At 54.9% G+C, this 57,671-nt stretch carries 39 protein-coding genes, 1 pseudogene and 1 riboswitch (1 of these 41 running past the window's edge); of the genes and pseudogenes, 24 read left to right on the top strand and 16 right to left on the bottom strand.

The features are described from left to right. On the top strand, nt 1–643 hold the 3' portion of the coding sequence (locus tag KF752_17580) for a dihydrodipicolinate synthase family protein (GenBank protein ID MBX3423372.1). The gene continues 218 nt to the left of window position 1, outside the view; the window shows 643 of its 861 coding nt (coding positions 219–861); its start codon lies off the left edge, out of view; it ends in the stop codon at nt 641–643. A gap of 484 nt (nt 644–1,127) precedes the next feature. After that, a complete protein-coding gene (locus KF752_17575) occupies nt 1,128–2,039 on the top strand; it encodes a glycosyltransferase family 2 protein (GenBank protein ID MBX3423371.1) in 912 nt (303 codons plus the stop codon). 174 nt (nt 2,040–2,213) lie between these two features. Here KF752_17575 and KF752_17570 read toward each other — a convergent pair whose 3' ends face one another. The 5 genes from KF752_17570 to KF752_17550 form a co-directional block, all read right to left on the bottom strand. Then, nucleotides 2,214–3,770 carry a sulfatase gene (locus KF752_17570; protein ID MBX3423370.1) on the bottom strand — a complete coding sequence of 519 codons (1,557 nt, stop codon included), beginning with the start codon at nt 3,768–3,770 and terminating at the stop codon, nt 2,214–2,216. Nucleotides 3,771–3,930: 160 nt separating this feature from the next. Continuing rightward, the gene (locus KF752_17565; protein ID MBX3423369.1) at nt 3,931–5,325 is read right to left on the bottom strand and encodes a DUF1501 domain-containing protein; all 1,395 of its coding nucleotides are present in this window, start codon (nt 5,323–5,325) and stop codon (nt 3,931–3,933) included. A 79-nt stretch (nt 5,326–5,404) separates the two neighbouring features. After that, nucleotides 5,405–8,440, bottom strand: a complete 3,036-nt coding sequence (locus KF752_17560; protein ID MBX3423368.1) for a PSD1 domain-containing protein — start codon at nt 8,438–8,440, stop codon at nt 5,405–5,407. Nucleotides 8,441–8,607: 167 nt separating this feature from the next. Then, complete coding sequence (locus tag KF752_17555) at nt 8,608–9,582, bottom strand: HD domain-containing protein (GenBank protein MBX3423367.1); 975 nt, start codon at nt 9,580–9,582, stop codon at nt 8,608–8,610. A 172-nt stretch (nt 9,583–9,754) separates the two neighbouring features. Continuing rightward, nucleotides 9,755–10,456, bottom strand: a complete 702-nt coding sequence (locus KF752_17550) for a nitroreductase family protein (GenBank protein MBX3423366.1) — start codon at nt 10,454–10,456, stop codon at nt 9,755–9,757. Nucleotides 10,457–10,969: 513 nt separating this feature from the next. On the opposite strand from KF752_17550, the gene KF752_17545 reads away from it, so the two are divergent. The 5 genes from KF752_17545 (at nt 10,970) to KF752_17525 (ending at nt 18,041) form a co-directional block, all read left to right on the top strand. Beyond that, a complete protein-coding gene (locus KF752_17545; GenBank protein ID MBX3423365.1) occupies nt 10,970–12,757 on the top strand; it encodes a DEAD/DEAH box helicase in 1,788 nt (595 codons plus the stop codon). A 214-nt stretch (nt 12,758–12,971) separates the two neighbouring features. Next, nucleotides 12,972–13,961, top strand: coding sequence for a 1-acyl-sn-glycerol-3-phosphate acyltransferase (locus KF752_17540; protein ID MBX3423364.1), 990 nt, complete (start codon nt 12,972–12,974; stop codon nt 13,959–13,961). A 347-nt stretch (nt 13,962–14,308) separates the two neighbouring features. After that, nucleotides 14,309–15,688, top strand: coding sequence for a hypothetical protein (locus KF752_17535; GenBank protein MBX3423363.1), 1,380 nt, complete (start codon nt 14,309–14,311; stop codon nt 15,686–15,688). Between the two features lie 185 nt (nt 15,689–15,873). Continuing rightward, the gene (locus KF752_17530) at nt 15,874–16,923 is read left to right on the top strand and encodes a succinylglutamate desuccinylase/aspartoacylase family protein (GenBank protein ID MBX3423362.1); all 1,050 of its coding nucleotides are present in this window, start codon (nt 15,874–15,876) and stop codon (nt 16,921–16,923) included. Next, a complete protein-coding gene (locus KF752_17525) occupies nt 16,920–18,041 on the top strand; it encodes a mandelate racemase/muconate lactonizing enzyme family protein (protein ID MBX3423361.1) in 1,122 nt (373 codons plus the stop codon). Before KF752_17530 ends, KF752_17525 begins: the two co-directional genes overlap by 4 nt. 46 nt (nt 18,042–18,087) lie before the next feature. Here the strand turns inward: KF752_17525 and KF752_17520 are convergent, their stop codons facing one another. From KF752_17520 to KF752_17505, 4 genes are read right to left on the bottom strand one after another with little or no spacing between them, the layout of a single operon-like run. Continuing rightward, nucleotides 18,088–19,005 carry a haloalkane dehalogenase gene (locus tag KF752_17520; GenBank protein ID MBX3423360.1) on the bottom strand — a complete coding sequence of 306 codons (918 nt, stop codon included), beginning with the start codon at nt 19,003–19,005 and terminating at the stop codon, nt 18,088–18,090. A gap of 27 nt (nt 19,006–19,032) precedes the next feature. Then, nucleotides 19,033–20,106 carry a Gfo/Idh/MocA family oxidoreductase gene (locus KF752_17515; protein ID MBX3423359.1) on the bottom strand — a complete coding sequence of 358 codons (1,074 nt, stop codon included), beginning with the start codon at nt 20,104–20,106 and terminating at the stop codon, nt 19,033–19,035. A 7-nt stretch (nt 20,107–20,113) separates the two neighbouring features. Continuing rightward, on the bottom strand, nt 20,114–21,460 hold the full coding sequence (locus tag KF752_17510) for a DUF4465 domain-containing protein (protein ID MBX3423358.1): 1,347 nt from the start codon (nt 21,458–21,460) through the stop codon (nt 20,114–20,116). A gap of 48 nt (nt 21,461–21,508) precedes the next feature. After that, nucleotides 21,509–22,450 carry a DUF1559 domain-containing protein gene (locus tag KF752_17505; GenBank protein MBX3423357.1) on the bottom strand — a complete coding sequence of 314 codons (942 nt, stop codon included), beginning with the start codon at nt 22,448–22,450 and terminating at the stop codon, nt 21,509–21,511. Nucleotides 22,451–22,516: 66 nt separating this feature from the next. Further along, a riboswitch (cobalamin riboswitch) is annotated at nt 22,517–22,766 on the bottom strand. A 225-nt stretch (nt 22,767–22,991) separates the two neighbouring features. Between KF752_17505 and KF752_17500 the strand changes: the two genes are divergently transcribed. From KF752_17500 to KF752_17470, 7 genes are all read left to right on the top strand, one after another. Beyond that, nucleotides 22,992–23,303: a hypothetical protein gene (locus tag KF752_17500; protein MBX3423356.1), complete on the top strand. Its 312-nt coding sequence runs from the start codon at nt 22,992–22,994 to the stop codon at nt 23,301–23,303. Nucleotides 23,304–23,459: 156 nt separating this feature from the next. Beyond that, nucleotides 23,460–26,696, top strand: a complete 3,237-nt coding sequence (locus tag KF752_17495) for a DUF2309 domain-containing protein (protein ID MBX3423355.1) — start codon at nt 23,460–23,462, stop codon at nt 26,694–26,696. After that, nucleotides 26,693–28,180: an oxidoreductase gene (locus KF752_17490; protein ID MBX3423354.1), complete on the top strand. Its 1,488-nt coding sequence runs from the start codon at nt 26,693–26,695 to the stop codon at nt 28,178–28,180. Before KF752_17495 ends, KF752_17490 begins: the two co-directional genes overlap by 4 nt. Then, entirely contained in the window at nt 28,173–29,636 is a 1,464-nt protein-coding gene (locus KF752_17485; GenBank protein ID MBX3423353.1) for an oxidoreductase, read from the top strand. The genes KF752_17490 and KF752_17485 overlap by 8 nt, the downstream gene beginning before the upstream one ends. Further along, the gene (locus KF752_17480; protein MBX3423352.1) at nt 29,620–31,647 is read left to right on the top strand and encodes a SulP family inorganic anion transporter; all 2,028 of its coding nucleotides are present in this window, start codon (nt 29,620–29,622) and stop codon (nt 31,645–31,647) included. The genes KF752_17485 and KF752_17480 overlap by 17 nt, the downstream gene beginning before the upstream one ends. Before the next feature lie 565 nt (nt 31,648–32,212). After that, entirely contained in the window at nt 32,213–33,376 is a 1,164-nt protein-coding gene (locus tag KF752_17475; protein MBX3423351.1) for a type III PLP-dependent enzyme, read from the top strand. A gap of 244 nt (nt 33,377–33,620) precedes the next feature. Beyond that, complete coding sequence (locus KF752_17470; protein MBX3423350.1) at nt 33,621–35,117, top strand: sodium:solute symporter family protein; 1,497 nt, start codon at nt 33,621–33,623, stop codon at nt 35,115–35,117. 318 nt (nt 35,118–35,435) lie between these two features. Here KF752_17470 and KF752_17465 read toward each other — a convergent pair whose 3' ends face one another. After that, on the bottom strand, nt 35,436–36,626 hold the full coding sequence (locus KF752_17465) for an acetyl-CoA C-acyltransferase (GenBank protein ID MBX3423349.1): 1,191 nt from the start codon (nt 36,624–36,626) through the stop codon (nt 35,436–35,438). Then, nucleotides 36,623–37,468 (bottom strand): glycosyltransferase family 2 protein, encoded by an 846-nt coding sequence (locus KF752_17460; protein MBX3423348.1) that lies wholly within the window; start codon nt 37,466–37,468, stop codon nt 36,623–36,625. Before KF752_17460 ends, KF752_17465 begins: the two co-directional genes overlap by 4 nt. A gap of 421 nt (nt 37,469–37,889) precedes the next feature. Here KF752_17460 and KF752_17455 point away from each other — a divergent pair, with 421 nt between their 5' ends. Beyond that, nucleotides 37,890–39,719 carry a hypothetical protein gene (locus tag KF752_17455; GenBank protein ID MBX3423347.1) on the top strand — a complete coding sequence of 610 codons (1,830 nt, stop codon included), beginning with the start codon at nt 37,890–37,892 and terminating at the stop codon, nt 39,717–39,719. Here KF752_17455 and KF752_17450 read toward each other — a convergent pair. Together KF752_17450 and KF752_17445 are read right to left on the bottom strand one after the other, a co-directional pair. After that, nucleotides 39,700–40,212 carry a DUF1854 domain-containing protein gene (locus KF752_17450; GenBank protein ID MBX3423346.1) on the bottom strand — a complete coding sequence of 171 codons (513 nt, stop codon included), beginning with the start codon at nt 40,210–40,212 and terminating at the stop codon, nt 39,700–39,702. The two genes, KF752_17455 and KF752_17450, sit on opposite strands and share 20 nt — an antisense overlap. A gap of 160 nt (nt 40,213–40,372) precedes the next feature. Further along, complete coding sequence (locus tag KF752_17445) at nt 40,373–42,571, bottom strand: ABC transporter ATP-binding protein (GenBank protein ID MBX3423345.1); 2,199 nt, start codon at nt 42,569–42,571, stop codon at nt 40,373–40,375. Nucleotides 42,572–42,937: 366 nt separating this feature from the next. Here KF752_17445 and cphA point away from each other — a divergent pair, with 366 nt between their 5' ends. After that, a complete protein-coding gene (cphA, locus tag KF752_17440) occupies nt 42,938–45,634 on the top strand; it encodes a cyanophycin synthetase (GenBank protein MBX3423344.1) in 2,697 nt (898 codons plus the stop codon). 282 nt (nt 45,635–45,916) lie between these two features. On the opposite strand, the gene KF752_17435 is transcribed toward cphA, so the two are convergent. Genes KF752_17435 through KF752_17425 form a run of 3 tightly spaced genes read right to left on the bottom strand, consistent with a single transcriptional unit; the run spans nt 45,917 to nt 48,901 of the window. Continuing rightward, nucleotides 45,917–46,600, bottom strand: coding sequence for a histidine phosphatase family protein (locus tag KF752_17435; protein ID MBX3423343.1), 684 nt, complete (start codon nt 46,598–46,600; stop codon nt 45,917–45,919). Beyond that, nucleotides 46,600–47,670, bottom strand: a complete 1,071-nt coding sequence (locus KF752_17430; GenBank protein MBX3423342.1) for a phosphotransferase family protein — start codon at nt 47,668–47,670, stop codon at nt 46,600–46,602. Before KF752_17430 ends, KF752_17435 begins: the two co-directional genes overlap by 1 nt. Before the next feature lie 22 nt (nt 47,671–47,692). Then, the gene (locus tag KF752_17425) at nt 47,693–48,901 is read right to left on the bottom strand and encodes an acyl-CoA dehydrogenase family protein (protein MBX3423341.1); all 1,209 of its coding nucleotides are present in this window, start codon (nt 48,899–48,901) and stop codon (nt 47,693–47,695) included. A gap of 831 nt (nt 48,902–49,732) precedes the next feature. Between KF752_17425 and wrbA the strand changes: the two genes are divergently transcribed. The 8 genes and pseudogenes from wrbA to arsM all read left to right on the top strand — a co-directional run bounded on the left by wrbA (nt 49,733) and on the right by arsM (nt 57,647). After that, a complete protein-coding gene (gene wrbA / locus KF752_17420) occupies nt 49,733–50,338 on the top strand; it encodes an NAD(P)H:quinone oxidoreductase (GenBank protein MBX3423340.1) in 606 nt (201 codons plus the stop codon). Between the two features lie 26 nt (nt 50,339–50,364). After that, nucleotides 50,365–51,222, top strand: coding sequence for a pirin family protein (locus KF752_17415; GenBank protein ID MBX3423339.1), 858 nt, complete (start codon nt 50,365–50,367; stop codon nt 51,220–51,222). A 356-nt stretch (nt 51,223–51,578) separates the two neighbouring features. Continuing rightward, a complete protein-coding gene (locus tag KF752_17410) occupies nt 51,579–52,892 on the top strand; it encodes a DUF2088 domain-containing protein (protein MBX3423338.1) in 1,314 nt (437 codons plus the stop codon). Nucleotides 52,893–53,295: 403 nt separating this feature from the next. Next, on the top strand, nt 53,296–53,652 hold the full coding sequence (locus tag KF752_17405; protein MBX3423337.1) for a hypothetical protein: 357 nt from the start codon (nt 53,296–53,298) through the stop codon (nt 53,650–53,652). A gap of 37 nt (nt 53,653–53,689) precedes the next feature. Then, complete coding sequence (locus KF752_17400; protein MBX3423336.1) at nt 53,690–54,367, top strand: DUF4405 domain-containing protein; 678 nt, start codon at nt 53,690–53,692, stop codon at nt 54,365–54,367. Nucleotides 54,368–55,053: 686 nt separating this feature from the next. After that, nucleotides 55,054–56,049 carry an NADPH:quinone oxidoreductase family protein gene (locus KF752_17395; protein MBX3423335.1) on the top strand — a complete coding sequence of 332 codons (996 nt, stop codon included), beginning with the start codon at nt 55,054–55,056 and terminating at the stop codon, nt 56,047–56,049. A gap of 331 nt (nt 56,050–56,380) precedes the next feature. After that, nucleotides 56,381–56,716: a winged helix-turn-helix transcriptional regulator gene (locus tag KF752_17390; GenBank protein MBX3423334.1), complete on the top strand. Its 336-nt coding sequence runs from the start codon at nt 56,381–56,383 to the stop codon at nt 56,714–56,716. 118 nt (nt 56,717–56,834) lie between these two features. Then, nucleotides 56,835–57,647, top strand: a pseudogene (gene arsM, locus KF752_17385) (arsenite methyltransferase). Nucleotides 57,648–57,671 lie beyond the last annotated feature (24 nt).

Raw genomic sequence — 57,671 nt, 5'->3', positions numbered from 1 at the left:
GATGGATCAGGCTGAAATTCTCAAAGATTATGATTTCCCGACCGCCATGGTCCTGCCTCAAAAAGAGCTTAGCGACGAGCGTGGTATCGAAACAGGAATTCGCCAGTTTGTCCAGTCTGTCGGTCGCCCCGTGGTAGTGTACTTGAAGCACGATGGCTGGTTGTCACCATCGACACTTGGCAGGCTCTATCGCGACGGCTTGCTATCATGGATCAAGTATGCTGTAGTACGAGAGCATCCAGAAAACGATGGTTACCTGAGCGAGATTTTGGAAAATGTGCCCTCAAATTTGATTGTCAGCGGAATGGGCGAGCAGCCGGCCATCGTTCACCTACGCCGATTTGGCCTGGTCAGTTTCACCAGCGGCTGCGTGTGTGTGGCTCCGCGATTATCGCTGAACATGTTACGGAAGTTACAGGCGGGGGATGACGCAGGTGCCGAACTGATTCGCAGGCAGTTCGCGGAACTTGAAGAACTGCGCAATCGCATTCATCCAATCACCGTGTTACATCAGGCGGTGACCAGCGCCGGGATCTCCGACACAGGTCCGGTGCAACCGCTGCTCGGTGAACTCCCGCCAGATCGGCTCGATGAAATAGCTGCTGCCACCGGTTGTTTGCTAGCAATTGAGCAACGACAGTAGGCTCTCACCATCACATACCCAAGCGTAATCGAGGGATGAGTAGTAGTCCGTCGCTAACGCGTTTAGACGTGAAGCTTTTTGGGTCAGGAGGGCAGACAATTCCTATGCCGAGCCCTGGTGGTAATACACACCTCCGAAGGGAGGAATCAAATCCAACGGAGCTCTGAAGCAACCGGCAAGAAAAAATGACTTGACCCGTCGGGACACAATATCAGCAAAATACTTCGCCTGTCAGCTGGTGAACTGACCCCATCTCGTGCCTGAGGGACGATTCTGCTCATTCCACACCACATTTGCTACCAACAACTCATCCCTACAGGACTATGAAATTCGCCCTCACAACTTGACTAATCTGCCTGACTGTCGCATCCGCCGTTTTAATTGATTTTGGCTGGCAGACCAGCCGATGTCTCCATTTGTGCCAGTTCTGCAGAGAAGCAGGACGGCTAGCGATGCGCTGCCTCAGCTCAGGGGATGAACATCCGTGTTACGTCTATCGATTATTGTACCGCATCAACACAACGACAGCGATCTCGAGAATACGATCCTTTCGGCGCTGGAACATCGGCCCAAGGATTGCGAGATCATTCTGGTCCATGACGGCAGCTACTCTGACCCGTATCAACTGGGTGATGAACTGCTGTTGTTGCATGAGGAAGCTGACAATCCCGTTGCGCTGTTAAACGCTGGTCTAGCGGTAGCTCGCTCGCCGATAATTTGCGTGCTGAGCGGTGGTGTCACGGTTCAGTCTGATGATTGGGCCGAACAAGCCTGCCAGCGTCTGACCAGCAAGTCAAATTCTGCCAATGAACCGGCTAGTTTGGCCGTCGGCATTGCCACCACCGCGACTCAGTGTAGCTACGGATTGCGAATGGACGCGGTTAACAGTGGCAGTGTGTTGCGTTCAGGAGATTATCGGCAACGACACGTGGGACTAACCTGTGGGCCCGAGCTGACGTGCGGCTTCTATTTGCGCCGGATGCTGCTGGCTGTCGGCGGTTGGAACGAATCGGTCCAGTGGGCCAATGCGGATGTCGAATTGGCGCTACTGATGAACCGACTGGGGATTCCTAGTCAGTTGCTCGAAGGCGATTGTGTGAAACAATCGCAGGCGACCAGTAAGCGAACAGCTGCGAACATCAAGCAGCTGGCAGAACTTGCGGTCGCTTACGGGCTACAAGCCTCAGGAGCCGGCGCTGCTGCTGTAGACTTCCTGCGCGGTTGCTTGACAGGGAACTTCTCAGGTTCACTCGCCTGGGCCAGAGGTACACTGTCGGCCGATGCAAATCTTCATATACAGCAGCGCATTAAGTCTGCCAGCGACCGTTGGCAACAACTGCAACAGCCAACACCTGTTCGACACGCAATCGGTGATCTAGTTCGCCGGGCAGCGTAAGCCGTACAAGCAGCCTTAACCGCCAGCGTAGGCGTTGCATAGAACGTTTTGGGTGAATGCATCTTTCCGTAGCCACGGTCGCCTGAACCGTGGATTTGCACCGGCGATTCCAGTAGTATCCACCTCTGGCGAGCGTGGCAGCCGGAGTGCGATCAGTTCTAGTTTAGGCTGGCTTTATTCAGGAATTGGATCCGCTCGAGAGATCGCAGCGCCCTCCCAGACTGCCGTATCTGAATCGGCATCATAGGTCAAAATGCGGTGAGCGCTGCCGGAAGCAGGAGGACGATCGATGGTCGGAAGCCACCTACGATGTTGAGCGATCAGCTCGGCATATTGAGATTGCCCCACCACGTTATGCCACTCGCGTGGATCGGTGCGATAGTCGTAGAATTCTTCGCTGCCATCAGCATAGCGAATCAAGCGGTAATGCTGGCTACGAATACCGTGATTGCCTTGGTTGTGTGAAGTGATAGCCGGGCGCGTGCGGACAGCATGCGGATCGCGCAGTTGGTCAACCAGACTCAAACCTTCCAAGTCTTGTCGGGCGGTCAGCCCACATAGCTCGACCAACGAAGGATAGACGTCTAGTAGTTCCACCGGTTGGTCGCAGCGAGCCCCAGCCGTGATTCCTGGGCCAGCGAAAATCAGCGGCACACGCGTGCTGCGATCCCACAAAGAATTTTTACCGGTGATTCCCTTTTCGCCCAGATGCCAGCCATGATCGCTCCACAGGACGACGATCGTTCGATCGGCAAGACCGGCTTGCTCCAGCGCATCCAATACGCGGCCAATTTGCGCGTCAACAAAGCTGACGCAGGCCAGATAACTGCGTACCAAATTAATCCACTGGTCACGCTCTTGCAGCCATTTCAAACGCGGTTCTGGCAAATGCCAGTGCGTGTACCAGGAGAATCGTGGCGTATCATCGCGATCGCTACTGAACACCTCAGGCAGAACGGACTGATCGTTGGGATATAAATCAAACCATGGCTGTGTAGCATAACACGGTACATGCGGCAGAAAAAATCCCGCAGAGAAGAGCAGCGGTCGGTCCTTGGGAGCCTTTAGAATACGTTCGACGGCCCAACTGGCGACTTGGTAATCACCTTTATCCTTGTCCTCATGTGCGAATACGCCCCAATCCATCAAGGGATTGTTGCCCATGGGGGTAGGCCCAACCAGCTTGGACGGCGGACGCGCGCCAATGCCACCTGCCGAGCCGGTAATCATGAAATCGGGCTGCGGAGTACCAGCCGATCGCGCATTTCCAGGTAGCGGCCCTGCGCTGACGCCGCTGTGAAATATTTTGCCCACACCATAGGTGGTGTAGCCGTGCGTTCCAAAATACTGTGGCAGCGTCGGTAGTTCGGCAAATTCCGGAAGTGCTCGCGGAGAAGGAGACAATCCATAAATGCCAGTTGTGGTAGGTCTGAGACCAAACAGCAGGCTGGCACGCGATGAATTGCACAAGGGCGAATTGCAATGTGCGTTGGTGAACGTTGTGCCGCGCCTGGCCAAGCGATCCAGATTAGGCGTCTTGACCAGCGCATGACCACCCAGCGGCCCGCACCAATCGTTCAGATCATCGACGGCGATAAACAGTACGTGGGGGCGACGGGTTTCACCGTCACTGGCCTGAGCGCTCCGAGGCGCGGCTACCACCAAGAAGATGAAGGCGCCGTGAATCAAGTGCACACACTTGATACCGGCCACAAGCAAAGTTCTACGCATCGTCAGTAACCCGCTTCTCAAGTTTGGTATTGCCACTAGTTTTGCACCAGTCCCACACGCTCCAGTCTTTCAATCGAGCCACAGGGGTACTCAGGATCAAGCGATCTGATTCCACTATCGTACGCAGGCATCAGCCACTCATTATCTGGATTGCAGCCTGCTAACTCAGCACCTGTTGGATGACATGACCATGCACATCGGTCAGGCGGCGATCGATGCCGTTATGACGTACGGTCAGTTGTAAATGATCGATGCCCAACAGGTACAAAATGGTGGCATGCAGATCGTGACACCAGGTTTTGTTTTCGACAGCTTGATAGCCCCAGTCGTCGCTGGCTCCGTGAGCCACGCCGGGGCGAATGCCGGCGCCCCAGAGCCAAGTGACAAAGCTACCACCGTTGTGGTCGCGCCCCTGACTGCCTTGCGCAAACGGGGTGCGACCAAACTCGGTAGTCCAGACAACGAGTGTGTCATCGTCCAATCCGCGATTTTTCAGGTCTCTCAGCAGTGCGGCGATCGGGCGATCGACGCTGGCAGCCATCGGTGGCAATTCGTTCTGGATGTTACCGTGATTATCCCAGTTGTTTACTGCGCCTTGCGGGCCACTCCACACCTGTACAAACCGCACCCCCCGCTCGATCAACCGGCGCGCCAGCAGACAGCGCCGACCAAAATCCTGTGTGACCGCGTCGTGTAGTCCGTAGTTGCGCGCACTCAGCTCGGTTTCTTGCGACAAGTCAAAGGCTTCGGGTGCGGACAACTGCATCTTGGCCGCTAATTCATAACTGGCTACGCGTGCATCCAAATGTGTGTCGCCTGTCGTGCTAGCGCCGTAATTGGCGTTTAGGCGTCGCAGCAGCTGTATGCCGTCATGATCCGCCGAAGCCGTGGCATACGAGTAGCGTGAACGGTCGGCAAACAGATCGGCGATGGGCGGTTGGGCACCGGCGTCGATTACCAGACCCTCGTGAAGGCTCGGCAAAAACCCAGCGCTAAAACACCCCTTTTGGTTGTAGGGCAAACCGCGCGCATCGGGTAGCACCACAAACGTCGGCAAATTGTCTGTCAGATTCCCCAAGGCATAGGACACCCAGGCTCCTAAACACGGAAATCCCGGCAGCAGAAAGCCACTATTCATCATGTAAGTACCCGGACCATGCACGTTGGTCTTAGTCGTCATGGCCATCAAGAAAGCCATTTCGTCCACCAGCTGGGCCTGTTCGGGAAAGACGCTGCTGACCCAGCGCCCCGATTGTCCATGCTGCTGAAATTTGAAGGGACTTTTCATGATCGCACCGGCCGGCGCTGTAAAACCTTCTGGCTTCTGTTTGGGACCAAGCATTTGGCCATGCAGTCGATCCAGCTCAGGCTTGTAGTCAAACGTATCCATCGGACTGGCACCGCCGGTCATGAACAATTGGATGACTCGTTTGACCTTAGGCTGATGGTGGCTGGCTCCAGTGCTACGGCGAGTATCGCCCACCGACGATTCGGCACGCAACTGCCGATCGAGCAGATCCGACAGCGCCAGGCAGGCAAAGCCTCCGCCACCCATCAACAATTGTCGGCGCGAACCCAGTCTCTCTTGTGACCCATGAGCGGATTGGCTGTGACGCGGTCGATTCATTTGTGACTCAGAGAATGAACAAGAATTCATTGGAGTTAAATAACAGCCGGCACAGTCCAGCTAATCCGTGTCGGCGAGCGTAAGCGACCATGTACGCGGCTTCTGAATCATGCGGCTCACGACCGTAGATATAACGCACGACCTGACGAACTTGCTGGCCAGTTACTAACGCGTCGTTGTCGTGCGATTGCGAGCGGATCTCATCTGACAGGGCTTGGCTGAAGTGCAATACGAAAGGATGATTCATCAGCGTTAAAGCTTGTAGCGGCGAGGCGGATACGCTGCGCGTGGGTGACAATAAACCGAGGTCGGGAAAATCCAAAGCGGCCAGCAGCGGATCGGGAATGCCCCGCCACACGTACCGGTAGATACTGCGGCGATTGGAGCCCGGACTGTTCCAGTCGTATCGCGCATAATCGAGTTTGGGTGTGGCCTGCGGTCCTGGAGACTGTAAGAAATGTTGGTTCGACGGCCCCCCCATGCTCAGATCTAGTTTGCCCGATGCAGACAGCACCCAGTCGCGAAAAGAGTCAGCATCCAAACGCTGACGATTCTGTCGCCACAGCAAGCGGTTGTCAGCATCCAGCCGCGCGGCCTCAACGCGCTGCGCCGAAGACTGCTGGTAGGTTTGGCTGGTCACGATCAGTCGATGCAGCGCCTTGAGTGACCCGCCAGCCTGGTCGCGAAACCACACGGCCAGCCAATCTAGCAGCTCGGGATGGGACGGCAATCCTCCCATCCGCCCCAGATCGCTGGGCGTATCACTCAACCCTCGTCCAAAGTGATAATGCCAGGTGCGATTCACCACGCTGCGCCAGGTGAGCGGATTTTGGGGATGCGCAATCCACTCGGCCAACGCCGCCCGGCGTGTCGATTCGCTGGCCGCTGATTCGGATTCTGTAAACCGGGCCGGCACATGCTGCAAAATCGATAACGCGCCTGGTGCGACCGCCTGAGCCGGTTTGTCGATGTCGCCGCGTCTCAGTAGGTGAACCGTCTTCGGTGCAGTTAGAGACGCTGAAGTGTAGTTGCCGTTGCCTGCTGGAATCTCCACCACTGTGCCCACAGCGTAGACTCGTGCTAGCTCGGGCAAACGCGACAACTGAACATCCGCTTCCTCGGTCACTGCATGCGCGGCCAGCTTCAGTCTCTGTCCGTCGTTGAGCTGGTCGGCGGGCAGCTTCAGAATGCCGGACACGTCGCGGGGCAGGGCGGCTACTGCAGACGTGGGTGCTTGAGTAAATGACAAGCCAAAGAAACCCAGCAGATGCGAGCCCCCGTGCAATTGCCGTAATGAAACAGTCAATTGTGAACCGGCAGGCAACTCTGTGGGTTCAGAGAACTCAAACACGGCGTAATGTGGCTGGCCGACTTCGGGGTGAATGCCCCAAGCGGTCTTCACATCGCCATCGATGGCATGAGAAATATTCCAGTCGGACTGGTTGAAGTCAGCGGTGGCGCGTGCGATCTTCAGCAGCTTGCCTTGGCTACTACCTTGCTCAAACAGCGTCACGGTTACTTCCGATAAATGCAAATTCCCATTTGCACAGCGTCCCGGACCCATCATCGGCAACGACTCGTGCGGCAAGACCTCCAGGCGCATCGCGGAAACGCGCGGCAGGCTAACGCTACCGGTGACCGTGTAGGTATCCGTGTCCGGTGATATCCCACTGGCAAGAATGGCCCGGCTACCGTCGCTGGTGCGCGTCAGAGTAGCTCCCGAGGCAGACACAAAGGAGGTAGCGATAAGTTCTGACCAGACAGCAGGAGTTTGATGCCGTTCTCGCCACACTTCAACCAAGCGCTGCGAATCCTCATTCAATAACACCGACGGATCACGATCTGCCGCCGCATCGCGCAGCCCCGTCCAGTGCCGACGCCGGGCGGCGACGGTGGAATCTGGGTCGTAACGAATGTCGCCTTTGAGAACACCAGAAAAAACGGCTTGCAAAGCGTAGTAGTCTTCCTGTGTAATGGGATCAAACTTGTGTGTGTGACATCGCGCGCAATTGGCGGTGGTGCTGACAAAGGCGGCCATCGTCTGGGTGACCATATCGTCGCGATCCAGGTAGTCGAAAGTTACTGGGCCAGTGCTGTAAGTGCTCAAATCAAATGTGCCGGCACCCAAGAATCCCAGCGCCGGAATCAGGTGAGTCGACTCCGGATAAAAGGCGTCAGCGGCCAATTGCTCGCGAATCAGCCTGCTCCAGACGGTGTCTTGATTCAGTGCGTTGATCAAGTAGTCACGATAAGGCCATGCATGATCGCGTCCAACATCGTGTTCGTAACCATGTGATTCGGCAAAGTGAATTGTGTCCAACCAGTGCCGCGCCCAACGTTCTCCGTAACGTTCGGACATTAACAGTTGATCCACCAGCGCTGCGTACGCTCGTTCACTTGAATCGCTGGCAAATAATTCGATTTCTTCCACCGAGGGAGGCAGCCCGATCAGGTCGTAGTACAGGCGGCGAATTAAATCGTGTGGTCGGGCGCGAGGCGAGGCGACCAGGCCCGCTTCTTGCAACTTGGCACCAATGAAGGCATCGATTGGATGCTGATGCGGTCCAGCGCTTGCGTGGGACTGTGGGACGGGCGGAGCAACCAGTGGTGTAAGCGACCACCACGACAGCGGCTGATCGGTGAGTGGTTCCAGCGTACGATCGTCCCAAGCGCCATCTCGGACCCAGCGAACCAACACTTCAATGTCGGCAGCGCTCAATTTTTGTTCGGGCATCGCCAGCGATGCATCTTGATGTTGGATCGCGCGAATCAGCCAGCTCTCTTCAGGCTTGCCAGGCACGATGGCTGGTCCACGCGTTCCCCCGGACGCCCACCCACTTTTCCAATCCAGCGACAGACCACCCTCCATAGTTTGCGCTTCATGAGAATGGCATGAAAAACAGTTGGAGCGAAGGATCGGTTCAACCTGATTATGAAAGAAGTCGGCCTGTTGCAGGTCCGCTTGTTGAGGCTCAGTGGCGGATTGCTGAGCGATAACGATCGAAGCGCGCAGCGATAGCACAACGATCAGCAGCGACAACACTTGCAGCCTACATGCGCTCGCAAGGCGGAAACATCGAACTATCCGATTTGAACACAAACCAAAGTCCTCGATTGTTCTGCCGGGGTCGCACCACAACCCCGGTACACACAACTGCGGTACATGCGATGGCAGAAACCGCTTAATTCTAATCGACGATCCGCAAGAATTCAGCTTCGACGCAGCGATGGTTTGAAGAGCTTTCGTCCCAGATTCGGGTGGTAAGTTGTCCAATTGCTGTCGGTATTTCGATCGGACTCGATCAATTCGGTGGCCTGATTGATCTTGGCATCCAGGTCGTCCAGGTAGGCTAACACGATGGCTTCCAAAGTCATCGGAACCTTGGGACTGCCGTGTTCCAATTGTCCGTGGTGGCTAATAACCATGTGCTGCAATCGCCAGGCCAGCTCGGCGGGAAACGGCTGGCCGGTCTCGTGTGCCACTTGAGCGATTTTCCGTTCCAGTTCTAAACAACCTTGCACTAGATGACCCAACAACTGTCCTGGATCGGTGTAGGTCAACTCGCCGTCAAATCGCAGCTCCTCAACTTTGCCCAGATCGTGTAAGAACACACCGACCCTCAGCAGTTCGGCGTCCAGTTGCGGATAATGTGGAGCCACCGACTGAGCGACGTGGATCAAATCCAACATGTGCCTCAGCAACCCTCCTTCGTAAGCGTGATGCGTTTTGATGCCGGCCGGCGCGCGCATCAGCAATGTCATCATAGATTGGTCCGCGAAATATGCCTGGACCAAATGTAATAAATGTGGATTGGTTGTTTGTTCCAATATCTCACGCAGCGCCTGCAACAACTGCTGTGACTGGCCTGGTTGCGACTTTTCAAAATCGACGCGATTCACCTTTTCCGGCGGCACACGCTCGAAGTCCTGGACGATAATCTGCAATATGCCATTGTGCAGTTGCGCCATCCCCAGCACGCGCAAGTAATCACCTTTGTGAAAGGTTTCGTAGATGCTTTGCCCAGCGTTCCACCGCAGGCCACTGATCTGGCCGGTGCGATCGAGCAATTGCAGCAGGATGTAGTCGTTCCCCTGACGATTGGAGCGGATTTGTTTGTCAGCGACACGATAGACTTCGTCCACGCTGTCGCGAGCTTGCAGATTGGAAATGAACTGGCGTTGCATGTGGCCAACTTCAGAGAGTATGTTGAGCGGACAAGTGCGGGTATTTTAATCAATCGGTCAGTTACTGTGGGTTGTGGTGTCGCATTCCAACTTGTAGCGCTGGCGCGGTACAGCACGATTTCCCGGGCTAACACAGCGGGTTGCAATAGCAGGCTAGCCACGGCAGCGATGACTAGACCTTGTGCACCACCATCTCCAGCGGCAACCGAAATTGTTCTCCCCACGATGGTTTTGGGCCAGCGCGGCCAACGGCGATAACCATGGCTACTCGGTAAAAACGATTCAGGCCCAGTATCTTGCGAACGCGCGGTTCATCAAAGCCTTCCATCATGCAGGTGTCGTATCCTTGAGCCGTAATGGCCAGCACAAAATTCTCCGCCGCTAGTGCGGCCGACTTAATGGCCACCTCTTCCAATTCTCCACGTAAGCAGGGGCGGCGCATGATGGGACGGATGAGCCCAATCATGGTCACGCCGAGCTTCTTCAACCAACCGATGCAATTAAGTAGGCCCCAGGTGTAAGTCACGGGGATGATCTTGCCGTAATACTGCTGAACAGGCGGTGGTCCTTTTTCGCGCTGAACCCACTCGGCCAGGGGTTGTTTGGAGCGCCGCCACAATTTGGGATTGGCGGTCACGACGATCAGGTGCTGTGCCTTACGCGCCGGGGCTTGATTCATACATGCCGGGATCAATGCTGCCTTAGATTCTGACGACTGCGCCCAGAAAAAATCCCAGGTCTGCACATTGGAAGAATTCGGTGCCCAAATGGCTGCTTCAAGAGCCTGCTCGATCACTTCAGCCGGAACTGGCTCTGAGGTGAAATGTCGCGCACTTCGACGTCGTCGAACAAGCTGAAAAAAATCCACTGCCATCCCCACTTTACCTCAAGGATCTCCAAAACCGGCTGTGACCGCCGGGAACAGCATTATACGGGTCGATTCTGACTCGTCTGATACTGCGGACCGCAATATACCCAACAAATTTAAGGCTATCGCCGGTTCTGAGCTTCGAGTACAATCTGAGCAAATTATGAAAATCGAGCGTGTGTCGAACGGTCAGGGAAAGATCAACGACAAAGGCGCTCCAAGCTTGACCAAACGGTTGATAGCCTCTTGGTTAAGTGCAGTAGAGCGCAATTCATCGCCTTTTTCACTCCGTCTTTGAGAGTGACGTGTCGGGCTTAGGATTGCGACACGAGTCCCCCGTGGATTTTCAGCCAAGGGGAAGTGAATTCAAACGCTTCACAGTAGCGTCAGCGTAATCGTTCCATCGTGATGTGCGACCGATAACAATTCGTCGCCACTTTCGATCGAGCGCCCTGCACATACCACCGGGCGAATCCACATTATGGTTCGCCGAAAATTTTTCCTCAGAATGAGAATCGAATGTCTACGACCATCGAAGAAGCTACGCCAATTCAGTCTCCTGTCGCCATCCAGCAATTCAGCGACTTGGCCTTGCCAGTCGAGATTCAGCTCGCTGTCCAACAGTCAGGATATTTGCAACCTACGCCAGTTCAGGCGGAGATTATTCCGACGATGCTGGCCGGTCGCGATGTGCTGGCGCAGTCGCAAACCGGAAGTGGCAAGACGGCGGCATTTGCGTTGCCCATTTTGAGTCGCCTGCAGCAGGGCCGACGACTTCCGCAGGTTCTCGTGCTGGCCCCCACACGCGAGCTAGCTCAACAGGTCGCTCAAGCCTTCGAAACTTACGGTGCCAACTTGCCTAAGCTGCGCGTGCTTACTATTTACGGCGGGGCTGACTACCAACCGCAGTTGCGAGGACTTAGTCGCGGTGTAGACATCGTTGTTGGTACACCAGGACGAGTCATCGATCACTTGGAGCGTGGAACGCTGAAACTCGACGAACTACAGTGCTTGGTATTGGATGAAGCCGATGAGATGCTCAACATGGGGTTTCAAGAGGATGTCGAGCGGATTCTGAGCAGTGCAGTTCAGCCCAAGCAGATGGCATTGTTTTCGGCCACGATGCCACCCGCCATTCGCGAGATCGCCGACAAGCATCTCAACGACCCGGTGTTGGTAACCATCCGACAAAAGACGTTGACCGCTGAGTCGATCGAGCAGCGCTGTGTGTTCGTGCCTGAACGCAACAAAATGGAGTTGCTGGTACGACTGCTGGAACTAGAGAATACCGATGGGGTAATCGTGTTTACCAAGACCAAAGACACCACGGTTCGCGTTTCCGAACACTTAGGGCGGCTGGGCATCTCGGCAGCTGCTCTCAATGGCGACTTGCCCCAAGCCCGTCGCCAACGCACTGTCGATCAACTCAAGTCGGGACAACTCAACGTGTTGGTCGCCACCGATGTGGCCGCCCGTGGTCTGGATGTGCAGCGCATCAGCCACGTGTTTAACTTTGACCTGCCTCACGACGGTGAGTCTTACGTGCATCGCATTGGTCGCACGGGTCGCGCTGGCCGCGCTGGCGTGGCTTACATTTTTTTGACACCTATCCAGCAGCGTAAGTTGCGCCTGATCGAAAAGGTAACGCGGCAACCCATTCAGATCGTTGATTTCCCGACGGCTCGCCAGATCAACGTCAAGCGCGTTGAACGGTTTAAAAGCGATATCACCGACACCATCGCCAAGCAAGATATTTCTGCCTTTCAAACCCTGGTCACGCAATACGCGCAGGAAACCGGTACCGATCCGCTCATCATTGCAGCGGCGCTGGCCTGTCAGACACGCAGCGGCAGATCGATGTTTGTAAAAGACGCACAGCTCAAGGACTTATCCGCATCCGAAACCGAATCCCGGCCAGGGGCGCGATCACGAAACTTCTCCGACCGAGAAGGCAAGCAGCGGTCCGAACGCTTCCGCAGCCCTCGCGGTTCAGAAGATTCTGATCGGCCCGATCACCGTAGCGGCCCGCGACGCAGAAATAATTCAGGCCGACCAGCACCTGGCATGCAGCGTTATCAACTGGCCGTCGGTCGCAGTGATGGCGTCAAGCCGGGCAACATCGTGGGGGCCATTGCTAACGAGGCAGGGATAGCCGGTTCAGACATTGGTCCAATTGAAATTCGCCCAGCCTATACTACGATAGACTTGCCCGCTGGATTGCCAGAACATGTCGTCAATCTACTGCGACGCACGCGCGTGGCCGGCAAGCAACTCAAAATTCGCCTGTACGCCCCGCCTCGTGCGTAGCGGCAGTTTTATGTAACGATGTTTGGCGCGCAGAGGACGATGAGAGTTTCCAAAAAAATCCCGCAGGTTCAGCCTGCGGGATTGAACGTTTGTAGGATTGAACTTCTGCGGTAATGATTCAGGCTGAGCACTTGGCAGGACTGGTTCAGGCCAAATTGTAAGCCCGCTATGGAATCAATTCTTTTGTTCCAGGAGCCGTCAACTGCTGAGGACTTTGATTCGCGGTCTGCTTGGTCTGCGCTATCGTGTGCAGTTGGATGGTCTGGAGCAATTAAGCGCGCTGCGCGGTCCGACGCTCGTATTGCCCAACCATCCAGCCTATATCGACCCGTTGTTACTCATCGCCCGAGTAGATACCTATCGTCCGCTGCGCCCGCTAGTCTATTCAGGCACCTACCGCATGAAAATGCTGTGGCCGCTGATGAGGCTGACCGACGCGTTTGAGGTTCCCGATTTAACGCTGCCCAGTCGCGAGAACCAGCTTCAGACGCGACAGATGATCGAGCATATTGTGCAGCGACTTCAGGCGGGCGATTGCATACTACTGTATCCCTCCGGACGACTGCAGCGCGGAGATCGCGAAGTCGTCGGAGCGGCATCAGCGGCGTTTGAAGTTATCAGTCGCGTGCCGACAGCCAGCATCGTATTGGTACGAACGCGCGGTCTGTGGGGTAGCCGATTCAGTTGTGCCGCCACTGGTCAGCTACCCGATTTGCCCCGACAAGCCCAACGCGCCGCTTTGTGGACACTGGCAAGCTTGTTTTTCTGGTTACCTCGACGGCATGTCACCGTGCAGTTCCAGGTAATTGAACGTAGCCAATTACCACTGAACGATCGTCGATCGCTGAATGAATTCCTGGAGCGCTGGTACAACGCGGACGGTGGCCAGCCACCCAAGTTTGTGCGCTATCATCGCTGGTTTGGACCGCGACAGGGCAATTACCAGTCTGCCATCCAGCCTACAATTGACCTGACAGCCATCCAGCTACGGACCATCCAGCAAGTCAATCAGATAGTCGAAGAGTTGCTTGGCCGACCGCTAACTCCTAGTGAACAACAGCCAGAAACGGATTTAGAGAGCTTTGGCTTCGATAGTCTAGATCGCGTAGAGCTGACATTGAGAATACAAGAGCAGTTCCAAGTTCGTCAACAGCTCGTTCCTGAAACACTAGGCGGTCTCTGGCGATATGCTGAGTCTCGCTAGCGATCCAGCCAGCATAGTTTTGGGGATAGCATAGTTTTGGGGACCATGCACCTTAACGGGTACTCAAAATTTGGCTGTTGGGCAGTATGCCATCCGACTTGACCGGTGGATGGTTCTGTTTCCTGCTACAACGAGACTAGCCCCCTCCTGAACCCTACTCTCCATTACATGTCACCGAGCTTCTGCGGGATGACGCTTGTCCTCAATGCTCCGCTTCGTTCCGCCAGCCGTCCCGTTGTTAGTTGTCATCGAATGCCATAACCACAGCATTAGTCGGTATACTGTGGTCAGTTCGTGGCCAATCCATCAATACGTCACACTCGAAGCGCGCGGAAGGCCAATTAGATATGCTGACTGCAGGCGTTGCACGCACCGGTTTGACACCATTTTGGGGTGTCGAGCTAACAGGTTGGGGATATTACATTCAGCGTCGCTGGAAGACCGTGCATGATCCGTTATACGCCACGGCTCTGGCGGTGGACGATGGTCGTCAGGCAGCAATCGTCATTACGCTGGATTTGATGGTCATCGATACAGTGTTTACCGAGCGGACGCGGCAGCGAATCGCCGACGAGATACCGGTGTCGCCCAGCGCGATCATGCTGACCTGCTCGCATTCGCACAACGCCCCGGCTGCGGGTGGGCTGCTGGGCGTCGGCCAGTGCGATCCGGTTTACGAAGATTGGGCTAGTCGTCAAGCTGCCACGGCAGCCATTGTGGCTTGGAACAACCGGCAATCGGCGACGATGCGCACGGCGCAAGCTGAAATACACGACTTGACCTACAATCGCACCCGTCCTCACGGCAGCGTGGATCCGCATCTGGTCGTGGCCGCAGTTGATTGCGGCCATGGATCGCCGCTGGCGGTGCTAGTCAATTTCGCAGGGCATCCCACGATCGCGACCGAGAAGCGTCCTTGGGCGGTCAGCCGCGACTTGCCGGGGCAGGTGTGTGACGCCCTTGAGCAAGCGCTGCCTGGCACAACAGCCCTGTACCTGCAGGGCGCTTGCGGTGATGTCAATTTTCTACCGGAGCTGGCCACGGCGCAGAACTGGAGTCAGCCAGCGGGTCGCATCGCTCGGGCCGCGCTGGATGTTCTGCAGCGTGCGCGGCCCATTGACGCCAGTCGGGCGGAGGTGGCGGTATCCAGTCGTTTAGCACGCCTGCCAACACGCCGCTGGACCGAAGCCGAGATTATGCAGGACCGTCAAGAAGCCGAGCGACGGCTGCGTGACCGAGATTTTTCCAAGTGGCGCGAAGACTTCGGCCGAGCGATGACGAATCGACCAGATGATATGGTTCGGCGTCACGGCGGAGACGAACAGCAGGCGGTGCGAGCCATGTGCCGCTTCAAAATGGAGTGGACTGAGTTAATGCTGAAAGATTACCAGCAGCGGCCAGAGTACTTGGACACTGAAGTTCAAGCGGTCCGCATCGGAGACTTGTGCATTGCAGCTAACGCCTCCGAGTTTTTTTCGCCCTTTGCGTTGAACGTTCGTCGATCTGCGGCTGAGCGGTCTACTGGGAATTTGATGTTGGCTTGTTATGCTAATGGCCGCATCGGGTACCTGCCGGATGAATTTGACATCCAGGCTCGATCCTACGCCGGTTATCAGTCACCAAAGTATTGCAATCAATTTCCATTCACTGCCCAGTCTGGACCCGCTATGTGCGCGGCGCTGATCGCGGCCATAGCAGAGTGCGGCGACGATCCGTTAGCGTCGTAGGCAGCTCGCTGAAATTGGTAACAATCCACATCATTCGTAGACTGGGACAAGCAGGGCGGCGCAAGCTGTTCGCTAGAACTTAAGGTAGGCAGAGAGCGAAGTGGTTGGATTGAGTCAAATTAGGTTTGTCCCTGCGCCGGCCCACCACGCCCATCAATCGCCTTAGTTAAGGACGGTTACAGCAATTGAAAGTGATCTTGCCAATGTCGCGAGCCATCGTTCGACCGGATCGACTAGATTTGGATTCACCGGGCCGTCGCGATTATTGGCTGGCGCTCGAGCACGATAGCATCTGGGGCGACCACCTGTTGCCGCTGACAGTCTGGGTTGGCCCGCAGGCCACTGACGGTCAGGGATTAGTCGCCTTTGGTTCCAACCACGGCAACGAATACGAAGGCCCGGTCGCGCTGAAGAAGCTGCTGCGAGAAATTCAAACGCCGGACGTTTTAGGACGCATCATTTTCATTCCGGTGCTCAACCCATCGGCATTCCGCTCAGGGACGCGCGAGAGTCAGTTGGACGACGGCGTAAATATGAATCGCGCCTTTGTGGAGGGGGCTGGCCAGTCGCCGGCACTGTCAGGCATTACCCATCGCATTGCGGCCTTCGTGAGAGAGTACATTTGGCCGCGAGTTCACGTAGTGATCGACTTGCATTCAGGAGGGGATGTCGCTCGATTCGCTTTGTGCGCAAACTATCATCACGTCGATGATCCACAACAAGCGGCATTGATCGAAGAGACCGCGCGCTGGTTCGGCACCCCAGCTTTGATGGTCTATCAGAATATGACGCCTGGATTGTTGCCCAGTGAAGCGGAGAGCTTGGGCAAGATCACGGTTGGCACCGAGCTGGGGTGGGGTAGGGCGGTCAATGTCGACGGAGTGCGCTATGGCCGGCAAGGCGTGTTGGCGGCAGCCATTCATCATGGACAGTTGCGTGGCTCAATCGAAAAGATCGACCATCATCGCGCTGGCACACAGCGCAAGCTGGAAATGGTCGATCGTGACTGTTTCGGCGTCGCTCCCTTTGATGGCCATTACGAACCGCTGGTCGAGTGTGGTAGTCGATTACAGCGAGGTGATATCGTCGGGCTGTTGCACGATTTTGATCATATCGACATGCCTCCGTTTGAAATGCGCGCCGGAGTCGATGGCATTCTGCTGGCTCAGGCTTGGGTCGCTACCGTGCGCAAGGGGCAACATATCGTGGTCGTTGGCAAGGAGTTACTGAATTGAAGATTACTGAAGTTGTTTGTCAAATTCTGCGAATCAAGAATGTCGAGGCCAAAACGGCCAGCAGTCAGGATTCGATCCTGGTGCGCGTCCGCACCGACAGCGGGCTGGAGGGCATTGGCGAAGCCGATTCCTCGCCCGAAATGGTTAAAGCGGCCATTGATGCACCTTTTAGTCACAACGTGGCCACGGGCTTGCGCGGCATTTTGATTGGCGAAAATCCTCTGGAGACCGAGCGGTTGTGGCAGAAGATGTATCGCCGCACGATGTATTGCGGTCGCCGCAGCGTGATGATTACCGCCATGTCCGCCATCGACATGGCGCTGTGGGATCTGAAAGGCAAACATTTCGGTCAGCCCATTCATCGACTGCTGGGCGGCAAGCAGCATGACAAGATACTGGCCTACGCTTCGATCTTGTTTGGTCGAGACGGACAAGAGACGGCGGATATAGGTCGCCGCTGGCGCCAGGCCGGTTATCGGGCTGTGAAATTTGGCTGGGAGCCGATGGGCAGCAGCGAGGCTGTTGATCGAGACTTAGTCGCCGGCGCGCGCCGCGGGCTGGGCGACGATGCAACCTTGTTGATTGATGCGGGCTGTGTGTGGGACGCGCGGACGGCTTTACAGCGGGCGCATGCCTTCGAGCAGCACAACATCGGTTGGTTGGAAGAGCCGCTGCATCCGGACGACTACGAAGGCTACCGCTGGCTGCGCGATCGTTCGCCAGTGCCCATCGCTGCCGGCGAAGAAGAGTGTGGACGGCAATCATTCCGACCGCTGATCGACGGGCGTTGTTTGGATGTCTATCAAGTCGATCTATCGCGCAACGGCTTTACCGACTCCGCCTATATTCGCCAGCGGGTAGAAGAGATCGGTGCGCGGCTGTGCAATCACTGTTACACCAGTCCCGTAACCGTGGCTGCTAGTCTGCACTGGCTCAGTACCTGCCGCGATGCATTCTTGTTTGAGGACTGCGTGGAAGATTCGCCGTTACGCCATGAACTGACTCACGAGCGCGTGCAGGCCGAAGACGGCTGGATTACCGTCCCCGACAGACCGGGTCTGGGTGTGACGCTCAACGAGGATTTTATCCGCTCGACGCTGGTAACTCAGTCGACTTGATTGCTCAAGGCACATGTCGCTTTTGGGAGAATTGCCGAATTACAAATCAGACGACCTTAGGATAACGAGGCAGCGGATTTCGGTCGATGAACTCCAGGATGTGCTCAGCGATTTCCTGACCGGCGTCTTCCTGTAAAAAATGGCTTGCGCCGCGAATGGTGATTTCCGGTTGAGATTTGGCGGCAGGCATCAGCTTGCGGAAGAAGCGATCGCCGCCAGCGGTGATTGGATCGGAATCAGAAAACATGATCTGCACCGGCTTAGTCCACTGCGCCATGGCCTGCCGCGTTCTGCGCATGCCTTCTGAGCCGGGATCATCTGGAGTGATCGGCACCAGCAACGGAAATTGTGCTGCACCGGCCTTGTAGCTGGCGTCGGGAAACGGAGCTTCATAGGCTGCGATCACAGACTCAGCTAAGGCCGAGCCTTGGACTAGCGTCCGCCGCAAAATGAAACCGACGGGCATGTCGGGCTGACGTGCCGCGAAGTCACGCCATTTCAAAAAGGCTTCACCTGGAGGCTCATCGCCGGTCGGCAGCCAGGTGTTCATGATGACCAGTCGCGCAAAACGCTCTTGGTTCTCGGCAGCAATGCGCAGGCCAATCAGTCCACCCCAATCCTGGCACACCAGCGTGATGTCGCGCAAATCCAATTGCTCGATCAGCCCGGTCAGCTTGTCGACGTGCATTTGAAACGAATAGTCGCTGCGATCAGCGTACTTGTCGGATCGCCCAAAACCCACCATATCGGGCGCGACCACGCGGTGGCTAGCCGACAAAGTTGGAATCATCTTGCGATACAAATAGCACCAAGTCGGCTCTCCGTGCAGGCAAAGTACGGTCTGGCCTTGCCCCTGATCGATATAGTGCATTCGCGTGTCACCGACTTGAACGTACCGCGGCGAGTACGAAAAGCCGGGCAGATCAGAGAATCTTTCATCGGGAGTACGCAACACAGCGACCATTGTGGGTCTCCTTTCTGAACAACTGAGCTAGCTCGTCTGGCAAGCCGCCAACACACTTCGCTGCACGGCCAAGTCGTGCTGGTACGAGTAGTCAGGTCGCTTGTGGCCTCGCAAGATTTGAACCATGTCGGCAGCATCGCCAACGTAACGACTATATTTTGGGAACGTTACCTCTTGATAGCCGGCACGATAATTGCCGCGTGGTTGATCCAAGGCAATGCGCGCGGCGGGGTCGTCCAAGGGTTGAATATGAAATGTGCCGCGAGTGCCACAAACCACCAGATGCCGGCGAGCAAACCCTTCTACTTCAACTGCCGCGGATTTGATACTTGCAATGGCGTGTGGATATTCCAGCACCGCCAAGGCGTTATCGACCAAATGGTCGGCCTGGCCAGCGGTGGGCCGTGCATAGCCGGTGATCCGTTGCGGCTCGCCCAACAGGCCGACTACCAAATCCATCAAATGGCAGCCCAACTCGAACATCATGCCACCTGCGTACTGAGCTAATTCACGGCGATCGGCAGGGCCAAGTACTTTGCTCATCACTGCGTGTAACTCAAACACCTCGCCCAACCAGCCGTCGCGCAAGAATTGTCGCAGTAACTCGATGGCTGGATTATAGCGATACATGTAACCCATCTGCACAAGCAAGTTTTTCTGTTCGGCAGCAGCCAGGATGCGTTCAAATTGTGACAGCGACTGGCCGGCGGGCTTGTCCAAATGAATGTGCTTGCCGGCAGCGATACAGGCTTCGGCGACATCCAAGCTGTCGCGCGGTGTGGTTTCAATCAGCACAGCATCTAAATCGGGCTGTGACAACAGTTGCTCCTGAGTCATCCAGTTCAAATCGCGGAAGGCGGATTGCTTTTCCGCGCGACTTCGCAACTGAGCATCCGGCTCGACGATCCCCACGACTTCATAGTCAGCGGCCGCACGATACACCGCCAATTTGTTGGCGTGACCGTGAGCCACGCCGATTTGCCCGATGCGAATCTTAGAACTGCGAGGCTCAAAAGCTCGCAGCGTCGAATTCATCAAGCTACCTCCGATCGCGGCGGTAGCCACGAAACTTCGTCGCGTAAACGTGTTGTTAGTTGACATAGGACTATCAGGGAACTGTTAAATTGGAAAGTTGGCTACTGATATGGGCTCGCATCGCTGAGATATCAGCAAAAGCAAGCACCCCATTCTTGTCGATGTCCGTTGCTCCGTTGGCGAAGACCGTCAAACCAATTGACTCGCGAATAAACGAGATATCGGCAAATGAGACCGTGTACACACCGCTGGCCGGCCCGGTCGTTTCGCCGCGCAAGTGGCCGATGTAGTAGACCGCGTCTTGAGCTAAACCGGTGTTTGAGTTGGCAAGCACCGTGACCTGCAGCCATCGATTTTCGATTATCTGATTCGGCCATTGTAGCAGGGCGCGATCAAAACTTGTAATTTCCGACACACTGACAGTGGGGAATACCGGCACGCTCGGCCAGCTTTCAGGGGGATTCAGGGCTAGATCGAACGCACCTTGAGGGCTCATCTTGAACATAAAATCGCTGACAGTCAGTCCACTGGGGTCAGGCAAGCGATCAAAATCAAACACCAGCCCATTGATGCCGTGAATGGTATTGATCAGGTTTTCTAGCCCCAATGTCTGTGCCTGCGGGCCGGATGGAGCTAACGTTTTGCTGGTATCCAATGCATCCCAAGGTCCAGATGATGGCCCGCTCCATGCCGAGTGATATACAAAGCTGTTGACAATGGTCGTGGGCGGATCTGCGGGGTGAATGATCAGGTCGTCTAGAGCTAAATATGCGGGTGTGTTGAGGCCCCAGATGGGATCGTTATCTGTACCGGCCATTTCAATTGTCATGCGATCAGATTGCAATCCCGAGAGATCAACATCGATCCACTCGTCCAGCGTCGACAGCGAAGCGGTAAACGTCGCTAGGTCAATCCAGTCGGTGGCTGCTCCGGTGGGCGTGTCGTCCGCGTTCAAGGCCAAGAAGCGGACTCGCAAATAGTCGTTCGGGCCAAACTGGCTCGCCTGATACAAACCATAGCGCACAGTGTAGTCGACCAGGGCAGCGTTGGTGATTTTGACAGAGCCAAACCGAGTATTTGCTGGCGCAATTAGAATGATTTCACCTGGCACGGCAGCCAGTACGGTCAACCACTGCTCCGAGCCCCCAGCTCCTCCAATTGTCACTGTGGTGTCATCGCCATTGGCCCAATAAAAAATCGGATCCGTGAGTGATCGCTTGCGAGATACCGCGTAGTTCGGCCCCCATGGTAAGGTGGTCTCAAAACTGACGTGTTCGAGGTCCGGCCAGTAGATGTACTGGTCAGATGGCAGATTGTATTGCTCGAAATCCAAGACGATTTCAGCAGCCCTGAGTGGCTCAGCCAGCCAGGTCAGCATGAAAGCGCAACACAACCAGTACAGGCGAAATCTAGTTAGCAAGGGACGTTCCTTATCTAGTGGATCGGTGCTTGTCAAATCACATAAAAATTAATCGAGACTAACGCTTTCACCGCCAGCCCGAGATAAGATGGCGGCTAGAGTCTGGAGATCGACATCGTTTGAAACCAGTCGGGTCGAACCATCGGCAAATGAAAAGGCACAAACGCCGGCGTGGTAGCTATGAAACTCCTGGCCAAAGTCGCAGAAATTGCCAACTCGGCTTTTAAACGTGGGGTGACAGGGAGCCCACCGCGACCCCGCAACTGCCCGTGCATTTAACGGGGTGGATTGATCAAGCACATTCTTGTGACCAATCCAGATCGAATGCAGGCCTTCGGGCGCTTCACCGACCATCACTGTATGCGACAATCCATCGGTGATCTCGCGAGCAGCGATATCAACATCCATGCCTAACATCAGCGTTCCGCGCCCACCGCCACCTGGGACATAATGATTCTGGCAGTTGGTCAGTGGATAGCAGCGCAACCCACGCTCGCCGTAGTTGCCGGCGTAGTCGGTGCGCGCGAATCGCTCGACAGCGTTGGGCGTGTCGCCGTTGGGCCGCAGCATGTCTTGTTTGGGAGCGGACGGGCACAGGTAGATTGCTAGTGGTGTTTGTCCTAGCTCTCGATTGGGTGATTGCAGATACGTCAGGTTCAAATCGAACTGGTCATAGATGATCGACTGTTCGATATAGGGCAAAATCGCAGTGCCCCATGAGATGCGCGTGCGCGGGGCCAGGTGGGTTGACGTGAAGTTCGTGGTTCCTGCGCCGCCTTTGGGATAGCGACCGAAGCTACTTTCGTGGTTAGCCAGGCCGAGGCCGATTTGCTTCAAATGGTTCATGCACTGCAGGCGGCGAGCAGCCTCGCGGGCGGCCTGTATGGCTGGTAGCAGCAAGCCGACGAGCACGCCGATGATGGCGATTACCACCAGCAGTTCCACCAGGGTGAAACCACGGTGCGCGCGAGCGCTCGAGGTGCTGACCATAAACGGAGTTCCCGTAGGAGCATGGTTAAATACTATCGCGACGCGGCGCCTCAACCCAAGAAGGCGATTCTCGTCATGGCATTTGGTAGGTCTTCTGACTTGTCGTCGTAGGAATCGCTCGCAGCCTTCTCATCTGATGCAACAGACAATGGCACTTCAAGAAGAATCTAGAAGAAGCGTTCCATAGGCCTTCGCGCGGGACGCGGAGACCTGACGACTTACAGCGGCTGGGCCGTCCCGGAATTTCACCGGAGTTCCCTGTTCATTTCGTACCGGCACAAGGCCGGTCGAAATCACCAAACACTGCTCTCATCCAAGCTAACTTGCGCTATGCACCTGACTCTGGTTGAGGATGGCAGGAAACTAGCTGGGGTTGGCTCGAATTGTGATAGCCGTCAGACTATCGTGACCGTGAGCGTTTGTAAACCCCCGGGCTGTCCGCCGAAACGCAGAGAATTCGGATAAATCTGAGGCTTTAGCGGTGAGCATGGAACAAACATTCTTTACTTGCTGCAGGCAGCGGCTTACGATTAACCACAAGATGATTCATCAGAATTCTTTGACCGCACTCCTGTTGTTGGTTTTGGCGATGCAGCCTTTGCTGCTGCAATCGCGACAGGTGTTCGTCGGTCAATCGCACCTGGCCGCGTCAGCGGAACCGGTTGGGGAATCAAGCGAAAGCGAGAAGGCCGGTTGCGAGCCGTCTTTCCTGGATGCGGCCAATATTCAGCGGCTCGATCTGAGTCTTGACAACCAAATAGCTGTCTGTCTGGCTTTGCTACCGGACGTTCCAGCTATCGGCGATTTGGCGACCTGCATTCATTTGCGTGGCCCACCTTCACGAGCGCTGTAGTTCCAACAGACCGCTGCGCTGATGGTTTAATCGGCACATGGCGGTTTCTGCTGCTCCACGCAGGGGCGCGTTTGCCAAACGAAATGCACATCCGGTAACCCCCGTACATTTTGTTTAGCCCCAAATCGTAACCAGAGTTTCAGAGGATGCTGCGCTATGACTGCGCTCCAGGTCGGTTGTCTGTCGCTGACAGACATACAGCGGTCTATACATCACGCCGCGCATCTACTGCCTGCTCAAGGGCCGATTACGGTTTTCGTACATCACAACACCTTGCATGCCTTAGAAGATCAACCCTTTGCACAAGCCGTTCGAGAAGGCGCTCGGATTTTTGGCTGTCGACCCTATTTGACTCAAAGACGATTTCAAGAGGCGATTGCCAGTGGTCGCATTCGACAAGAGGATATTCACGCGTCGCTGTTAGATTGCTTGGGTGATCAAGCAGAGATTTTCGTTGGACTGCTAGGGACTCGCTTCCAACTACGGCATGCCATATTGCAGCACACCGTTCACGAGGTGGTTCCTAGCCAGTTGGATTGGGTTATCGCCCAACAGCAAGCGCTGGAACGATTTTCAGCGGATGTCAGCGCGCACCAACGACAGCGACTGATCGCCAGCACGCGACGCTGGTACAACCGCACGTTTGCAAACAACGGTGATCAGCCGCCCCATGGTGATCAAGCTCAAGCGTTCCGCAAATTGTGTTTGAACGTGTTTAACCGCCAACAGTTGGAGCGCTTTGAATCGTGGGACGAATCTGCCTGGGAGACGTTGACGGTGCGCTTGCTGTGGCAGATTTGCTTGAGCCAAGTTGCCAAACATCCTCCAGTCAAAGCTATCGAGAACTCCCTACGACACCGCGATCTTTTGTTGGAATACACGGGTGTAGATTGTGACGAGCTGGTTCATGAATTCTTGATTCGTTTCTGCGTAGCAGTGCTCGATCAAGGTTTGAGCCGCTGGCAAATACCCGCTCGCAATTCGGGAGTCATGGCGGCTTTTGTCAGCTTGTACGCGCGACGTTTGTTTCCAAAGCGACTGTGGTTGCGCGGATTGGCCGAACAGGCGCAGCGATTCCGCGATGGACACCTTTCCCCGCTCGAGTCGATTCGCGAAAGCTTGCTGGAATTTGGTGTCACCCAGGAAAGTCAAGAGTCGTACATTCGCCAGTCGGCATTAGCCTTGCGTGGTTTTGCGGGCATGATTTGGCAAGTTGAAAAACGGCGCGACCGCATCGCCCACCCGTTGCCAGAAGGGGCTTTGGTCGAGTTCCTGGCGATTCGGCTGGTCTTGGACCGCCTGGCTGCTCAGTACGTTGCGCGCACCGAATTGCAATACCAAGGTCCACTGCGCGACCTGCCAACGATCTTGCAGGCACCTGAACCAACCGATCCAATGCAAATCACTCGTTGCGAAGCATACCGCGTATTTCAGTTGGCACAGGCTCTGGGATGGCCACCGGAAGTATTAGCCAATCTCAGCGAACCGAACTGGGCCAAACTGTTAGACGAGATTCGTTTATTTGACGAGCCGGAGCGGCTACACGTTTACCAATGCGCCTACGAGAGGTGTTTTCGAAATCACTGTCTGGACGCCATTTCAACCAATTGGCATCAGCAGCGCGAGCAGCGAGGCAAGCTATTGCCTGGCGAACAGCCAAAACTGCCCGTTGTAGGTGAGGCACACTCAGCAGCGTCGAGCGTGGACCTGTCGGTCAGCGACGGCGCGGCTGCCGAATTTGACATTATCACCTGCATTGACGAACGCGAAGAATCGTTCCGTCGGCATGTGGAGGAGGTTGCTCCTCAGTGTCGAACTTGGGGGGCCGCAGGCTTTTTCGGTGTAGCCATGTACTACCGGGCGGCTGATTCCTTTCAATATGTGCCGCTGTGTCCAATCGTGGTCGAGCCGCAGCATTACGTCCAAGAGGTTGTTACCTACGATCAAAAACAGCTTGATCAGAGACGTTCGACAATGCGCCGCTGGGTTGGTGCGGCCCTGCATCGGTTACACGCCGGTAGCCGCATGCTGTTGTCCGGTGCGCTTACGTCGCTATTGGGCACGTTGACCGCTGTACCTCTGGTGATCCGTGTACTGTTTCCCAGACGTGCAGGTTGGTTTCGACATCACATGGACCAGTTCTACTCAGTTCCGGCACAAACCTATTTGCAACTGGAGAGTACGACGCCATCAAGCACTGATGTGCATCCAGCGGATGCTGCTGAACAGCCGCTGAGCGATACTACCGCTTGTACAACGCTCCGTAGTTTCACACTGGATGAAATGGCGACAATCGTTCAGCGACTGCTGCGTGATATCGGTTATACCAGCGGCTGGTCGCGACTCGTGGTCATCGTTGGTCATGGATCAACAACTATGAATAATCCGCACGAGTCAGCTTACGACTGCGGGGCATGTGGTGGTGGTCGTGGTGGCCCTAACGCTCGAGCGATCGCGCAAATGGCTAACGATCCTCGTGTCCGCCAGCGCCTGGCTGCTCAAGGGTTGGTCTTACCTGAGACAACATTCTTATTGGGAGCTTTTCACAACACTTGCAACGATAGCGTTACGTTCGCCGATCTGTCAAAAGTTCCTGCGACACATACGCGTGATGTTTCACACGTCAGGCAAGTGCTGGCCAAAGCCTGCATGAGAAACGCACGTGAACGTTGCCGCCGATTCGAATCTGCCGTGTTGCATTGGAATTCGCTGGCGGCACAGCGACATGTCATGGATCGTTCGGAAGATCTATCCGAGGCGCGGCCTGAATGCGGTCACGCAACCAACGCGCTGGTCGTCGTTGGCAGACGCGAACATACGCGCGGGTTGTTTATGGATCGTCGGGCTTTCATGCACTCCTATGATCCTAATCAAGATGATGCGCAGTATTCGACATTGGCGCGCATTTTAGGGGCGGTAGTGCCCGTGTGTGCTGGCATCAACTTGGAATACTATTTTTCGCATGTCGATTCGGATGGCTACGGCTGTGGTACGAAATTGCCGCACAACATTGCCTCGTTGGTGGGCGTTATGAACGGCGCTGCCAGTGACTTGCGGCCTGGGCTACCTTGGCAAATGGTGGAAATTCACGAGCCGATTCGACTGTTGTTTGTGGTTGAGTCAACACCGCAGGCACTCAGGCATATCATGGCCAATAATCCTGGCATTGGTCGATTGGTGTTTGGCCAGTGGATTCACATGGCGACATTGGATGGTTCAACTGGCCAGATACAACTGTTCCGCAACGGAGATTTTGAGCCCTACACGCCGGAGTCGACTCAACTGACTCGAGCGCCCAGCTCGGCCGCCTGGTACTCAGGCAGCCGCGATCATTTGGACTTTGCACGCATCGACGGCAGCTTCAATGAAGACAATGCGGAAACGACACGATGATGTTTGAAGCAATCAAATGGTTGGCCAGTCTGGTATTGTTGTCACCCGTGGTGTTGGTGGTGCTGTTGAGTCTGATTGCGCTCAGAAGTTCAAAGATTCGCGAGAAGTTGATCAGTCGCCTAACGTTTGTCATGGTCTCTAGCGGATTGATCTCGGCATTGGCCATGGCGGTGCTCATGCTGTTTAGTGGACGATTCGAATTGGTGTTGGACGCAGGGGACTGGATCGTTCTGCACCACGAGTCGTTTCATTTTCATTTGGCTTTCGTATTCGACGGGCTGTCGATACCGTTCCTGATTCTGACATTGTTGTTATGCAGTGTTGTGGGGGCGTTCACGACGCGCTATTTGCATCGCGAGCCCGGCTATCAACGATTCTTCATTCTGTATGCGTTGTTTACGTTGGGCATGGTGACAAGTTGTGTCGCGGGTACAGTTGAGGTGCTCTTTTTTGGATGGGAATTGGTGGGCCTGTCGTCGGCGCTATTAGTGGGCTTCTTCCATGAACGATCGGCACCGGTGATCAATGGACTGAGAGTGTGGAGCATCTATCGCCTGGCCGATGCCGCCTTCTTGTTAGCGGCCGTGGCCCTGCATCACATGACCGGAAATGGCGAATGGGATCGCATGACGGGAGTTGGTACTTGGCCTGCAGCCCAGACAATTTTGAGCAGCCAGCAGGCGCTGGGAGTAGGTCTGTTGCTGTTAGTAGCTGCTGCTGGCAAGTCGGCATTGGTGCCGTTTTCTGGCTGGCTGCCACGAGCCATGGAAGGGCCCACCGCGTCCAGCGCCATTTTTTACGGTGCGCTGTCGGTGCATTTGGGAGCGTACCTGTTGTTACGAGTCAGCCCGCTTGTAACAGCGGCGCCGGCCCTGGGCTATATCCTCATCGCAGTGGGATTGACTACCGCACTGTACGCTAGTTTGGTCGAGCGAGTGCAAGGAGACATCAAGAGCGCACTGGCTTTTGCATCGCTGGCACAAGTTGGTTTGATCGTGTGCGAAATAGGCATGGGGTGGTACGTGTTTGCGCTGATACATCTGTGCGGTCACGCCATGTTGCGCACCGTACAACTACTGCGCGCACCTAGTTTGCTGCGCGACTATTTCAAACTGGAGACAGCTCTGGGACATCGTATTGCTCACAGTCAGACTCCTCGATTTCTGACGCGCATTCCGTGGTTAACAAGCTGGTTCTATCGCTTTGCCCTGGAACGCGGGCCATTCGACACTCTTCTCGGCGATTACTTAGCAGCTCCCCTCTTGAATGTATTTCGAACTTTCAGCCGTTGGGAGTCCGCTTGGATTGCCTGGTGTGGCAGTCGGTCGGGAGGTTCGGAGCGAAGTCTTGTCGGCTATGGGGCCAGCAGACCTTCAACTGCGGAGCGGCAGTTCATGGTCGATCAGCCGAGGGCCGGGGATGGAGATTTGTTGTGTCATCCGGCTACCAGCCTCGATATACAGGAGCGGTCACCTCATGCCTGAACTGCATGCTCCCTGGTTGGAATTGGCGGTCGCGCTGCCATTGTTGGCCGCAATGCTCATTCAGCGAATCTCAGCAGTCCGACTGCGTTGGCTGATCAGTTCTGTGGTGGCTGGTTTGGTGTTGTTAGTTGCCATCGTGGACTGGCTGGATTTCGCCAGTTTGCGGACTTTCGAAGCGCACGATCCTCACAGCTTGACCCAATCGTTGTTTGGCCGAGAGTTGGTTATCGTCGACGAACTCAATGCGCCATTGTTGACGCTGTCGGCGGCACTGTACTTTGCCATAATCTTGTTAACGCCGATTCCTAAGCGTGAGCGATTTCCATTTGGATTGACGCTCGTCTCGCTGACATTGACCGAAGCGCTGCTAAGTAGCCGTGCGCCGCTGGCGGTGATCGGCCTGTTGGCGGCTCAGAATCTCTTGCCGCTGATTGAACTGCGCCAGCGTCAGCAGGCTTGGAAATTCTTTGCGATCCATCAAGCGCTTTCGCTAGGACTGATGATCGGAGGTTGGCTGTGCATCGATACAAATCAACTTGCGACGACCAGCTCGGTAACAGGTGTGGTATTGATGGCGATTGGCCTTTTGATTCGTTGTGGATGCATTCCCACGCACTGTTGGATGATCGATTTGTTCGATCGAGCCAGCCTAGGAACGGCGCTGCTGTTCGTCACGCCGATGGCTGGCGCCTATGCGCTCATGCGGCTGGTGCTACCAATTGCTCCAGTCACCGTTCTGCAAGGAATTTCGTTTGCTTCGCTGATAACGGCGATCTATGCCTCGGGAATGGTGTTGGTCCAGACTAGCACTCGACGGTTCTACTGCTATTTGCTACTCAGCAATTCATCGCTGCTGCTGGTTGGACTGGAATCTCTGACGCCAACCGGATTGACGGGATCGCTGAGCATGTGGCTGGCCATTGGCATCGCGCTGATATCGTTGGGAATTGTCATTCGGGCGCTGGAAGGCCGAATTGGACGGGTCGACATACTGCGGTTCCATGGGTTGTACAGTCAAATGCCGCTGATGGCAGTGCTTTTTCTGCTCGCCCTGTTGGCCAGTATTGGCTTTCCGGGGACAGTCGGCTTCGTCGGACTGGAGTTGTTGGTCGAAAGCGCGCTGGAGTCATCTTCGTTTTACGCGGTCGTAGTCGTCGTGACTACGGCGCTCAACGGCATCGGTGCCTTGCGCGTCTACTTCCGACTTTTCACTGGAACCAATGCGCCGGCAACGGTCTCACTACAACCACTACCGCTGGAGCGACTGGTGATCTATGCATTCGCGGGTTTGATCGTAGTGGGGGGGATCTTTCCCCAGCCCGGAGTCACAACGCGTTATCACGCAGCCGGCGAATTGATGAAGCGCCGTGGCACCTTTTTTGACTTAGATTCACCCGCCACAGCACTACCTGTGGTGCCCAAAATACACGAGGAAAAATATGAACACAGTCCCTGAAAGATCAACCTTGACAGTCCCAGTAGAAGTAGCGAAACCCGTGGGAGACCGCGCGGGCTTTAGACGTTTTTTTCGCCAGGACTTCCTATCCGGCTTTTTGGTTTTCCTGATTGCGCTGCCACTGTGTTTAGGGATCTCGTTGGCCAGTGGCTTTCCACCATTGGCCGGCATCTTCACCGCCATCATCGGCTCGGTTGTTGCCACGTTGTTCAGCAATTCGGAAATGACTATCAAAGGCCCGGCCGCAGGGTTGATCGTGGTCGTCCTGGGATGTATCGAAACATTTGGTGGCGATGGAATGATTGGTGGATGGAGCGCTGCAGATCAAACGGCTTACCAGGCTACCCTGGCAGTGTGCGTCGCGGCAGCGGTTCTCCAGGTTGCATTCGGAGTATTTCGCGCGGGAATCGTCGGTGAGTTCTTTCCGGTCGCAGCCGTGCATGGGATGTTGGCCGCCATTGGCGTAATCATTATGTGCAAACAGATACCAGTTGCTTTGGGAGTGAGTGCTAAGGGCGAACCGCTGGAATTATTGCGTCAGATTCCGGACTTCGTTCTGGACGCCAATCCCGCTATTGCATTGATTGGCATCTTGAGTATCGCGATCATGTTTCTCTGGCCACTGGTGGGTCGCAAGTTTGGAGTTGCTCGAATTATTCCATCTCCGGTAATCGTTTTGCTAGTAGCTGTCCCACTCGGGTTGGGGCTCGATCTGCTGCACCAACACGATTACACGCTGCAGAACCATAAGTATCAACTGGGCGAACAGTACCTGGTGGCAATGCCCGAGCAGATGTTTGGCATGTTCCGTGAACTGCAATTCCCCGACTTTTCGGCCGTCGTCAAGCCTCAAGCCTGGCCTTGGATCCTCATGTTTTTCTTGATCGGCACGCTGGAGAGTATCTTGAGTGCCAAAGCGGTCGAACTGTTGGACCCTTGGAAGCGCAAGTCGAACCTGGACAAGGATGTCGTGGCCGTGGGCCTGGGCAATTTCCTGGCAGGTATGGTCGGTGGACTGCCTATGATTTCGGAGATCGTTCGCAGCAAAGCCAACATTGACAACGGTGCGCAAACTCGATTCGCCAATTTTTGGCATGGTATGTTCTTACTGGTCTGCGTGGCCATGATTCCGATGGTGCTGCACCTGATTCCGCTGGCCGCACTGGCTGGAATGCTGGTGTACACCGGATTTAGGCTAGCGCATCCCAGGGAGTTTCTGAATGTTTACCGAATCGGTCGCGAGCAGTTGTTGGTCTTCCTAGTTACGCTGGTAGCGGTTCTAGCTACCGACCTATTGATTGGTGTGGCGATTGGTATCGTCCTGAAGTTATTGATCCACATTTGGCGCGGCGTACCGCTAAGTTCGATTTTCAAACCGCCGCTGGCCGTACGCGACCTGGATGCCGAAACGATCAGCATTACCGTCGGCGATTCGGCCATTTTTAGCAACTGGATACCGCTGAAACGCCAAATTGAGAGCTTGGGGCTGCTGGAAGCCAAAAGTGTCATTCTCGATATGTCGCAGACTAAGCTGGTGGACCACAACGTCTTGGAGCGGCTGGAACATCTGCGACACGACTTCAACGAACAGCAATTGGAGCTCAAGGTCGTTGGTCTGGAGGGACACTTGGCTACCACGGACCATCACCTGGCGACGCGGCAGCGAGGTCTGGCCAGCATACGTCGGTTGACCATCGTGGTTGATCCCGGCATCGAGGAGGAGCTAGAGGTCCATCTGGTCGCTTTGGGGGCCACCGGCTACACCGCCATGCGTTGCCACGGCGCGGGGAAGCACGATCTGAACCAGTCCAGCAGCCCTGCGGTGCCGCGCGTGCGCATCGAAGTGATCGCTCCTAACCAGGTGACTGAAGCCATGTTGGACTACCTGGTGCGCGACATCATGCCTGAGCACTACATCACCGCCTGCGTCGAAACGGTCGATGTTCTCCGATTGGATTCATTTACGAGGTCCGAAAAGTACGATAAATTGCACAGCGCGGGACTGGGCTGACTAATCAGCCGGAGAATTGGAAAATTTTTCCGAATTAGTCTTCCCCCACAGCGTAGATTTTGTATTCTTTCACCACATTCACGATCTGGGCTGGCCAGCGGCTTGCGTTAGGCGGCCTCTGGCGGAGTCAGCAGTAGATTGGCGAGTGTGGTCACGCATGATGCGAGGCTGTGAGAACTTCGGAGCCTATTCCCCTAATAGGGGATTTTCTCCGGAGGTATGGAGGAAACAATTAGGAACTAGATTGTAGGCATTTGGAAAATGCCAAAGGTGAGTGGCTAAGAAGAGTCATTTGCCTGTTAGTGGAACTACCTTCAGGTTTTCAATGGTTGGGCTGGCCGACTCTAAGTCGGTGAGTTCTTCCGGACGACCTACCGGTGTGTGTCAGACTGACAAACATGCTGAATCCGCTGCCCACAGCCCGGGAAGGCTAGGCACCCCAAAGGTCAACGCGGTTAGCTGCATGAATGCGGCGAGATAACTGCTAGGAAAAGTCGGCCGACGGTCTTCGGACCAAGTTGGTTGTCGTTTTTTCATTGGCCACTCTGTGCTTTGGGGTAACTGCATGATTGCCGACCAAATATTACAATCTCCGTCTGTACGTACGGCTCAGCCGGTGCTGTCATTTGACCACGCTCGCGAGCTAGCGGCCATTCATGGTTCGCCGCTGCTGGTGGTTTCCAAGTCCAAGCTCATTGAAACCTACTGGACAATGAAGCAGGCGCTGCCGGGCGTGGATTTGTACTACGCCGCCAAGGCAAATCCGGAATACCATGTGCTGTCTACGCTGTGCTCGGAAAATGGCTTCGTCGACGTCTGCTCGGCAGGTGAGATGCGACAGGCCTTGGAAGCTGGATTTACTCCAGACCGAATGCTGCATACTCATCCGTGCAAGACCGAGTGCAACCTCCGCGAATGCTACGCTGCCGGGATTCGTTGGTTCGTATTCGACAATTCGCTGGAAGCCGCCAAAATCGCAACGTTGACGCCCGACGTGAATCTGCTGCTGCGACTGGCCGTATCGGCATCCAGCAGCCGCATCAACCTGTCGGCCAAATTCGGCTGTGCCATCGAAAATGCGGTGCGTTTGCTGCTCGACGCGCGCTCGCTGGGACTGAACGTACGCGGCTTTTCCTTCCATGTTGGCAGCCAATGCTTAGAACCCGAGGACTACAACTCGGTGTTGCGTCAAGTTCGCCAGTTGTGGGATCAGGCTATCGACCTGGGATTTCCCCTGGAAGTGCTGGATATTGGCGGCGGTTTTCCAGCTCCCTATCGCAGCGGGGCTCCGTCGCTGTCCGCGTTTTGCGAGGTGGTATCGCAAGGGCTACGCGAACATTTCGGCGACGTTCCCGCGCGATGGATCGCTGAACCGGGCAGAGGCTTGGTCGCAGAGTGCACCACACTTATTACCCGAGTGCTCGGCAAAGATGTGCGTTGGGATATGCCTTGGTACATTGTCGATGATGGACTGTACGGATCGTTCTCGGGCAAGGTTTTTGACCATGCCGACTTTCCGCTGATGTTTGAGGGCCAGAATCGAGACCTGTCGCCCTGCGTCGTGGCTGGGCCAACCTGTGATTCCAGCGATATCGTCACCCGCGATCAATTGTTGCCGGACCTGGAAGTCGGCGAACTGCTGCTGGTGCCGACGATGGGTGCCTATGCGGCAGCTAGCGCTTGCCCCTTCAATGGCTTGCCGGTGGCTCGCTGCGTGGCCATAGACTAAAGCCCCACGCCAGTTTGTAGCTACACTCACCAGAGCGTGGATGTACCCCAGCAATTCCCAAATCCAAACATCGGTCGCCTTGAAGCGAACCGATGTTTTCGTTTTGGTGCCACCCCGGCCAAGCCATACTAGGTGTCCAAGAACTGGCCAGAATTGAGAGTCGTTTATTAGCCCAGTCGTTGTGAGTCATTGAGCCGTTGATCGGCCACCGTCACTTTCGCTGTTTGCAACGGAATACGCAAATATGCTGGCTATCTGCATTGTTCTGTATCTGCTGTTTACCATCAGCCTGGGGTTGGTGGCTGCGGGACGAGTTCACGGGGCCAGAGATTTCATGGTGGCCGGTCGTTCGCTGCCATTGATGATGGGCTTTACCTGCGTGTTCGCCACCTGGTTTGGAGCCGAGACGGTGCTGTCAGTGTCGGCGACTTTTGCCAACCAGGGCTTGCAAGCCATCCCAGGTGACCCGTTCGGGTTCTCGATGTGTCTGTTGCTGGTGGCGGTGTTCTTCGCCAAGTACTTCTATCGCATGGACCTGTTGACCATCGGCGACTTCTACCACAAGCGGTTCGGTAAATCGGTAGAGCTGTTTACGTCAATCGCCATCACCTTGTCGTACTTGGGATGGACGGCCGCTCAGCTGACCGCCCTGGGCATCGTGTTATCGGTACTGGGCCAAGGGGTCGGTCAGGAATGGATGACCATCAACAACTGCATCGTTTTGGGTGCGGTGGTAGTCATGATCTACACCGTACTGGGCGGCATGTGGTCCGTGGCTCTAACCGATCTGATCCAGACATTCGTTATTATCGTTGGGCTAATCGTAGTAGCGGTGTTGCTGGCCGGTCAGGCAGGAGGCGTCAATCATGTTGTGCACGTCGCCAGGGAGCAAGGCAGGCTGCAACTGTTTCCCAGCGGAGGTTGGCAGCCTTGGTTGGTTTTCGTCACCGGATTCATTACCGCCGCGCTGGGGTCCATTCCCCAGCAAGACGTGTTCCAGCGAGTGACCAGTGCTAAAGATGAACGCACTGCAGTGCGAGCTACCTTCTTGGGCGGGGCCTTCTATTTCGTTTTCGCCTTTGTGCCGATGTTCATTGCCTTTAGTGCCGTTGTCATAGACGCCAACTACGCCCAGTTGTTCGCCAGCGAAGACGAACGCGCTGTGCAGCGCATCCTGCCGCAATTGATCCTTGACCGAACACCTTTTTGGGCGCAGGTTCTGTTCTTGGGAGCACTTCTGTCGGCCATCATGTCCACAGCTAGCGGAACGTTGTTGGCTCCGTCCAGCCTATTCACCGAGAACGTTCTACGGCCATTAATTCCCAGCATCAACGAAAAAAATATGCTGTGGATTCTGCGAACGACATTAATACTGTTTGCCATCGGCGCAACCTATCAAGCGTACACCAGCAATCAGACAATGTATGAAATGGTGCAGGCCGCCTACAGCGTTACCTTGGTCGGCGCGTTCGTGCCTTTGGTCGCAGGGATCTACTGGCGCCGCGCCACAACTCAGGGTGCGCTGTGCTCAATCGCTGCAGGCATTGCTACTTGGGGTCTGTTGCTGCTTCTGAACCGTGGGGCAGCAGAATTGGCTGACACCGAAGCGGCTTCTGCGGTGGCAATGATTCCGCCGCAGTTGGCCGGACTGGTCGCCAGCCTCCTTGGCATGATCGCTGCTAGCTTGGCACCTCAATGGATTCGTGATACCAGTCAGGCAATCGCCATTCGCGACGCCTAAATCATTCGTACCCAGTCACGCAATTCATAGGGTGCAGCAAGTGGGAGTGGTATAAATCGGTGACAACATCCCAAGCATGTCAACAGCGACAATGTTGTTTCGAACGCACAGAGTTCGATCCCGGGCTGGCCCACCACCAACGTGTTCAGATTCTAGCGTGAATGGCCACAAATCTGTGAGCCTCTATGAATCTGTGGGATCTGGCAGCGGATCTTGCAACCGACATTTCCATTAAAGGTCAGAGGGACTGGCTGCCTAGGTCGGCAGAAGCAAATGCCATCTGGCTTGGCCAGAAGTCACTTGTGCTTCCCGTTACATTCAGGCGGACACCTCGATCATCAGCGCGACTGCTTCACCGCCGCCTAGACATAGCGATGCTACGCCAAGTGATTTTTGGTGGCGGACCAGGGCGTGCATGAGTGTTACCAATACGCGCGCACCGCTACAGCCGATCGGATGCCCCAGAGCAATCGCTCCGCCGTGTACGTTCAATTTGTCAGGGGAAATGTCCAACAACTTCATGCAGGCTAGTGTCTGAGAGGCAAAGGCCTCGTTGATCTCAAACAAGTCGATATCCCCCAGGTTGCGCGCGGTTGTCCGCAACAGTCGCTGGATAGCTCCCACCGGGGCTGTGAACAATTCAGATGGTGCGGCCGCGTGAACAGCAGCGCCCACGATCCGAAAAGCCAACGAGGGCTTGATCTGTTCTAATTGTTGCTGATCGACAACAACCACGGCGGCAGCACCGTCACTCAGGCTGGAGGCGTTGCCGGCAGTAACTGAACCGTCGCTTTGAAAAGCCGGTTTGAGTTTGGCCAAGCGATCCGCTGAGCTATCGGCGCGCGGGCTGCCGTCGACGGCCACGGATTCGCCGCGCAACCCTGGAACCGCCACAATCTCATCGGCAAATGCGCCCGACTGGCCGGCGGCTACAGCACGCAGGTGACTCTGAAGTGACCATTCATCCTGTTCACGGCGCGAGATGCCATGCTGTTGAGCCACCTGCTCGGCATAACAGCCCATCGGCACATGATTTGAGGCGCAGGTTAATCCATCCAGCTCAACGGCGTCCAGCAGTGAACCCGCTCCGTACTTCCAACCCGCGCGCCCACCCCGCAGCAGATGCGGAGCTTGACTCATGCTTTCCATTCCGCCGGCCACGACCACACTAGCGGCACCCGATCGGATGGCGCGATCAGCCAGCATGACTGCATACAGACCCGACCCGCAAACTTTGTTTACAGTCGCACAGCCGGTCGAGTTCGGGATTCCGCCTAGCAGGGCAGCCTGTCGGGCTGGCGCCTGGCCCGCGCCAGCCGAGACGACTTGACCTACTATGACTTCGTCGATCCGGTCAGGATTCCAGGTTGCACTACCTCGCGCAGCGGCCTTTGCCACAGCGGCTTCGATGGCAAAGCCCGCTAAGCGCGGTGCGGAGTGATGTGCCAGTTCCCCAAGATATTTTCCAATCGGCGTCCGAGCGCCGGACACAATCCAGGCCGTGTTCATAAGGTGTTCTTCAGTCGATGACGTATCACGCGAGCCAGCAATCTAAAATGTTGCAGCGAAGCCCACATGGTACCCATCTTCCGCCCAACGGCAACTGGCAAATACTGGACTGCAGGATACTCGCCTATGCGAGCACCGGCGTTGTCCAAGTGCCACAAAAGCTCCGTCAGCCCTACAAATCCAGGCATCGATAAGGCCAGTTGTCGGACCCAGCTGGTTGAGTAAACTGCCACACAGCTGGTGTAGCTGCTCAGTTTATTGCGCATCGATCTGCGATATACCCAAGAAGTGACTCGGGACAAAGTGGTTCGCCAGTCGACGAAATTCTGTCGGTGACCTTCCGACAGTGAGGGCGAGGCTGTCACCACTTCGTAGCCTTCTCGATCCGCCTTCTCCAGCAAGTCGATCAGCAGCAGGGGATGATACGTGCAAGCGCTGTCGATGACCGCAATCCATTTGCTGTCGCAGTGCTTAAATCCGGTCTGAATTGCAGCGATCAAACCGCGACTGGTTTCGTGCCGCACGATCTTCGCATGCGGCCACTGTCCAAACGCCGCACACAAATCATCGTAGGTTGCATCGCGACTGCCATCATCGACAAATACGAATCGCCATGCACACGGATCGCAACGCTTTGAGCCTTCCGATTCCAGCTCCAACAACCTGCTCTTCAGTCGGTCGACTCCAGCAGATTCGTTGTGACACGGGACAACCACTGTCACGCTATCGATCAGTAGTGAGCTAGCCGCAGCATCGCCAGACAGCCGCTCCACAGAATTTTCAAGCGAACAAAGCGTCGCGTCAGGCGAAATGGTTGCAGTGGCAGGCATTATAGAATGCATGGTGACTCACTCAGACCGCGTGATACATCTCCATCAGAACGTCTGACAGTGCGGACTCGCCCATAACCGTTGCGACCAATTCACACCTCAGACTATCAGCCCAGCATCCTACCCAATGGCTAGTCCCGGTCAAGCTTGCGCACTATACCTTCGCGGTTTTCGCCAGAAGCTCTTGCCGATACCACCCAAACAACCGGATCAGCCGGGTGATTGGGTGAATATCAAGAAACTGGATAGCCTTGCCAGTGTGAACAACTTTTCCAATTCAAGGGCAGGGATGTTGCCCTTGAAAGCGATAACTATAATCGTGCCACCACTTTGGCTGTACGGTGCACTGCGCTGATCAGCCGCCGTGCGCTAGCACACGGCTTCCCGACATACCGTTCTTAATTCGCTCGAACTGCAATCACGCACAGCTCTGATGCAACTCGTATACACACACATCTACTTGGGCTGCAATCGCTGGTCGAAACGACCGGTACTTGAAGCGATCGTACAGTTTGACGAGCGGCAAGATCGAACGGCAGCCGAGCTGTCCTCATTAATTCACTGTTTACACACGCAATCCGGAGTTGATGCGCGCTGCTTTGAACCTCAGAACAATTCCGTAGACGGCCAGTATCTGTTGGCATTTGAATATGAGGAGGCAGCGTTATTAATCGAATGTATTGAAACCGCGATCAGGCTGTGTATCGAGACACCGCGCGACCAAGCGATTGACAGTAGTCCGCAATGGCGCCGACTAGTCGATATGGCGGATGATGTGCGTCTGGGACCAAGTTCGCAAGCAATCCTGCAGGCAGCAAGCGAACGAGATATCCCCTATTTTCGAATGAACCAAGGCAGTTTAGTGCAATTCGGCGAAGGGGTTTTGCAGCGCCGAACTTGGACGGCGGAGACGGACGCCACATCGGCGATCGCCGAGTCAATCGCCAGTGACAAACAGTTGACGCGATCAATTTTGGCTGCAGTCGGAGTCAATGTTCCCCAGGGCAGAATGGTTGTCAGTCGCGAAGACGCGTGGCAGGCGGCAACAGAGTTCGGATTACCAGTGGCTGTCAAGCCTCGCAATGCCAATCACGCGGTCGGGGTGACATTGGATTTAACTGATCAGACTGCTGTGATGGCAGCCTATGATTGGGCTTGCCAAGCCGGGCATACAACCGAAGTATTGGTCGAACAGTTTATTCAAGGAGATCATCACAGGCTGTTGGTCATCGGTGGCAAAATGATCGCGGCTGCGCGTGGCCAGCGAGAGTACGTTTACGGTGACGGAATACAGACGGTTCGGCAGTTAGTCCAACAGCTCAACAGCGATCCACGGCGCGGAGAGAACTACACAGATCAACTTCAAGTCGTCAAACTGGACGATGCGGCCGCCATCGTTTTGCAAACACAGGGATTGGATTTCGATTCTGTACCCGAAAAAGATCGCCGCGTTTTGATCTTTCACGTGGGCGATCTGATTGAGGATTGTACAGACAAAGTACATCCAACTACGCGAGACATGGCTGTGCTGGCCGCGCAGGCTGTGGGATTGGATATTGCCGGCATGGATGTGGTGGCGCGCGATATTTCGCGCTGTTTAGCCGAACAGCGCGGTGGTATCGTCGAGGTCAACGCCGGTCCTAGTCTGACCCCTCACGTTAAGCCACTGATCGGGTCACCGCGCCCAGTGGGCCAAGCGGTTATGGAATTGCTGTATCCGCAGAATCGTCCCAGTCGAATTGCGCATGTCTTGTGCGTGGCCGAGCAGGATTCGACGTGGGGTACCGAGCTGAGCCAAGAACTCCAGAGGCTCGGCTATAACACCGGCATTGCCTGGCAGCGCGGAAAATCAGACAAGGTTTGGCCACTGACACGACCGCTGGAGCAGTATCACTCGCTACTGATGCACCCCCAGGTTAACGCTGTAGTCATTCAGAGTTCGGTCGGCTCGATTGCCGGCAGCGGATTGAGTTGTGCCCATGTCGAATTGGCAATCGTGCCACAATCCCTGTGTTCGAGAGACAGAGCAAGTGCCGATGCACTGGCAACCCTACGAAATCTGTTAAACCACCAGGGGCTGTTAGTGGTTGTGCCTGACACTAGCAATTGTTCAGACAACGGATGGGGACTCCCCGCCGATCGCGTAGTGGTCTGTGAAGACTTTCCGTGGATAGCAAGTCAACTAGATAAGCTGCTCACGCGAGCCCAAGCCAAGGCGACGGCTGGAGTGGCGCTGCAGGATGCTACACATACCACTCGATGATCCGCTGCGAATATGTGTCTAATTGATTCCGGTCTGGTATGTAATAACGAATGCCAAAGGAATCCACTACCAGTACGCCGTGTGGTCCAAGTCGTCGAACGTCTTTTTCGTCTTTCAGTATAAAACTAGCCAAACCTCGGTCGGTTTCGACTTTCCATTGACAGGGTTCTGAATTGCCTGACACCCACAGGACGCGCTTCACGATCGGCACAAATTCGCGCTGCTCGAGTTCAGCCCGTAACAGCGATTGATTCGGGATCGAGAGCTGTGTTAGATCTTCGATACAAGCGATCTCGCGCCCCTGTTGGTCTACCAGTGATATCCACTGATCTGGACGCGAAAGTGGAAACAATCGCACTGGCCGTACGTTTTCAAAGCGATTCCCTTGGGCGTCTTGAATTACAAGCTGTCCAAGTTGATCCGCTTGCATCGACAAGCGCGCAGCTGCCTCTGAACTAAGAACGGTGGTGGTACCCTTTGGCGACGGAGTCATGCTTGCACCTCACAGTTTAGTAACATTTCAGTGATCAGATGTGGGCTGTGCGGAATCGACAAATATTGGCATTTTGCGCGCAAGTTAGTAATGAAGCAGTGTGAACTTTAACGGGCCTACCAGGCGATTTCAGGGCGAAACACACCCTGTGCGGCCTGGATCAATGCATGACGTTCATCTGAGCCTGATGCAAACGCGTATACACTCCACCACGTGTCAGCAGTTCGTCGTGCTTGCCAATTTCGGCCACAACTCCGTGTTCCATCACCACGATGCGATCAGCGTTACGCAGCGTACTTAAGCGGTGCGCAATGGCGATCGTGGTTCGACCTTGAATCAGATTGTCTAGCGCGGCTTGGATTTCGCGCTCGGTTTCGTTGTCGACCGCAGAAGTGGCTTCATCTAAGATCAAGATTCGCGGATCGGTCAAAATGGCGCGGGCGATCGAGATTCTTTGTCGCTCACCGCCGGATAGACCTTGCCCCCGCTCGCCAACCATCGAATCGTAACCATCGGGCAAGCGGCTAATGAATACATGCGCGTGGGCAGCGCGCGCTGCCGCGATGATTTGTGCTGGTGATGCCTGAGGGCGGCCATAGGCGATATTCTCGGCGATGGTACCAAAGAATAGATAGGGTTCTTGCAACACGATGCCGATGTGACTGCGAAACTTCTCAATTGAGAAGGAACGAATGTCGTGTCCATCAACCAGGATCGAGCCTTCTGTGACGTCATAAAAGCGACACACAAGATTGACCAGCGTGCTTTTGCCCGAGCCACTCGGGCCAACCAAACCAATCAACTCGCCAGGCTGAATCTCCATGTCAATACCGCTCAGCACCTCGCGATTGCCGTACCGAAATCTCAGATTACGAAATTCAATGCGCCCCCTAACGCGGCCGAGGTCCACCGGCCGTTGTGGCTCCATGACGCTGGGCTGTTGATCCAAAATTTCAAACACGCGATAAGTTGCCGCCGCCGCTCGCTGAGTATCGGCTAACATCCGACTCATCGAGTCCAAACGAATATAGAATCGGCCGATGTAAGTGATGAATAGCGTTAATTTGCCGACGGTAATCGACTGATGGGCTACCAGCCAGGCTCCATACAGCCAAATCAGCAACATGCCGACTTCTGTTAGCAATGTTACCGTGGGTCCAAAAAACGCCCACAAGCGATTGATGCGCACATTGGAGTCCAGCACGTGCTGATTGGCATCTTGAAAGCGTTGGCCTTCGCGCTGCTCCTGGGCAAACGCTTTGACTACTCGCACACCGGGAATCGCATCGGTCAGAACGCTCACCATGGCTTCCCAAGCATGGCCCGCGCGAGCAAATCCATGTCGCAATCGCACACGTACGCCGTGAGTCAGCCAGGCAATCAGCGGAAAAGGAAGCAGCGCTACCAATGCCAACCAAGGATCCAACTGAATTAAAATGATGGATGTTAGCAGGATCATCAACAGGTCAGTGGCAAAATCCAGCAGATGTGATGATAGAAACAGGCAGATGCGATCCGTATCGCTGCTGATCCGAGAAATCAAATCACCGGTGCGTTTGTCGCCGTAGTAGTCGAGTGATAGCTTTTGCAAGTGGCGATACGTCGCATTGCGCAGATCGCAACTAATCTGTTCGCTCAAATTGCCAATGGAATAGGTGCGAGCCCAGCCTAGACCCCAGGCCAGCAGCGCTGCAGCAATCAGACCAACGATGTAGGGCATGAGTGCCACGTAGAATTGGTTAGCCGTCAATGGGCTGAGTTGGCTCTGCCACGGAATCAGCACATTGTCGATCAAAGGCATCGTTAGATAGGGCCAGATTAATCCAGCGGCAGTGGCTAACAAGGTTAGCAGCATCCCCAGCAACACCAGTTTCAGGCGATGTTTGGTGAAGCGAGCAAGCCTCAGCAAACTCTTCGTGGGTGCCGGTGCGGCGGCAGGCGTGAGTGCAACTTCTACCGCCGGCGAAGGTTCTGATGACTGCTGATCACGGGCTGCAGCATTGAATTGCGCCATCAGTTGCGACACTTTGTTAGCCTTGGCAGCCGTGAAGTACCAAGTAGCCATTGATGTGCTACCTCTAACCAATACGAGCTTGCCCAGCCCCGAAAAAACATTCGAGCGCAACGCCAAATCCGACGAGATATTCCAGGAGCGGTAGGCTTTGCCCGCAGGCTGTTCGATCAGTCGCCCCCCTGTTAGGGCGAGCAGTGTCTCCGCAAAGTGACGCCGCTGGTCCAAGTCCAGATAGACAAATCCAACCATCTGTTCGGCAGGCTCCAGAACGCCATGCAACCGCTCAGTGGCGGCTCGTTGATCCGCGTTTTCCTCTGTATTTTCGGCCTGTTTTGCGAAATTCATCGTAATCGAGCTAGACCTTGATAGGGCCGACTTTACTGAATGTTTGGCTGGTGAGGTTAGCCATGGGAGCTAATCTGTCCAGGGGCAGCGGATCGTCCGTAGTGTGGATTCTTAGCCGTCACCTTACAGGAATACGTCGATTAACACTGTTACAAAAATCTTATGCGGTTGACTATAGCCTTTCCCGTAAAGCATACGATAATTGTGTCCGGTTTCAGTATGAGGGCAGCTGCCGTTGGTAACACCAAGGTCAGCTTTGCCTTTTTCCGCAGAAGCGAATAGGTTGCTTCAACAGAGCGACCCGATTCTGAAACCCGGTACCCAATTACTGCGTACCGCCCCAAAAAAAACTCTCACTTAGGCATCATGTCTAACATCTCCACCGCCGAACGGTTGGTCATTCGTAGGACCAATGTTCTTCGTGGCCCAAACATCTGGGCTAACTTTCCCGTCATCGAGGCTGTAGTTGATTTGAAAGATCTCAAGGAGACATCGTCCGAGATGATCTCCGGATTTAACGAGCGCTTGATGACCTGGCTGCCTGGCATGATCGAGCACCGTTGTAGCGTCGGCGAGCGAGGGGGCTTCTTCCAGCGCTTGCGGCGCGGAACTTATATGGCGCATATTCTTGAGCATGTTGTGCTCGAATTGCAAACCCTGGGAGGTAATAGTGTTGGCTTCGGCCGCGCTCGCGAACTGGATGAAGATGGCGTCTATCGTGTGGTCTTCGCGTACCATGACGAAAGCGTTGGGAAAGAAGCCCTGGAAGCCGCGCGCCGCGTTGTATTAGCGGCAGTCGATAATACGCCAATTGATATTGAAGCAGAAATCTCGCGTCTGCGCGACCTGGTACATGCAAATTGCCTTGGGCCCAGCACTCAAGGTATCGTCCAGGCTGCCAAGCAACGTGGCATTCCATACATGCGACTGAATGATGGCAATCTCGTTCAGTTGGGATACGGCTCGCGCCAACGTCGCATCTGGACCGCTGAATCCGATCGAACCAGCGCCATTGCCGAGGCCATCGCCAAGGATAAGGAGTTGACTCGGAATCTGCTACACTCGGCAGGTATTCCTGTCCCAGAAGGCGGAGTGGTAGAGTCAAAACAGCACGCCTGGGAAAAAGCGCTCGAGATAGGTTTACCCGTGGTGGTCAAACCTCAATGCGGCAATCATGGTCGTGGTGTCTCGACCAATCTGTATACGCAGCAAGAGGTTGAACATGCCTATGAATTGGCCTACCTGGAAGAATCAACGATCCTGGTGGAGAAGTTTTTCGAGGGTGCCGATCACCGCATGTTGGTCATCGGCAATCAGCTCGTAGCCGCAGCACGCCGTGAGCCAGCTAAGGTGATCGGCGACGGTCAGCATACGATCCGCCAATTGATCGACTTGGTCAATCAAGATCCGCGGCGCAGCGATGGCCATGCGACGGTCATGAGCTACATTACCCTAGATGAAGTTGCTCTAGCGGTGCTAACGCAACAAGGTTTTGCGCCGGATGATGTTCCTGAGCTAAACCAGATTGTCTACATCCGCCGCAACGCCAATCTCAGTAGCGGCGGCACGGCTTGCGATGTTACCAAACAGGTTCACCCACAAGTCGCTGCGCGAGTCGTCGAAGCCGCACAAGTTGTCGGGTTGGATATAGCGGGTGTGGATGTCGTAGCCAGAGATATTTCTGTTCCACTGGAAGATCAAAACGGTGGAATTGTTGAAGTCAATGCGGGTCCCGGTTTGCGAATGCACATTCAACCAAGCGAAGGCGATGGTCAACCGGTGTGCGAAGCCATCGTGAATATGCTGTTTCCCGCGGGTGATAACGGTCGCATCCCCATCGTGGCTGTAACCGGCGTCAACGGCAAGACAACGACCGCGCGATTGATTGGCCACATCGTTCATTTATCAGGCAAACGCGTGGGGCTGACCAGCACCGATGGCGTCTACTTTAACGGTCGGCGCATCGACGATGGCGATTGCAGCGGCCCCAAGAGTGCCAAACGCGTGTTGATGAATCCAAGCATTGATGCGGCCGTGCTGGAGACGGCGCGCGGTGGCATTCTTCGCGAGGGCCTGGCCTTCGACAAATGCGATGTAGCCGTCGTTACCAATATTGGCGAAGGCGACCATTTAGGTCTTAACAATATCAATACCCTGGAACATCTGGCCAAAGTCAAACGCTGCATCGTCGATGTGGTTGCGCCAAACGGTTGTGCTGTGTTGAATGCTGAAGATCCGTTAGTGGCTGCAATGGCTGCCAATTGCAAAGGCAGCGTGCTGTACTTTGCTCACAGCCCAGATCATCCGTTGCTGGTCGCCAATCGCCAACATAATCAACGAGTAGTATTCACGCGCGACGGTTCGATCATGGCCGCCCATGGTACCAGCGAGTTTGCCGTGCTACCGCTGGACCGAATTCCCATCACGCACGGTGGCAAGATTCGCTTCCAAATCGAAAACGCAATGGCTGCTGTTGCAGCAGCTTGGGTGCAGGGCATACCTGTTGAAGTCATTCGGGCTGGGCTGGAATCCTTCAGCTCATCGATCAATGGCTCACCCGGACGCTTCAACATTTTTCAATACAACCAGTGCACACTAGTCATCGACTACGGACACAACACTTCGGCGCTGAAGAGTCTGTTGAGCGCTCTGGCCAATTTTCCTAATTCGCGACGCTCGGCGGTCTATTCCGCCGCCGGAGATCGCCTGGATACCGACATGATTCGCCAGGGGCAGATGCTCGGACATCACTTTGATCGTGTCGTACTGTACGAAGGCAGCTATTGTCGAGGACGTAAGCCCGGCGACATTGTGCATCTGTTTCGCGAAGGGTTAGCCCTGGGCTCACGTGTCCGCAACACGCAGTGGTTTTCCACATGGCGCGAAAGTGTTCAACACGCTTTGGACTCAGCGCTGCCAGATGAATTGATCATGATTCAAGCCGATGCCGTGGATGAGACCGTCGAATTCTTCAGCAAGCTAGCTCTGATTGACACCGGCATACCCAGCAGCACATTAAAAGCCCAAATCACAGTCGACAAAATGGATGGCGCTCAAGGCTAGTGGCGTTGGCTGAATTCAAGATACTACTGACGTTTTGTAAGTCGCTCGTCCGGCGGACTTCCTGCTTGTCGTATCTGTTTACTAACTGGCTATGGGGTACTTAACGCTAGGTTATGGCCATGGCAATTCAGTTCCAGCGACCGACTGGAATTTTCGCAATAGCCATTCCAGGGGCGCCTTTTGATCCTCGATCGTTGCTCTGTGCACATGCACCCCGGCCTGCGTCTACATTGAATTGTCTGGCTCGAATGCCGAAAATAGTTTGGTTGTTTCCAGCAGGTCTTAGCGATACGTCAGCCAGCGACGATCATCGCCTTCAAAGTGGTTGTGTTCGTTGAAGGTGGACAAATGAATGCCGCGTTTGCCGCGCACAATTTTGGTAATGGCGGCGTTGGCAATGACGCGATTGACGTGTAGCCAGCTTTCATCCGGCAAATTCCATAACTGCCTAACGGCGGCCCCAATGGCGCCGCCCGAGGTAAACACCAGCGTGGTCCCCTCGTGGCTCAAGGCATGTTCCAACGCGGCTCCGATTCGAGCTTTGAACGCTGGCCAGCTCTCGGCATACTCGGCATCGTACTGGCCGCTCAGCCAACGCAAGAGAGCCTGGTCGAAGACATCTTGAAACTTTTGACGTGGATGAGCCTCGCGGGCCATATCCAGCTTGAGCAACGCCGGGTCGTTGTACCGAGGATTGATCCGCTCCAGCAATTGCTGATGATCGTATTCGTTCCAGCGCGCGTCTTCGTGCCAGTCCGTTTGCAACTCCATGGCGGCCAGTGCATGCTCAGCCGTTTGTCGATGGCGGCGCATGGCTCCGGATATCACCGCATCGGGTCGGCCAATCCTTTGGCGAAGCACCTGCCCCAACATGCCTGCTTGCTGGATGCCCAGCTCAGACAACTGGTCGTAGTCCTGCTGGCCCCACGACGCTTGCCCATGACGAATGAGATAGATAACGGCCATCAGTGCTTTCGGATAGCGCGCTTGCAGCGCCAATGCAGATAGTGATTGAACAGCCAGAAACGTCGAAAGGCTGGATTGCGAGTTTGCCGATGGTGGTAGCGATAGTAAATTTGCTGCAGAATAACCGCCAAGCGGAAGAGCCCGTACACCTCGTAGAAAGTCCAGTTGTCCAGTCGCAACTGCATGCGCTGGCAGTAATAATCGACCATCTCGCGCCGCGTGAACATGCCGGGCAGATGCGTCGGCTGACGTCGAATCAGTTGATGGAAGCGATCGTCCGTTGCTTCAACCCAATAAGCCAGGGTGTTGCCCAGGTCCATCAGCGGATCACCTAGTGTGGCCATCTCCCAGTCCAGCACGCCAACAACTCGTTGCGGATCATCTGCGTCCAACACCACATTGTCAAACCGATAATCATTGTGAATCACAACCGTGCCCACATCTTCTGGCATGTTTTTGCTCAGCCAGTCCATGGTGCTGGCCCATGCCGGCACGTTCCACGTTTTCGACTTACCGTACCGCTCGGTCCAGCCCTCGATTTGTCGCTTGACGTACCCAGCACCCTTGCCCAGACTTTCCAGCCCCGCTGCCTGATAATCGACTTGATGTAGCTCGATCAGTTTGTCGATCACGCCCTGGCACATGCGGCGCGTTTGCGGGGCGGTCAATGACAATCCCCGGGGCAAGTTGGCCCGAGGAATAATTCCTCGGATGCGATCCATGACATAGAAGTCACAGCCCATAACTTCAGCGTCTTGACACAGGGCCACCATCGTGGGCACCGTCGGATAGACCGGCTTCAGCCCGGCTTGTATTCGATACTCGCGCACCATGTCGTGAGCGCTCTTGGCCTTATGACCAAAAGGCGGACGGCGGAGTATCAGTTCGCGCTGTGGATAGGTGAGCAAATAGGTCAGGTTCGATGCGCCACCAGAGAATTGTCTAACTTGCGGGAGTCCGTCTAGGCAATCGACTCTGGATTTTAGCCAAGCATCGACGGCAGCCACATCCAGTTCTTCACCCGAGCGCACATCGCGCGGACGGTCCAGCAGTTTTTCGTCGGCAGCCATCTTGGTTCCTCGACTGTGTGGCTCAAGACTTGTATTTTGCCAGCTCGAACCTGGCGACCAGTCCGCGATGCACCTCGTCAGGGCCATCGGCAAGTCGCAGGGTGCGTGCGGCTGTCCAGGCGGCGGCCAACGGGAAATCGTTGCACACTCCGGCACCGCCGTGCATCTGAATGGCCATGTCGATGACCGTCTGAGCCACATTGGGACACACGACTTTAATCTGCGATATCTCGCTCATCGCCGCAAATACTCCCTTATGATCGATCATCCAGGCCGCCTTCAGGACGAGCAATCGCGCCTGTTCGATCATGATGCGCGCGTCGGCGATTCGCTCGCGATTGCCACCCAGATTGGCCAACGGCTTGCCAAAAGCCACTCGGTTGAGCGATCGCTGGCACATCAATTTCAGCGCCATTTCCGCCAGGCCCAGCAATCTCATGCAGTGATGAATTCGACCCGGACCAAGTCGGCCTTGAGCAATCTCGAATCCGCGACCGGGGCCGGCGATGATGGCGCTCTTGGGCAATCGAACGTTGTCAAAGTCGACTTCGCAGTGCCCAAAAGGTTCGTCGCGCATGTTCATTGCTGACAGCGGCCGCACGACACGAACACCAGGCGAGTCCATAGGAACCAGAACCATCGAATGTTGCGCATGACGATGAGCCGCCGGGTTGGTCAGGCCCATGAAGATTAGAATCTTACAGCGCGGGTGACCCGCTCCGGTACTCCACCACTTGCGACCATTGACCACCACTTCGTCGCCTTCGATCGTAGCCGTAGCCGCCATGTTCGTCGCATCGCTTGACGCCACATCCGGCTCGGTCATGCAAAATGCTGAACGAATTTCGCCGGCTAACAACGGCTTTAACCACTGATCCTTTTGTTGTTGGCTGCCGTAGTGGTACAACACCTCCATGTTGCCGGTATCGGGTGCGTTGCAGTTGAAAATCTCGGGAGCTATCGACGACCGCCCCGTGGCCTCAGCGACCGGAGCGTACTCGGTCACCGATAATCCAGCACCCAGTTGTGGGTCGGGCAGAAACATGTTCCACAGCCCCTCCGCCCGCGCTCGCGCCTTGAGCTGGTCGATGATTGGCAGCACTACCCACTTATTTTCTAAGCTCTGAAGCTGACGATGGTAATCCGCCTCGATCGGATCGATATGCTGCTCCATAAACGCCTGAACCCGCGCCAGAAAGTCGCGAGATTTTTCTGAATGTTGAAAGTCCACGTGTTACACTCCTAAACCTGTTAGCCCCAGCACTTTACCGCAGGCGGCACCATTGTACATGGAAACGCCGTCTTTCGTTGAGGCCTAAAATGCTCCGTAACCTGTGAGTCTGACTACTAGCCATCGACACAGCAGAAGTGTAGCTCGGAGTCGCCAATCACCACAATCATGGCAGCTACACCGTCTGGCCAGGCGAGCACTCAAACGCCGTTGGCCTTAGCCTGCCAATAGCGATTGTCCAACCAGCGCTTGGAGAAAGACTGCAGTGAAGGCAGCCGTGTAGAGCATAGCAACGAGGACTTTTAGTAGTACGGCGGAACAGGGGCGGACTCGATGAATGCTCAAGCCTCCAGCGTGGTTTCCACCGGACAACCAACGTGCTGGCAGTCATTCTTGCGCTGCTTGGCCACGAGATCTTCTTGGTATCACTGAGGATACTCGGTTACAAAAACGCCCATACTTGATTCTTGGGCAGTCAGCTCGACAATGGTTATCTAGTGTACCGGGTCGTCAATCCTGTCCCAAACACCCCAAGGAGGCTTTTGACGGTCCAAAGCTTAACTTACCGCCGACTAGAAACGAATGACGCTGCCGGACTGTTAATAGATCATCAAACGGGTGGTGTAACATCGTCGACGACTTCTCGCCGGTTGACTTCAAAAACAATGTGCGCGCCCTCGCTGACGCCGCAAGGTATTTCCAGCTGCCCACCCGGTTTGCCAACTATTTGCCTGCCTACCACAATTTACTCACCAGCTACAATGCTTCCCGCTGAGCCATTGGCGGTACTAGTCGAAATTTTAACATTCCCTGCAATATGGAGAGAGTCACATGCCTAAACTGCTTGTTTTGTATTACTCAAGTTACGGCCACGTCGAGACACTTGCTCAGGCTGTGGCCGAGGGAGCACGCTCAGTGACCGGCGTAGAGGTTGTCGTGAAACGCGTCCCAGAAACGATGCCCGATGACGTAGCCCGCAATGCTGGCGTGAAGCTGGATCAGTCTGCTGAGATCGCTTCACCCAAAGAGTTGGGCCAGTACGACGCAATTCTTTTCGGTACACCAACGCGATTTGGCAATATGGCCGCACAGATGCGGAATTTTCTTGATCAAACCGGCGGGTTGTGGATGCAAGGCGGGCTGGTGGGTAAAGTCGGCAGCGTGTTCGCGAGCACCGGTACTGGCGGTGGCAATGAAAGCACGATCATCAGCTTTGTCACAACGCTGATGCATCACGGCATGATCTACGTCGGACTGCCTTACGCCTGTAAGGAGCTGGCCGACATCACTGAGGTCAAAGGCGGTTCGCCTTGGGGTGCTGCAACGATAGCCGGAGCCGATGGCTCGCGAATGCCATCTGAGAAAGAACTCGCGCAAGCCCGCTTCCAAGGCCGACACGTAGCTGACGTTACCCGTCGACTGACTGCCACAACGTGAATCAAGCTGCAAAAAATGAGGTCACCGTGAGTCGAGTGAAACGCATCATTCGCAATGTTCCACAACACTGGGTCGGAGACGGCTTTCCCGTCCGTAGCCTGTTTTCGTACCACCACGGGACCGACTTCGATCCGTTTTTGCTACTGGACTACGCCGGGCCGTACCGCTTCGCCCCGTCAGAAGCCAAACGCGGAGTGGGTGAGCACCCACATCGCGGATTTGAGACGGTCACGATTGTGTATCAAGGCGAACTGGAACATGGCGATTCGACAGGTAGCCATGGCACCATCGGGCCAGGCGACGTTCAATGGATGACGGCAGGGGGCGGAGTGGTCCATGAAGAATTCCATAGCCAGCGATTTGCTCGCGACGGTGGTGTGTTAGAAATGGTTCAATTGTGGGTCAACTTGCCCGCTAAGGACAAGCTCACGGCACCCAAGTACCAGAGTATTCTCGATGCTCAGATTCCCAAGATTGAATTGCCACATCGCGGCGGCTCAGCGCGAGTCATTGCCGGGGACCTTTGCGGTGCCCGTGGTCCGGCCAGCACGTTCACACCGATCAACGTCTGGGATTTGCAGCTTGCTGAAGACGTAACAATTGATCTGCCACTGGTACCAGGCCATACGGCTTTGGCCGTCGTACAATCTGGTGATCTCCAGGCTGCCGACGCCCGCGTCAGTAGCGGCGAGCTGGCACTTTTCGATCCCATCGGCAGCACCGTCCCTCTCCGAGTATTCCTACCGACTCGGCTGCTGGTTCTCACAGGTCTGCCGCTGAATGAACCCGTTGTTGGCCAGGGCCCGTTCGTGATGAATACACGAGACCAAATCCGTGACGCTATCCAGGACTACCAATCCGGCCGCATGGGGCGTCTCTCATAGCACATCTGCTGCCCCTGGCGACTCTACGAGCACTGCTTGAGGTTTCGCAGGTCTAGCAGCCAGCATCCTACCTATAAAGCCTGCCAGGATCGATTGTGAAATACATCAACGCGATGCAGTATTTGGTAAGCGATAAGAGGAACTCTTTCAAATCAGTCGCCGCGCAATCAGTCCGTGACTAGCCGCCGCCAAGCAGGGCCGAGATTGAGTAACTTTTCAATTGCTCTAACGCGCATGCGCTCTCCGGGTTATTCTGTAGATCTGCAGATCATCAATTCAAACCAATTTCATCTCCACCGACCCGATGACTGCAATTCGTACTTTTTCAGCGCCGCGCAGGCGAAGGATTTTTTGATATGCCTTGGTTTCACTCAGAGTCGTCGTTCATTTCACGGCAAGAAATCGAACTGATTTGCCAAAGGATGCTCGACGAAGCACAGGCCCGGCTGGGATGTGAGTTCCGGCGCGTATTGTTGCTACCGCCAGATTTGACTCGCGCGCATAGCGGAGCGGGTTGGATAACCGAAACGATCTACAACTTATTACCCCAGAGCTGCGACACGCATGTAATCCCGACGCTGGGTCAACATATTCCTCACACACACGCTGAAAATAAATGGATGTTTGGTTCAATCCCCAACCAACGCATTCACGCACATGATTGGCGTGGCGGGGTCACCCGTGTTGGCGTGATTCCAGGGCAGCTAGTTGCTGAAACGACAAGCGGCATCGCGGATTGGGACATACCAGTCGATCTCAATACCATGACTGTCAAGGAGCCATGGGATCTGATTGTCAATGTTGGACACGTTGTGCCGCATGAAGTTCTGGGATTTGCAAATCACAACAAAAACTATTTCATTGGGCTGGGAGGCAAGGAAACCATTTGCGCTTCGCATATGGCGGCCGGCGTTTATGGCATTGAAAACAATCTTGGCAAATTGATCACACCACTGCGAGCTTGTTACAACTGGGCTGAAGACCAGTTCCTTTCGCGACTGCCCGATGTCTATCTGCAAGTGGTTATGGCGCGCGATGCCCAGAATCAGCTGGTTCATACTGGCGTGTACGTGGGCGATGATTTGGAAACATATCTGATGGCGGCGCGTGCCAGTCAGCAGCAGAACATTACGGTCTTTGATGAGCCAGTCAAGAAGATCGTCGCGGTGATGCAAGAGGATGAGTTTCGAGCAACATGGGTCGCGAACAAAGCTGTCTACCGTACGAGAATGGCAATGGCTGACGGTGGCGAACTCCTGATCATCGCCCCGGGGGTTGAGCGGTTCGGCGAACAGCCTGAAGTCGATGCGCTCATTCGCAAGTACGGCTATCGCCCTCGACTGGAAATACTGGATCTCTACAAGCAGAATACGGACATGCAGGACATTGGCCATGGGACAGCGCACCTGATCCATGGTACCAGCGACGGAAGATTCACCATCCGTTATGCGCCAGGCAAATTGTCTCGCACTGAAGTCGAACAAGTTGGCTATGCTTATGCAGATCTTTCACAAGCAGCCGCTCGTTATGATGCCCAGCGGATGCGTGAAGGCTGGAACACCATGCCGGACGGCGAAGTAGTCTACTACATAAGCACCCCTTCTGCTGGGCTGTGGGCGACTCGAGATAAACTCAGCCAACGTGCAGCAGCATTACCAAACGCGGGCTAATTCCCAAATATGCCTAAACGACAGTGGTAGTTGGCGAAAGTTAACCGTGGCCCTGCTGATGGTGAGGGGATTGGCGTTAGCGTCAATTTTCCATTCATCAATCAAAGGGACGAATCGCCCCAGCGCAAGTTTTCGCTGACAATGGCCTGAATCCATGACTAGCCTTCAAACGACTGTACCGCGAGTCGTATGGTTACCGCCGATGCACGACTCATTACCCAGGGGAGAAAGTTGGCAACTTGAGACTGCTTAGCGAGTCAAGCTCGGCACACTTTGCGGCTGCCAAGTGCGAAAAATCGCCTAAGATATCATTTGTTCGGATGGCTTGTAACACAGTCAAGGTAGAGGTTCAGAAGCTTCGAAAGCAGGTTTGTCATAGTAGGCCTTCTTTGAAGGAATGAATATGAATCAAACACCGGCGGAAGCTACTATTCAATGCAGTGGTTGGGCTACCACAATTGCCCGTTCAAGCATTCTGCTAATAGCAAACGTAACTTGGTTCTCATCGCAGCTCATTTTATTCGCCCAGACGAACCAGCAGTTGCCGCCAGCCGCTACGGTTGACTACAAGTTGCAATTGCCAACCGGTCGTTACAGGATCGAGGCACGTTTGCTGTTTCAATCCTTATCAAGCCGATACCTGGCTGAACTGTTCGAAGTTGATACGCCTAAAGTAAAGCACTTTGCAAGTCTGTACGCCAATGCAATCGTAACTCCCGAAGTCATTTCGACTGTAACCTTAGATCTGAATATTCCATGATCATCAAGTAGTAATAGCCTAAATTAAGGTGGTGGGTATGTCTCGAACAACGTGGAACACATTGGTTGACGCGACCGCTTACTTCGGCTTAATCATGCTGGCGTCAACAGGGCTGATGTTGCGTTATCAATTGCCACCTGGGAGCGGTGGACTGCATGGAGTTGGGATAGGATTAGAAGCCAACCACCGACCGGTGACCGTTGTCTGGGGATTATCCCGTCATGCATGGGGCAATATTCACTACTGGATCGCATTATTCTTGCTGGGCGTTCTGGCTGTTCATTTGGTTCTTCATTGGAAATGGATCGCCAGCGTCATGGGAAAGAAGACTCACCCCGATGCCTCAGGCATAAAGTTCTTGTTGGGAATCGCAGGATTAGTCTTATTTTCCTTGTTGGCCGCAGTACCGCTCGTAGTGCCTACAGAGTCCGCTCCACGTTCACAGATGCTCGATGTTCAAAATGAGACTCAGCAACTCGACAGCGCAGATGAAGAGAAAATGGGTCCTGCAAATGAATCAAGATCTATCCATGGCTCCATGACGTTGGAAGAGGTGGCAAGGCAGTCGGGAGTGCCTGTCCGAGAAATACTCGATCGACTCAAATTACCGCCAGATACAGCGTCATCAGAGCGAGTTGGGCGTCTACTAAGATCCCATGGACTAGAGATGCAAAGTCTAAAGAAAGTTCTCGGACAAGATGAGGCCAGTCGATAATAGCTGGTTACGAACCACTATCGGCACAAGTTAGAGACTGATTTGCTTCAGCGGGAAGCGGCACGTGCGACTAAGACACTGACACTGACACTGACACTGACACTGACACTGGCACTGACACTGGCACCGCAAGTCCCACGGTCGCTACTAATAAGCCCGTGTGTATTTTCTGGGTAAAGAGTACTAGGTGTTCATTCGCCGTTGTAGCCAGGCTGACGTGTGGCAAGGACACTTTTTCACTGAGTCTCTCGCGAGTGAATCATCTTGTCATCGGTAGTGGATTTAGTAATGTCCAATATAGCATGTCGGCCTATCAGCTAGACCTGCCCTTGATTCTCAAGGGCAATTCACCAACTCTCCATGGTCAATATCCTTCAAGGTCTTGCCAGTTCACGTTGGATCAAAGTTTCCCGTTTCGGTGTTCCTCGGGTAAGACCGCACTAATAACCAACTCATTTTCGCGGCTCGAATCTTCGCGACCGTCGGTCATGACTACAAAAACTACCATGCCAGACCGATTGAATTCGCCCCGCTGAGCCCGTACGGTTGGCAATTGTGGTACGATTGAGATTCACTCATCGACGTTAGCCAACCGAGATCCGATTTTGAGTATGACTAAGACTAAAACTATGAAAGCTGTTCGCTGCCACCGCTTCGCCGGAACTGACGATAACGGTAAACCAGTTATGATTCCTGAGCCACTTGCCGATGTGCTGTCGCTGGACGATGTGCCCAGGCCACAGTGCGGTGATGGTGAGGTTCTGATCCAGGTCAACTACGCTGGCATTCAATATCCTGATGCATTACAGGCTCAGGGTCTTTACCAGATGCGACCGCCACTACCCTATATTCCAGGGATGGACGTCACCGGGACGGTCGCCGAAGTGGGCAGCCACGTGGCGCATGTTTCCAAAGGTGACCAGGTTATCGGACAGTTGCAAATCGGCGGGCTGGCCGAATTTGCTTCAGTTCCAGGGAACTGCGTTTGGAAAGCGCCACCCGGTGTTCATCTTTCCAAGTGCGCCAATGTAGGCCGCAACTACTTTGCAGCCTATCATTCGCTGAAGATCATCGGCGAATTGAAACCGGGCGATGTGGTACTGATCGATGGTGCTTCCGGCGGTGTCGGCATGGCAGCCATCGACTTGGCCAAGGCGATGGGTGTCAAAGTGATCGCGGGTGTCAGCAGCCAAGACAAGGCACAGTATCCTCGGCAGGCTGGGGCTGATGTGGTGTTAACTTATGGCCGGGACAAGGAAAGCTACAAAGAGTTCAAGAATCAAGTCAAAGTTGTTAGCCAAGAACTGGGACGACCGCACGGCGTCGATTGCGTCTTGGACATGGTTCAAGGTGACTTGTTCGAGACAGCGCTTATTTCGGTAGTTCGACCGTTGGGAAGAATCTGCCTGATTGGTTTTACCGCCGGGCAAAAACCGATTCGCCCCGGCATGCTGCTGATCAAACAAGCTGCCACCGTCGGGAGTTTGTGGGGTTTTTGGGCCGCGCTGAACCCGGAAGCCCATCAGCAAAACGTCCGAGAAATCTTAGGCTTCATGCAGTCGGGTGCCTTTGTACCGCGTGTTGATCGTGTGTTTCCACTGACCGATTTTATCAAAGCATTCCAGTTGTTCGAAAACAATCAAGGGCGCGGTAACACCGTCATCGAAGTGTCGCCGCCATAAATATCGAAGTGGGCGGTACCGTGTCACCGATTACGTGACATTTTCGTCAGTGTTTGTGCCATAGTGAGCGACCTTAATCTTCATACGCACGAACAGACCCCGTGCAGCTGGTACCACATCATTCGGGCATTCCGGAGATTTCGTAGTGCCCTTCCACATTTGCTGATACTCCCCCCTTATTTCTGGATTAATCAGCGAATTGGTTTGGAGTCCAAGTCACTTCCGCCATTTTCGTAAATCCGCATTGACAGGAAATATGCAGATGTATATCGTATATCGACGATAAGCGTTTTATTTGCGATTACCTGTTCAATCCAAAGGCGATCGAGCGATGGTCCGAACCAAGGCAGAAGCCCAGAAATGCTGCGCCACCCGTGAGAAGCTGTCGCTACCAGATGTCGCTTGGGCGGAAGATATGGCCAAGCTGACTTGGGCTCTGGCTCATCCGGCGCGGGTACGGATCGTGCGTTTGCTGCTCAACCGGACCTCGTGCATGTGCGGCGAGATCGTCGACGAAATGACGCTGGCACAATCGACGGTTTCCCAGCACTTGAAGATTCTGAAAGAAACCGGCTTGGTACAAGGAGAAATCGATGGCCCGCGCGTGTGCTACTGTATCAACACCCGGGCGATGGCCAAATTGAAAAAGCTGATCGCGGACTTGTGAGACCATGAGAAGATGATCTTCGGGTGCCGTTTTGTTACCAACAAAAAATTTTACCCAAACCTATCGCACTTCGCCGATAGGCGATAGCCGTACAGAGGAGCACGTAATGAACGAGCGAATGATTATCAATGATGTGCGAGACCAATACGCAAGCGTTGCCAAAGGCGCGCTATCCAACGAGTCAACGGCTGTTAGGTCCATCGCGTCGGCGTTTGGTTACTCAGAGGACGAACTCAATCAGTTACCCGCCGAAGCCAATATGGGCTTGTCGTGCGGCAACCCATTGGCATTAGCAGGCATTCGCGAAGGTGAAGTTGTCGTGGACCTTGGATGCGGCGGCGGCATGGACGTGTTTCTAGCGGCTCGCAAAGTGGGCTCATCGGGTCGCGTCGTCGGTATTGACATGACTTCAGAAATGCTCGAGCGAGCTCGCGCTGGCAGGCAGAAACTGGGACTGACGAACGTCGAGTTCCATCAATCAACCATCGATAAGTTGCCATTACCCAACAACTCTGTCGACTGCGTGATCAGCAACTGCGTGATCAACCTGGTGCCCGAAAAGTTGGCTGTGTTTCGCGAGATTCTGCGCGTGCTAAAGCCAGGCGGACGCGTGGCACTGAGCGACATTGCGCTCAAGCAGAAACTGCCGATCGAAGTCAAGCAAAGTGTCGAAGCATATGTCGGTTGCATCTCGGGTGCAATTCTCATCGACGAGTATCGCAGCTTACTAGAACAAGCGGGCTTTGCCTCTGTGGTCGTAACGGACACAGGCTCAGACCTAAATGCGTACGCAATGGCCGGCGATGGCAGATGCTGTGGCGGTAGTTCATGCGGTTCGGACGAAAAATCTTTGCACGATACTCTTGCATCGGTCATGCAATCGTTTGACGCCAATGCCTATGCCGCCAGCGTACGAGTCCACGCGCTGAAGCAATCTTCGACCACCGTCGTAAAC

The organism is Pirellulaceae bacterium (assembly GCA_019636385.1).
Classification (GTDB): Bacteria; Planctomycetota; Planctomycetia; order Pirellulales; family Pirellulaceae; genus Aureliella.
The sequence above is the reverse complement of the archived record's forward strand: the minus strand, read 5'-3'. Positions and strand labels throughout refer to the sequence as shown.

Coding starts and splice junctions, on each gene's coding strand:
- KF752_17570 (MBX3423370.1), bottom strand. CDS start 3,770: ATGCGTAGAACTTTGCTTGTGGCCGGTATCAAGTGTGTGCACTTGATT.
- KF752_17565 (MBX3423369.1), bottom strand. CDS start 5,325: ATGGGTGGCGGAGGCTTTGCCTGCCTGGCGCTGTCGGATCTGCTCGAT.
- KF752_17555 (MBX3423367.1), bottom strand. CDS start 9,582: ATGCAACGCCAGTTCATTTCCAATCTGCAAGCTCGCGACAGCGTGGAC.
- KF752_17550 (MBX3423366.1), bottom strand. CDS start 10,456: ATGGCAGTGGATTTTTTTCAGCTTGTTCGACGACGTCGAAGTGCGCGA.
- KF752_17545 (MBX3423365.1), top strand. CDS start 10,970: ATGTCTACGACCATCGAAGAAGCTACGCCAATTCAGTCTCCTGTCGCC.
- KF752_17535 (MBX3423363.1), top strand. CDS start 14,309: ATGCTGACTGCAGGCGTTGCACGCACCGGTTTGACACCATTTTGGGGT.
- KF752_17520 (MBX3423360.1), bottom strand. CDS start 19,005: ATGGTCGCTGTGTTGCGTACTCCCGATGAAAGATTCTCTGATCTGCCC.
- KF752_17515 (MBX3423359.1), bottom strand. CDS start 20,106: ATGTCAACTAACAACACGTTTACGCGACGAAGTTTCGTGGCTACCGCC.
- KF752_17505 (MBX3423357.1), bottom strand. CDS start 22,450: ATGGTCAGCACCTCGAGCGCTCGCGCGCACCGTGGTTTCACCCTGGTG.
- KF752_17500 (MBX3423356.1), top strand. CDS start 22,992: ATGATTCATCAGAATTCTTTGACCGCACTCCTGTTGTTGGTTTTGGCG.
- KF752_17495 (MBX3423355.1), top strand. CDS start 23,460: ATGACTGCGCTCCAGGTCGGTTGTCTGTCGCTGACAGACATACAGCGG.
- KF752_17490 (MBX3423354.1), top strand. CDS start 26,693: ATGATGTTTGAAGCAATCAAATGGTTGGCCAGTCTGGTATTGTTGTCA.
- KF752_17485 (MBX3423353.1), top strand. CDS start 28,173: ATGCCTGAACTGCATGCTCCCTGGTTGGAATTGGCGGTCGCGCTGCCA.
- KF752_17480 (MBX3423352.1), top strand. CDS start 29,620: ATGAACACAGTCCCTGAAAGATCAACCTTGACAGTCCCAGTAGAAGTA.
- KF752_17475 (MBX3423351.1), top strand. CDS start 32,213: ATGATTGCCGACCAAATATTACAATCTCCGTCTGTACGTACGGCTCAG.
- KF752_17470 (MBX3423350.1), top strand. CDS start 33,621: ATGCTGGCTATCTGCATTGTTCTGTATCTGCTGTTTACCATCAGCCTG.
- KF752_17465 (MBX3423349.1), bottom strand. CDS start 36,626: ATGAACACGGCCTGGATTGTGTCCGGCGCTCGGACGCCGATTGGAAAA.
- KF752_17460 (MBX3423348.1), bottom strand. CDS start 37,468: ATGCATTCTATAATGCCTGCCACTGCAACCATTTCGCCTGACGCGACG.
- KF752_17455 (MBX3423347.1), top strand. CDS start 37,890: ATGCAACTCGTATACACACACATCTACTTGGGCTGCAATCGCTGGTCG.
- KF752_17450 (MBX3423346.1), bottom strand. CDS start 40,212: ATGACTCCGTCGCCAAAGGGTACCACCACCGTTCTTAGTTCAGAGGCA.
- KF752_17445 (MBX3423345.1), bottom strand. CDS start 42,571: ATGAATTTCGCAAAACAGGCCGAAAATACAGAGGAAAACGCGGATCAA.
- cphA (MBX3423344.1), top strand. CDS start 42,938: ATGTCTAACATCTCCACCGCCGAACGGTTGGTCATTCGTAGGACCAAT.
- KF752_17435 (MBX3423343.1), bottom strand. CDS start 46,600: ATGGCCGTTATCTATCTCATTCGTCATGGGCAAGCGTCGTGGGGCCAG.
- KF752_17430 (MBX3423342.1), bottom strand. CDS start 47,670: ATGGCTGCCGACGAAAAACTGCTGGACCGTCCGCGCGATGTGCGCTCG.
- wrbA (MBX3423340.1), top strand. CDS start 49,733: ATGCCTAAACTGCTTGTTTTGTATTACTCAAGTTACGGCCACGTCGAG.
- KF752_17410 (MBX3423338.1), top strand. CDS start 51,579: ATGCCTTGGTTTCACTCAGAGTCGTCGTTCATTTCACGGCAAGAAATC.
- KF752_17405 (MBX3423337.1), top strand. CDS start 53,296: ATGAATCAAACACCGGCGGAAGCTACTATTCAATGCAGTGGTTGGGCT.
- KF752_17400 (MBX3423336.1), top strand. CDS start 53,690: ATGTCTCGAACAACGTGGAACACATTGGTTGACGCGACCGCTTACTTC.
- KF752_17395 (MBX3423335.1), top strand. CDS start 55,054: ATGATTCCTGAGCCACTTGCCGATGTGCTGTCGCTGGACGATGTGCCC.
- KF752_17390 (MBX3423334.1), top strand. CDS start 56,381: ATGGTCCGAACCAAGGCAGAAGCCCAGAAATGCTGCGCCACCCGTGAG.